The sequence below is a fragment of the Glaciimonas sp. Gout2 genome (genome assembly GCF_035018905.1).
Taxonomy (GTDB): Bacteria; Pseudomonadota; Gammaproteobacteria; order Burkholderiales; family Burkholderiaceae_D; genus Glaciimonas.
Genome location: NZ_JASJXA010000001.1, coordinates 115,343 through 173,013, shown reverse-complemented (window position 1 = coordinate 173,013; position 57,671 = coordinate 115,343). Strand labels below are relative to the sequence as shown.

General features: G+C 48.7%; 53 protein-coding genes, 1 tRNA gene and 1 pseudogene (1 of these 55 cut by a window edge). 24 read left to right on the top strand and 31 right to left on the bottom strand.

What is annotated here, in order from left to right; genetic code table 11:
- Positions 1-1,325, bottom strand: partial view of a magnesium-translocating P-type ATPase gene (gene mgtA, locus QN379_RS00765; RefSeq protein ID WP_322235890.1) — the 5' end (the start) only. It extends 1,438 nt beyond the left edge of the window; only the first 1,325 of its 2,763 coding nucleotides appear in the window; it begins with the start codon at positions 1,323-1,325; its stop codon lies off the left edge, out of view.
- A 1,185-nt stretch (positions 1,326-2,510) separates the two neighbouring features.
- On the opposite strand from mgtA, the gene QN379_RS00760 reads away from it, so the two are divergent.
- Together QN379_RS00760 and dacB are read left to right on the top strand one after the other, a co-directional pair.
- Positions 2,511-2,693 carry a hypothetical protein gene (locus QN379_RS00760; protein WP_322235892.1) on the top strand — a complete coding sequence of 61 codons (183 nt, stop codon included), beginning with the start codon at positions 2,511-2,513 and terminating at the stop codon, positions 2,691-2,693.
- Positions 2,694-3,062: 369 nt separating this feature from the next.
- Positions 3,063-4,511, top strand: a complete 1,449-nt coding sequence (dacB, locus tag QN379_RS00755; protein ID WP_322235894.1) for a D-alanyl-D-alanine carboxypeptidase/D-alanyl-D-alanine-endopeptidase — start codon at positions 3,063-3,065, stop codon at positions 4,509-4,511.
- A 180-nt stretch (positions 4,512-4,691) separates the two neighbouring features.
- Here dacB and QN379_RS00750 read toward each other — a convergent pair whose 3' ends face one another.
- The 3 genes from QN379_RS00750 to QN379_RS00740 are packed head-to-tail and all read right to left on the bottom strand — an operon-like array spanning position 4,692 to position 6,691.
- Positions 4,692-5,195 (bottom strand): TPM domain-containing protein, encoded by a 504-nt coding sequence (locus QN379_RS00750; protein WP_323505760.1) that lies wholly within the window; start codon positions 5,193-5,195, stop codon positions 4,692-4,694.
- Complete coding sequence (locus QN379_RS00745; protein ID WP_323505759.1) at positions 5,196-6,092, bottom strand: TPM domain-containing protein; 897 nt, start codon at positions 6,090-6,092, stop codon at positions 5,196-5,198.
- The gene (locus QN379_RS00740; RefSeq protein WP_322235900.1) at positions 6,092-6,691 is read right to left on the bottom strand and encodes a LemA family protein; all 600 of its coding nucleotides are present in this window, start codon (positions 6,689-6,691) and stop codon (positions 6,092-6,094) included. Before QN379_RS00740 ends, QN379_RS00745 begins: the two co-directional genes overlap by 1 nt.
- Before the next feature lie 243 nt (positions 6,692-6,934).
- Here QN379_RS00740 and pyrF point away from each other — a divergent pair, with 243 nt between their 5' ends.
- Positions 6,935-7,762, top strand: a complete 828-nt coding sequence (gene pyrF, locus QN379_RS00735; RefSeq protein WP_322235902.1) for an orotidine-5'-phosphate decarboxylase — start codon at positions 6,935-6,937, stop codon at positions 7,760-7,762.
- 158 nt (positions 7,763-7,920) lie between these two features.
- Here the strand turns inward: pyrF and QN379_RS00730 are convergent, their stop codons facing one another.
- From QN379_RS00730 to QN379_RS00710, 5 genes are all read right to left on the bottom strand, one after another.
- Positions 7,921-8,418, bottom strand: a complete 498-nt coding sequence (locus QN379_RS00730; RefSeq protein ID WP_322235904.1) for a CinA family protein — start codon at positions 8,416-8,418, stop codon at positions 7,921-7,923.
- A 120-nt stretch (positions 8,419-8,538) separates the two neighbouring features.
- Complete coding sequence (locus tag QN379_RS00725; protein WP_416186807.1) at positions 8,539-9,096, bottom strand: phosphatidylglycerophosphatase A; 558 nt, start codon at positions 9,094-9,096, stop codon at positions 8,539-8,541.
- On the bottom strand, positions 9,093-10,073 hold the full coding sequence (thiL, locus tag QN379_RS00720; RefSeq protein ID WP_322235909.1) for a thiamine-phosphate kinase: 981 nt from the start codon (positions 10,071-10,073) through the stop codon (positions 9,093-9,095). The genes QN379_RS00725 and thiL overlap by 4 nt, the downstream gene beginning before the upstream one ends.
- Positions 10,074-10,374: 301 nt before the next feature.
- A complete protein-coding gene (gene trmB, locus QN379_RS00715; protein ID WP_322235911.1) occupies positions 10,375-11,082 on the bottom strand; it encodes a tRNA (guanosine(46)-N7)-methyltransferase TrmB in 708 nt (235 codons plus the stop codon).
- Between the two features lie 139 nt (positions 11,083-11,221).
- Positions 11,222-11,295 (bottom strand) — tRNA-Gly (locus tag QN379_RS00710).
- 327 nt (positions 11,296-11,622) lie between these two features.
- Here QN379_RS00710 and QN379_RS00705 point away from each other — a divergent pair.
- Complete coding sequence (locus QN379_RS00705) at positions 11,623-12,294, top strand: hypothetical protein (protein ID WP_323505758.1); 672 nt, start codon at positions 11,623-11,625, stop codon at positions 12,292-12,294.
- On the opposite strand, the gene QN379_RS00700 is transcribed toward QN379_RS00705, so the two are convergent.
- Positions 12,214-12,849: a biosynthetic peptidoglycan transglycosylase gene (locus QN379_RS00700; RefSeq protein ID WP_323505757.1), complete on the bottom strand. Its 636-nt coding sequence runs from the start codon at positions 12,847-12,849 to the stop codon at positions 12,214-12,216. The two genes, QN379_RS00705 and QN379_RS00700, sit on opposite strands and share 81 nt — an antisense overlap.
- A 50-nt stretch (positions 12,850-12,899) precedes the next feature.
- Positions 12,900-13,679, bottom strand: a complete 780-nt coding sequence (locus QN379_RS00695; protein WP_323505756.1) for a nuclease-related domain-containing protein — start codon at positions 13,677-13,679, stop codon at positions 12,900-12,902.
- Positions 13,680-14,557: 878 nt separating this feature from the next.
- Here QN379_RS00695 and QN379_RS00690 point away from each other — a divergent pair.
- Positions 14,558-15,688 (top strand): DUF3800 domain-containing protein, encoded by a 1,131-nt coding sequence (locus QN379_RS00690; protein WP_323505755.1) that lies wholly within the window; start codon positions 14,558-14,560, stop codon positions 15,686-15,688.
- A 301-nt stretch (positions 15,689-15,989) separates the two neighbouring features.
- Here QN379_RS00690 and QN379_RS00685 read toward each other — a convergent pair whose 3' ends face one another.
- On the bottom strand, positions 15,990-16,298 hold the full coding sequence (locus QN379_RS00685; protein ID WP_323505754.1) for a DUF4359 domain-containing protein: 309 nt from the start codon (positions 16,296-16,298) through the stop codon (positions 15,990-15,992).
- A 389-nt stretch (positions 16,299-16,687) separates the two neighbouring features.
- On the opposite strand from QN379_RS00685, the gene QN379_RS00680 reads away from it, so the two are divergent.
- Positions 16,688-17,332, top strand: a complete 645-nt coding sequence (locus QN379_RS00680) for a DJ-1/PfpI family protein (RefSeq protein WP_323505753.1) — start codon at positions 16,688-16,690, stop codon at positions 17,330-17,332.
- A gap of 91 nt (positions 17,333-17,423) precedes the next feature.
- On the opposite strand, the gene QN379_RS00675 is transcribed toward QN379_RS00680, so the two are convergent.
- Complete coding sequence (locus tag QN379_RS00675) at positions 17,424-18,014, bottom strand: molybdopterin-dependent oxidoreductase (RefSeq protein ID WP_323505752.1); 591 nt, start codon at positions 18,012-18,014, stop codon at positions 17,424-17,426.
- 291 nt (positions 18,015-18,305) lie between these two features.
- Positions 18,306-18,887 (bottom strand): TMEM175 family protein, encoded by a 582-nt coding sequence (locus QN379_RS00670; protein WP_323505751.1) that lies wholly within the window; start codon positions 18,885-18,887, stop codon positions 18,306-18,308.
- 286 nt (positions 18,888-19,173) lie between these two features.
- Between QN379_RS00670 and QN379_RS00665 the strand changes: the two genes are divergently transcribed.
- Positions 19,174-20,115 (top strand): bestrophin family protein, encoded by a 942-nt coding sequence (locus QN379_RS00665; RefSeq protein ID WP_323505750.1) that lies wholly within the window; start codon positions 19,174-19,176, stop codon positions 20,113-20,115.
- Between the two features lie 118 nt (positions 20,116-20,233).
- Here QN379_RS00665 and QN379_RS00660 read toward each other — a convergent pair whose 3' ends face one another.
- Together QN379_RS00660 and QN379_RS00655 are read right to left on the bottom strand one after the other, a co-directional pair.
- On the bottom strand, positions 20,234-20,524 hold the full coding sequence (locus QN379_RS00660; protein ID WP_323505749.1) for a hypothetical protein: 291 nt from the start codon (positions 20,522-20,524) through the stop codon (positions 20,234-20,236).
- A gap of 24 nt (positions 20,525-20,548) precedes the next feature.
- Positions 20,549-20,680 carry a hypothetical protein gene (locus QN379_RS00655; RefSeq protein ID WP_323505748.1) on the bottom strand — a complete coding sequence of 44 codons (132 nt, stop codon included), beginning with the start codon at positions 20,678-20,680 and terminating at the stop codon, positions 20,549-20,551.
- A 217-nt stretch (positions 20,681-20,897) separates the two neighbouring features.
- Between QN379_RS00655 and hpaR the strand changes: the two genes are divergently transcribed.
- A complete protein-coding gene (gene hpaR / locus QN379_RS00650) occupies positions 20,898-21,449 on the top strand; it encodes a homoprotocatechuate degradation operon regulator HpaR (RefSeq protein ID WP_323505885.1) in 552 nt (183 codons plus the stop codon).
- Positions 21,450-21,540: 91 nt separating this feature from the next.
- Here the strand turns inward: hpaR and QN379_RS00645 are convergent.
- Positions 21,541-22,867: pseudogene (locus QN379_RS00645) on the bottom strand (efflux transporter outer membrane subunit); the annotation flags it as partial.
- A gap of 168 nt (positions 22,868-23,035) precedes the next feature.
- Here QN379_RS00645 and QN379_RS00640 point away from each other — a divergent pair.
- The 8 genes from QN379_RS00640 (at position 23,036) to dapA (ending at position 33,393) form a co-directional block, all read left to right on the top strand.
- Positions 23,036-24,202, top strand: coding sequence for an HPP family protein (locus QN379_RS00640; RefSeq protein WP_322235934.1), 1,167 nt, complete (start codon positions 23,036-23,038; stop codon positions 24,200-24,202).
- A gap of 345 nt (positions 24,203-24,547) precedes the next feature.
- On the top strand, positions 24,548-25,408 hold the full coding sequence (locus QN379_RS00635; protein WP_416348506.1) for an oxidoreductase: 861 nt from the start codon (positions 24,548-24,550) through the stop codon (positions 25,406-25,408).
- 351 nt (positions 25,409-25,759) lie between these two features.
- A complete protein-coding gene (locus QN379_RS00630) occupies positions 25,760-25,909 on the top strand; it encodes a hypothetical protein (RefSeq protein ID WP_322235938.1) in 150 nt (49 codons plus the stop codon).
- A 1,084-nt stretch (positions 25,910-26,993) separates the two neighbouring features.
- Positions 26,994-29,177, top strand: a complete 2,184-nt coding sequence (locus QN379_RS00625; RefSeq protein WP_323505747.1) for a DUF3300 domain-containing protein — start codon at positions 26,994-26,996, stop codon at positions 29,175-29,177.
- Positions 29,178-29,449: 272 nt separating this feature from the next.
- Complete coding sequence (locus tag QN379_RS00620) at positions 29,450-29,599, top strand: DUF3096 domain-containing protein (RefSeq protein WP_322235941.1); 150 nt, start codon at positions 29,450-29,452, stop codon at positions 29,597-29,599.
- A 495-nt stretch (positions 29,600-30,094) separates the two neighbouring features.
- The gene (locus QN379_RS00615; RefSeq protein WP_322235943.1) at positions 30,095-31,489 is read left to right on the top strand and encodes an MFS transporter; all 1,395 of its coding nucleotides are present in this window, start codon (positions 30,095-30,097) and stop codon (positions 31,487-31,489) included.
- A gap of 260 nt (positions 31,490-31,749) precedes the next feature.
- A complete protein-coding gene (locus tag QN379_RS00610; RefSeq protein ID WP_323505746.1) occupies positions 31,750-32,361 on the top strand; it encodes a hypothetical protein in 612 nt (203 codons plus the stop codon).
- 66 nt (positions 32,362-32,427) lie between these two features.
- A complete protein-coding gene (gene dapA, locus QN379_RS00605; protein WP_323505745.1) occupies positions 32,428-33,393 on the top strand; it encodes a 4-hydroxy-tetrahydrodipicolinate synthase in 966 nt (321 codons plus the stop codon).
- A 126-nt stretch (positions 33,394-33,519) separates the two neighbouring features.
- Here dapA and QN379_RS00600 read toward each other — a convergent pair whose 3' ends face one another.
- A complete protein-coding gene (locus QN379_RS00600) occupies positions 33,520-35,739 on the bottom strand; it encodes a patatin-like phospholipase family protein (protein ID WP_322235949.1) in 2,220 nt (739 codons plus the stop codon).
- Between the two features lie 537 nt (positions 35,740-36,276).
- Here QN379_RS00600 and QN379_RS00595 point away from each other — a divergent pair.
- Both QN379_RS00595 and QN379_RS00590 read left to right on the top strand, forming a co-directional pair.
- On the top strand, positions 36,277-36,894 hold the full coding sequence (locus QN379_RS00595; protein ID WP_322235950.1) for a ParB-like protein: 618 nt from the start codon (positions 36,277-36,279) through the stop codon (positions 36,892-36,894).
- 4 nt (positions 36,895-36,898) lie between these two features.
- Complete coding sequence (locus QN379_RS00590; protein WP_323505744.1) at positions 36,899-38,662, top strand: SulP family inorganic anion transporter; 1,764 nt, start codon at positions 36,899-36,901, stop codon at positions 38,660-38,662.
- A 55-nt stretch (positions 38,663-38,717) separates the two neighbouring features.
- On the opposite strand, the gene QN379_RS00585 is transcribed toward QN379_RS00590, so the two are convergent.
- The 5 genes from QN379_RS00585 to QN379_RS00565 all read right to left on the bottom strand — a co-directional run bounded on the left by QN379_RS00585 (position 38,718) and on the right by QN379_RS00565 (position 43,713).
- Complete coding sequence (locus QN379_RS00585) at positions 38,718-39,575, bottom strand: response regulator (protein WP_322235954.1); 858 nt, start codon at positions 39,573-39,575, stop codon at positions 38,718-38,720.
- Between the two features lie 124 nt (positions 39,576-39,699).
- Positions 39,700-40,116: an Hpt domain-containing protein gene (locus QN379_RS00580; RefSeq protein ID WP_323505743.1), complete on the bottom strand. Its 417-nt coding sequence runs from the start codon at positions 40,114-40,116 to the stop codon at positions 39,700-39,702.
- On the bottom strand, positions 40,109-40,525 hold the full coding sequence (locus tag QN379_RS00575; protein WP_322235957.1) for a response regulator: 417 nt from the start codon (positions 40,523-40,525) through the stop codon (positions 40,109-40,111). Before QN379_RS00575 ends, QN379_RS00580 begins: the two co-directional genes overlap by 8 nt.
- The gene (locus tag QN379_RS00570; RefSeq protein WP_322235959.1) at positions 40,522-42,948 is read right to left on the bottom strand and encodes an ATP-binding protein; all 2,427 of its coding nucleotides are present in this window, start codon (positions 42,946-42,948) and stop codon (positions 40,522-40,524) included. The genes QN379_RS00575 and QN379_RS00570 overlap by 4 nt, the downstream gene beginning before the upstream one ends.
- A gap of 306 nt (positions 42,949-43,254) precedes the next feature.
- Entirely contained in the window at positions 43,255-43,713 is a 459-nt protein-coding gene (locus QN379_RS00565; protein WP_322235961.1) for a CHRD domain-containing protein, read from the bottom strand.
- Between the two features lie 572 nt (positions 43,714-44,285).
- Between QN379_RS00565 and QN379_RS00560 the strand changes: the two genes are divergently transcribed.
- Both QN379_RS00560 and QN379_RS00555 read left to right on the top strand, forming a co-directional pair.
- On the top strand, positions 44,286-46,490 hold the full coding sequence (locus QN379_RS00560; RefSeq protein ID WP_323505742.1) for a TonB-dependent siderophore receptor: 2,205 nt from the start codon (positions 44,286-44,288) through the stop codon (positions 46,488-46,490).
- A gap of 18 nt (positions 46,491-46,508) precedes the next feature.
- Positions 46,509-47,195, top strand: coding sequence for a Fe2+-dependent dioxygenase (locus tag QN379_RS00555; protein WP_323505741.1), 687 nt, complete (start codon positions 46,509-46,511; stop codon positions 47,193-47,195).
- Between the two features lie 73 nt (positions 47,196-47,268).
- Here QN379_RS00555 and QN379_RS00550 read toward each other — a convergent pair whose 3' ends face one another.
- The 5 genes from QN379_RS00550 to QN379_RS00530 all read right to left on the bottom strand — a co-directional run bounded on the left by QN379_RS00550 (position 47,269) and on the right by QN379_RS00530 (position 51,052).
- Positions 47,269-48,156, bottom strand: coding sequence for a copper resistance D family protein (locus tag QN379_RS00550; RefSeq protein WP_323505740.1), 888 nt, complete (start codon positions 48,154-48,156; stop codon positions 47,269-47,271).
- Positions 48,156-48,548 carry a copper resistance CopC family protein gene (locus tag QN379_RS00545; protein WP_322235967.1) on the bottom strand — a complete coding sequence of 131 codons (393 nt, stop codon included), beginning with the start codon at positions 48,546-48,548 and terminating at the stop codon, positions 48,156-48,158. The genes QN379_RS00550 and QN379_RS00545 overlap by 1 nt, the downstream gene beginning before the upstream one ends.
- An 11-nt stretch (positions 48,549-48,559) precedes the next feature.
- A complete protein-coding gene (locus QN379_RS00540; RefSeq protein WP_323505739.1) occupies positions 48,560-49,447 on the bottom strand; it encodes a hypothetical protein in 888 nt (295 codons plus the stop codon).
- 93 nt (positions 49,448-49,540) lie between these two features.
- The gene (locus tag QN379_RS00535) at positions 49,541-50,044 is read right to left on the bottom strand and encodes a DUF2946 family protein (RefSeq protein ID WP_323505883.1); all 504 of its coding nucleotides are present in this window, start codon (positions 50,042-50,044) and stop codon (positions 49,541-49,543) included.
- Positions 50,045-50,251: 207 nt separating this feature from the next.
- Complete coding sequence (locus tag QN379_RS00530) at positions 50,252-51,052, bottom strand: tyrosine-protein phosphatase (protein ID WP_322235972.1); 801 nt, start codon at positions 51,050-51,052, stop codon at positions 50,252-50,254.
- Between the two features lie 335 nt (positions 51,053-51,387).
- On the opposite strand from QN379_RS00530, the gene QN379_RS00525 reads away from it, so the two are divergent.
- The 4 genes from QN379_RS00525 to QN379_RS00510 all read left to right on the top strand — a co-directional run bounded on the left by QN379_RS00525 (position 51,388) and on the right by QN379_RS00510 (position 55,970).
- Positions 51,388-52,647, top strand: coding sequence for an SfnB family sulfur acquisition oxidoreductase (locus tag QN379_RS00525; protein WP_323505738.1), 1,260 nt, complete (start codon positions 51,388-51,390; stop codon positions 52,645-52,647).
- A 77-nt stretch (positions 52,648-52,724) separates the two neighbouring features.
- Positions 52,725-53,987: an SfnB family sulfur acquisition oxidoreductase gene (locus tag QN379_RS00520; RefSeq protein WP_323505737.1), complete on the top strand. Its 1,263-nt coding sequence runs from the start codon at positions 52,725-52,727 to the stop codon at positions 53,985-53,987.
- A gap of 119 nt (positions 53,988-54,106) precedes the next feature.
- Positions 54,107-55,501: an LLM class flavin-dependent oxidoreductase gene (locus QN379_RS00515; protein WP_323505736.1), complete on the top strand. Its 1,395-nt coding sequence runs from the start codon at positions 54,107-54,109 to the stop codon at positions 55,499-55,501.
- Positions 55,502-55,724: 223 nt separating this feature from the next.
- On the top strand, positions 55,725-55,970 hold the full coding sequence (locus QN379_RS00510; protein ID WP_322235980.1) for a hypothetical protein: 246 nt from the start codon (positions 55,725-55,727) through the stop codon (positions 55,968-55,970).
- Positions 55,971-56,018: 48 nt separating this feature from the next.
- On the opposite strand, the gene QN379_RS00505 is transcribed toward QN379_RS00510, so the two are convergent.
- The 3 genes from QN379_RS00505 to QN379_RS00495 form a co-directional block, all read right to left on the bottom strand.
- The gene (locus QN379_RS00505; RefSeq protein WP_323505735.1) at positions 56,019-56,498 is read right to left on the bottom strand and encodes a hypothetical protein; all 480 of its coding nucleotides are present in this window, start codon (positions 56,496-56,498) and stop codon (positions 56,019-56,021) included.
- Positions 56,499-56,522: 24 nt separating this feature from the next.
- Positions 56,523-57,038: a hypothetical protein gene (locus tag QN379_RS00500; RefSeq protein ID WP_323505734.1), complete on the bottom strand. Its 516-nt coding sequence runs from the start codon at positions 57,036-57,038 to the stop codon at positions 56,523-56,525.
- A 161-nt stretch (positions 57,039-57,199) separates the two neighbouring features.
- A complete protein-coding gene (locus QN379_RS00495) occupies positions 57,200-57,328 on the bottom strand; it encodes a hypothetical protein (RefSeq protein ID WP_323505733.1) in 129 nt (42 codons plus the stop codon).
- Between the last annotated feature and the right edge of the window lie 343 nt (positions 57,329-57,671).

Here is a 57,671-nt window from a genome sequence, read left to right as displayed (position 1 = left end):
GCCACGTCAAGCAGGTTTTTAAGGCCGGTTTGATAGTGACTATTCAGGTAAGCGTATTCCAACACCAAGTCATCCTGCTTACCTAGAATATCGGTATGCCGCTCCAGAAAAATTTTATCCTGGGTCAATGTGCCGGTTTTATCCGTACACAAGACATCCATCGCACCAAAATTTTGGATCGCATCCAGTCGTTTGACAATCACCTTCTTGCGCGAGAGTGCGACTGCACCCTTAGCCAGCGTCGAGGTGACAATCATCGGCAGCATTTCCGGCGTGAGACCAACCGCGACGGATAAGCCAAACAGAAACGCCTCAACCCAGTCTCCTTTGGTGAAGCCATTCAGAAAGAAGACAATCGGCGTCATCACCATCATGAAGCGAATCAATAGCCAGCTGACTTTATTGACACCAAGCTGAAACGCAGTCGGCGTGCGGTCGGTGGCGGTGACGCGTTCGGCCAGTGCGCCAAAATACGTTTGATTGCCGGTCGTGACGACAATCGCAGTCGCTGACCCGCTAATGACGTTGGTGCCCATGAAGCAAAGATTGTCCAGCTCCAGAGGATTGTTAGTTGCTTCACCGCGATGCTGTAGAAATTTTTCTACCGGTAGCGATTCGCCGGTCATGGCGGCTTGGCTGATAAACAAATCCTTGGCTGTCAGCAAACGCAAATCGGCTGGAATCATATCGCCAGCGGATAGTTGGACGATGTCGCCCGGAACCAGTTTTTTGATCGCCAGTTCAATTCGGCGCGCACCCTTTGGATGCAAAGTGACATCAAAATAGCGCAACGCTTCATCGGCAATATCGGAAACCAGATCATGGCGCAATACGGTTGCGGTATTACTGACCATTTCCTTCAACTTATCGGCTGCACTGTTTGAACGTGATTCCTGCACAAAGCGCATCAGCGTCGATAACACCACCATCGTCCCGATGACGACGGTGGCTTTCATGTCTTCGGTCGCAAACGATACCGCCGCCAGAACGGTCAGCAGAAGATTGAATGGATTCTTATAGCACTGCCATAAATGCGCCCACCACGGCAACGGCTTTTCATGCTCGACTTCGTTAGGGCCAACTACAAGCCGAATTGCATCAGCCTCGGAATCGGTCAGGCCATCAGTACGGCTTTTCAATTGTTCCAGCAAACTCGGTAGATCGGCCCGCGCAGCTTTGAGCAAATGCTGGGCTAGCGTTGGTGGCACTTCATTTGGGGTCGGCGTACTACTAAACATGTCGCTACTGAAGCGGCGGAAATGTCGGTCCATACCATGGGCATGAACAAACCTGACAAAGGAGTCTTTCAAGAGATTCAAATTCATAGCGTTATTTTTTCTATATAGAATTCTCGGCCGCGTTGATCTGTCCCGCCCAATCAGTTGGACTGCTATTGGGCACACGCGTGACTGCTCGCGCAATCGTGGCGTTTCAAGGTCATCACTAAAGTCTCCGATACTGCTAACCGATGGTGCGTTCTTTATGCCGCCGCAGATTTCTACGACTATGCATCTGACACCATTACTAAGGGCCAACACTTAACTGAAATTTTAGGGATTGCCTTATCAGGACTACTGGAATTACTTCCAACTCTTCACGGCCTGTCATTAATGTTAACGATATGCATATCGATATTGACGACATACAATCGACGACAGACGGGGCAAAAAAATCAAATCCTCCTACTGCAAAGGGTAAAACTGTAAAATTAACCGGTGATCTTTTAACGATAAAGATGATTGCCTGCGCGAGCATGTAAACTACTTCGCGATAGTAACGCCAACTGGGTATAAACCTTGCACCAAATTGATACTAACTTGGTACGCAATTGTCACCAGCGGGACTGTTGACGCAACATCGCTACCAACTGTTGTCGCTCACTATCGGCGTTTCGTCGGATGACGCGTCGTCGCAACGTCTCGCCAACACTCCACAGCGAGCGTCAACTCAGCGCTAATTGACGAAAACGCGGTCATGGCAATGCGTGAACGCAGAAACACACAAGCAATGCTGACGTAATTTAAGTAACTATCTTTATCGGGTAATGGAAATCTACGATCAAAGCAAACACATTCAAACACATTGTCTGCAAAGATCTTTGGGATACCATCATTCGCCAGCGGCGAGATGACGGCAGGGGAAGCCTGCGTTATCTTGCCGAGACGATGCCAGAACGGGTCTGGCAACAACTGTCACTCGAACAAGTGCCCATGAATGGGGCTCCATAAAATGAAAACAAGCGGATGGTAATCCTGCCACAAACGCCGGTCAAGAAAAAATTGTGCACCCCAGCATAAGAGCGCACTAAAAAGGTTTAATGCCGCGCATTATGTTGTTTTTAGTTAAGGTTGAGCGCCTGAAGGTGGGGATCACTGAAGGCTTATAAGTTAATTAAAACGCCACTTTAAGTCGCCTATTAAGGCATTGATGACGTCGACTGTCATATCAACGTCTTGCTTATTGCTTTTTGCAAACTATACTTAAAATATAATCAAAAGACGGAGACAGCCATGCAAAACTTCCTGATCGCTAATTTTCTTTTCTTTATCCCCATGGCGCTGTTCGGACTAATCTTATTTGCAGAAGTGCCGGTACACTCAAAAATCGCGCACGGCGGATTATGTACGGTTGGATTGGTTGTCGGCTCTGTCTTCGCATTCATCGTGCTTCAATTAATTAGTTCAATGATTTAGAAGGGGCAATTTTCACCGCGAAGGTGGACATGATCGGATAATCTGTCTAAATCCGATCGACTACTTAATATGGCGCGCTGACTGTTATGCGCGCTATGTTGCTATCCTTTTCTGAATTAAACTACATTGCGTAAGACGATTTCTCGCGTGCGCAAAATACACCGAAAAATACACTCATCACATCAAAAATGTTGATGCTCTGTTGTAAGCCCTCTCCAATAGGTCCTTTGTGTTGAGGATTTTTTAATTCTACCTCCGGGTCCAAAAATAGCATTTGCGCAGTTCTCTTACAACGCATCAATTGATCGCGTTGCATAGCATGGGATAATCACGCATGCGACCCCTCATTTCCCTCATTTCCTGAACTCCATGCCGAACAAATTCCGTACGATCCTCAGTGGTGCACTGCTTTTTTCGTCGCTCTTATTTTTTCCCTATTCAGTCAGTAACGCCCAGGATTTGGCATCTTCAGGTTTGCCTCGGTCGGTCACCGCCGCGCTTCAGGCAGCGGGTATTCCATCAGAAAATGCGGGAATTTACGTGCAAGAGGCCGCGGTCGGTGGCAAAGTGTTGGCTGCAAATAATATCAATACACCATTTAATCCTGCCTCCACGATGAAGCTGGTCACCACCGATGCCGCGCTCGAATTGTTAGGCCCGACGTTTAACTGGAAGACAGCGGCTTATACCGACGGGCAACAAATTGGCAATACTTTGCAGGGCGACCTGATTTTTAAGGGCAGCGGCGATCCTAAATTAGTGCTGGAAAATTTCTGGTTATTCCTGCGCCAAATCCGCGCCAAAGGTATTCGGGATATTCGCGGGAATGTCGTGCTGGACCGCAGCATTTTTGACGAGAACGTTTATGATCCATCTCAATTTGATGGCGACCCTTTAAAGCCGTATAACGTAGGTCCTGATGCTTTGTTGTTGAATTACAAGACATTGACGTTCCAATTTATGCAGGATGAATCAACCGGTCTGAACCGCGTCGTGGTCGATCCACCCATGGCCGGCTATCAAGTCATACCACCGCGCTTGGGCAAAGGCGCATGCGGCGACTGGCAAGGAAAGCTATTGGCCACTTTTGATGAAAAGGGCGCCAATTTTAGTGGCGCGTTGCCAGCATCGTGCGGTGATAAAACCTGGTATATCAATCCCTACACAATGAGTTCCAACGCCTATTTCGGCGCAGTATTTCGTCAAATGTGGAGTGACCTTGGTGGCACACTCAGCGGCACAGTCAAAACGGGCATTGTACCGGTTGGGACGCGGTTTATTGCCGAGTGGAATTCAGTGACCTTGCCGGAGGTGATTCGTGACATCAACAAATATAGCAACAACGTCATGGCGCGTCAGGTGTTGCTGACGATTGCCGCCGATATCCTGAAATTGCCTGCCACGCCAGAACGCGGTGCACGTGCGGTACAAAGCTGGCTTGCCAACAAGGGGATTGATGCGACTGATCTGGTGATCGAAAACGGTGCCGGTTTGTCCCGCAATGAACGCATCTCGGCACGCACGATGGGCCGCATTCTGGCCTCCGCCTATCAATCGCCGACCATGCCTGAGTTTATGTCTTCGATGCCATTGGTCGGTTTTGACGGCACCATGCGCAATCGACTGAAAGGGCAGGGCGTCGCCGGTCAGGCGCATGTAAAAACGGGCACGCTCAATGACGTTCGGGCGATTGCCGGTTACGTATTGGCAGCTTCCGGTAAATATTACGTAGTGGTCTGCCTAATCAATCACGGAAACGCATCGCGCGGGCAAGCGGCGCAGGATGCATTGCTGCAATGGGTTTATGAGAATGGTTGATTTGTGCATTACGGCTGATGCGGTGAGGTTTGATTGGTCGTTTTATGCGATAACGGCGAAGCGCGGAGAATTTTGTAACAAGACAAAATTTCTCCTCTGCGCAGTCTGAATCACTCACTTTTTTTCGATGAACCGGATCAGTGCAGCATCAAGTGCTGAATCAAAGCCAAGTGTAAAATATCAAAGCATCAAAGGTCGATCCGATAATTCATTGCGTTTTCCATCGGCATCCGGAAAGTGGTACGTCAACAAACCATTTAGCTTTTCCAGGGCAGCAAGCGTGCTGTCATGAAAAGTGCCGTTGGCGAATTCGCGGGTCATGGTTTGACATACTGCTTGCCATTCTGCCGAAGGGATTGCCCGACCGACTGCACGGTCGGTGATGATCTCGACTTTATGGTCAGCGATGTTCACGTAGAGCAGAACGCCGATATTTTCTTCGGTATCCCACATCCGGTAATGTGAAAAAAGCTCGTGTGCGCGCTGACGGGAGGTAACACCATTTAGCACCGCTCGCAAATTCAACGAGGACTCCACGATCATCCTCGCCTCGGCGCGATGCGTGCGTTCACCTTCGGCTATTTTGGCTTGTATTTCCATCAGCGTAATTGCCGGAAATGCTTTTCGCGCAGTCCGACTAGTTGTGATGAAGTGCCGGTACAGTCGTGTCATTATTTTTTTCATTTACCAGTTCCCCGAAGCACCGCCGCCATCAAAACCACCGCCACCTCCGCCGAAGCTTCCACCGCCGCCACTACCACCAAATCCGCCGCCTCCACCGCCGCGTCCAGACTGACTTAAGAGACTGCCGATGACAACTCCAGCAGCATTTCCCCAAACATTGCTGTTGAGCGAATTACCTGAACCTGGACCGCTACCGTCGCCACCGCGTCGGCGTGAATTTAACATCATAAAAACGATGAATCCGACAAAAATCAACGGTGCCAATGCCCCAAAAATGCCGGAATCCGACTCCTGATGTTGTGGTTGCTTGCGCTCTGCTGGCGGCAACGTCTGTTGATCGAGGATAGCCGTGATCGCAGTCACACCCGCGGTCAAGCCACCGTAAAAGTCACCTTTCTGAAAGTAAGGTGCGATCACATCTTGCAGCACTCTTTTCGACTGGGCATCGGTTAGCACGCCCTGAACGCCGCGCCCCGATTCGATTCGCAAGCGACGTAAACCACTCGGGTTGTCCTTGGCGACGATCAAAATGACGCCGTCATCCACGCCTTTACGTCCCAATTTCCAGGCGTCGGCCACGCGGATGCTGTAGTCTTCGATGGCTTCTGGCGCGGTGGTGCTCATCAGTAATACCGCGATTTGGCTGCCGGTACGGGTCTCGTATGCGCTTAATACCGACTCCAGCGTATCGCGCTGTTGCGGCTGCAACAACCCAATCTGATCAGTGACATGCGCCTGTAAGGGCGGAACTGCCACCAATTTTTCTGCTTGCGCGAGGGCTGGCGTTCCCACGATGGTAAGAAGTGCCAGCCAAAGTGCGACGACGACAGCATGACAAACATGCGCCCTCGGCGCTTTAACGCGGTGAGAGTTAGCCGATGTCGCCGTTGATACCATTATTTTTTCCCACCGAAATCAACATCGGGTGAAGTCGAAATCGCTTTTTCGTTATCCACGGTGAATGACGGTTTAACCGCATAACCCATCGCTTTTGCAGTTAGATTGGTCGGGAAGCTACGCGCCAGCACGTTGTAATCCTGCACGGCTACGATGTAGCGATTACGTGCGACTTTGATCCGGTTTTCTACGCCCTCCAGCTGCGATTGTGCATCCCGATACAGACCATCTGCTTTGAGTTGCGGATAGTTTTCCGACACCGCCATCAAGCGTGATAAGGCCGAGGACAATTGTCCTTGAACCTGTTGAAATTTCGCCAAAGCGGCCGGATCGTTGAGTACTTCTGGCGTTATCTGAAAGCTGGTGGCCGCCGAGCGCGCCTTAGTGACGGCTTCGAAGGTTGCTTCTTCATGCGTCGCATACGCCTTCACAATTTGTGCAATTTTAGGCACCAGATCAGCCCGGCCCTGATATTGATTCACCACTTCGCCCCAAGCAGCTTTGACAGCCTCATCTTTGGTCTGGAAATCGTTATAGCCACACGCGCTTAATAAAGAGACGGCTACCACGATGGCCAGCCATTTAACGGATTTTTGCATGTTTCTTCCTTAACATTTGGACAGGCCAGATGGCCTTAGTTGAACGGTAGCAAACTATTGGTGTCGGCTCAAGAGCTAAATAGTGGACTAATTCTTAACAAGGGTACCGTTCAAGAGTGATATTGGCATCAATATCGCAGATCGCAAAATGGTCAGCGTAATTATCCAGTTAAGGCTCTAAGAAACCGCTATGACGATGGCAACAAGTTACAATGGCGACATTCGCATTATTAGGGCTTCATCGTGTCTTTCATTGATAAATTATCCGCCGCCTGGGCTGTCAACAATTCGCTCCTTTGTGTAGGGCTTGATCCGGATATTACTAAATTTCCGCCCCATTTGCACAATCAGCCGGACGCGATTTTCACCTTCTGCAAGGCAATCATCGACGCTACCGCTGATACGGCATGCGCGTTTAAACCGCAAATCGCCTATTTCTCAGCATTGCGAGCCGAAGATCAACTCGAAGCGATTTGCGACTATATACGCAGCGTCTATCCCACTATTCCTATCGTGCTCGACGCCAAGCGCGGTGACATCGGCGCGACCGCCGAGCAATACGCCCGTGAAGCCTACGAGCGATATGGTGCGCATGCCGTGACAATGAGTCCGTATATGGGCTGGGATTCAGTTGCGCCCTATCTGGAATGGAAAGATCGCGGCGCTATCATTTTGTGCCGCACATCCAATCCAGGTGGTTCCGACCTGCAATTTATGAATGTCGAGGGCAAGCCGTTGTATCAGCACGTCGCCCGACTTGTTGCTGATAAATGGAATACTAATGGGCAATGCGGTCTGGTCGTTGGCGCAACATTCCCTGAAGAACTGGCGCAAGTGCGTAATATCATCGGCGACATGCCTTTGCTCGTACCGGGAGTCGGTGCCCAGGGCGGCGATATTCAGGCGACTGTGAACGCGGGCAAGACAGCAAATGGCAACGGCATGATGATCAATTCATCACGCGCTATTTTGTACGCAAAAGTGGACGAAGCCGCGGGAGAAGATTTTGCGAGAGCCGCACGACGCGTCGCATTGGAAACGCGTGATGCGATTAATCGCTTTCGTGCCTGAGCAGAGATTAAGTCAATAGAAAGCGATAAGGAGCAGGTTTCTCACTGAGTTTCACCTAACTTTCACCACCCAATATTGATTTCGGATGAATCAATGCAGTTTAGTAAAGGTTAGGAAAACTTAGTGTAAGTCTCGCTCCGCTTTGCCAAAAACCCTTGTTATTTCAAAAATCGCAACAATCCTTGTAGCGAATGGGCGATCGTTTGCTCGCGTATGGCATGTCGATCACCATGGAAAATCAATCGTTCAGTATGTGTTTGGTGTCCGGTCGTCCAGCCAAAGCAGATCGTGCCGACTGGTTTGCCAGGCACAGCGCCGCCGGGACCGGCGATACCGGTCGTTGACAGCGCAACATCCGCGCCGCTATTGGCAAGGGCGCTCTCGGCCATTGCGCCGGCGATTTCTTCGCTGACAGCGCCATGTTGTGCAAGCAGCGCTTCTGAAATATCCAGCAATTCCGTCTTGGATGCGTTCGAATAAGTGACGAAACCGCAATCAAACCATTCCGACGAACCCGCAATATCAGTGATGGCTTGCGAGACGCCACCACCGGTGCAGGATTCGGCTGTTGCCAATAACCATCTTTTGGCTTTCAACGCCCGACCCACTTCTGTAGCGAGGTCAACTAGTTGATCAGTTTCGACGTTGGTTTCCATTCTTTTGCTCCTGTTTGTGGTTCAGATCAATCAATACATACTGCCACTTGTCGCGCTCAGATGCAATCGGCGCAACGTAGAAATGCCATCGATTAAGCTTAAACAACTTTTACAAGGCGCTCAATAAACGCGCCATAAAGCAAATACCAGCAACGTGTAAAACGCAGCCAGAATATCATCCCACATGACACCTAATCCGCCTTTCATGTGGCGGTCAAAATACCCAATCGGCGGCGGTTTGACCATATCAAAAAAGCGAAACACAATAAACGCCCAAAACTGTGTCCACAATGGCGCGGGAGTAATCACAACCAACACCAGCCAAAAGGCAATAATCTCATCCCAGACCATGCTGCCATGATCGGCAACACCCAGATCGCGCCCGGTGCGTTGGCAGGTCCAGATACCAACGATGAACCCCGCAGCAATAATGACCAGCCAGTTCAACTGCGTAAAGTAATGGGGCCACCGTACCGACAACACCAAAAATGACAGCCATGCAAACAAGGTACCAAAAGTACCCGGCATGATCGGCGACAACCCACTTCCAAAACCTTGAGCGATCACATGAGCAGGATGTGACAGCATAAAACGGCCTGTGGCTTTTACCTTACCCCTGGAATTAATAGGCTTTTGAGATGGCGTCTGCGTTGGCGTTAATGATGGTATTGGATTCATGTTGTGCGAAAGTGATCAAAAGAAGTCAGTTGTAAATCAAGCGGCAAGCCATGTGAATCGATAAAACGTAGTCCCGGCAGGTCATCGATACAACCAATCCGTATCACCTCGGTACCGGTTGCCGTTCCTGCGTTCAGAACTGCGTCGCGTTTTGCCGCCGGTGCAGTAAAACATAACTCATAATCGTCGCCGCCAGCGAGCGTAAATTGACGCTGCAAAGCCTGGGTTTGTCGCCGCAGAACAGGTCCCGATGGCAGACAATCCACCGCCAACGTCGCGCCCACGCCAGAGCGCTCCAATATGTGGCCGAGATCACCCGCCAAACCATCGGAAATATCAATCGCGGCATGCGCAATTCCCCGCAAAGCGATACCCAGTGCCACACGTGGTGTCGGTTGATGCATGCGCGTCGCAGCGCGGGCATGTTCATCGTCACTCATAACGATTTGATCGGTGAACTCACAGCGATAACCCGCCAGCGCCAATCGCGCATCGCCCAGCGTGCCAGACACCCAAACATCATCACCAACCCGCGCCGCATCACGCCGCAGCGCCTGTCCGGGCAAGGTCTCACCGAAGATCGTGATGCAGATATTGAGCGGACCTTTAGTCGTATCACCACCAATCAACTCACAATCATGTGCATCCGCAAGCGCCAACAATCCGGCCGCAAATGGCGCTAACCATTCTGCACGCGCCTCCGGCAAAGCCAATGCTAACGTAAAGCCAAGTGGCCGGGCACCCATCGCCGCAAGGTCGGACAAATTCACTGCCAATGATTTATGACCCAACGAATACGGATCGACATCAGCAAAAAAATGCCGACCAGCAACTAACATATCCGATGACACAGCCAACTGCATGCCAGCCGTCGGCATCAGCAATGCGCAGTCATCGCCCACGCCAAGCGCAATCTGCCCGTCGGCACGTGGTGCACGGGTGAAATATTGAGAGATAAGGTCGAATTCTGAAAGCATGTCAGGATTGTACCGAATGGCACCGTGGAAAGACTAGGCATACTGATCAGTAGCTTGGAAAAGGCGTTCGACTGAGACATTTTTGCAGACATCGCAACAGCGATGGCAAAGGGAAATGGGAAAAATTGTTTTTTAGAAAACTACCAGGGCAAACAAAAAGCGATGGTCGACGTCAAAAGTGAGAGTCAAATCCGAGTGACTAAATGAAAGAAATCAGCAGAGCAACCAGCGTTGCTCAATGCTTAAAAGGCTTAAATGGCTTAAATGGCTTAAAACCGACAAAAGCACCCCGTAAATTGCGTTAAATTTTGACGAACACCACATCCCACACGCCATGTCCAAGCTTGATGCCGCGGTTTTCAAACTTGGTGATCGGACGATAATCCGGACGCGGCGCATAACCTTCAGCCGTATTCTTCAGCGTCGGTTCAGCACTCAACACCTCCAGAATTTGCTCTGCGTACTCCTCCCAATCAGTAGCGCAATGCAAATAACCACCCGGCGCAATCCGCGATGCCAGCAAACTCACTAACGGGCCTTGCAGCAAACGCCGTTTGTTATGCCGCGCCTTGTGCCACGGATCTGGGAAAAACACATGCGCGCCAGCCAATGAATCAGGCGCAATCATATGCGTCAACACCTCCACCGCGTCATGCTGAATAATCCGTTGATTCGACAGCGATTGTTCGCCAATCAGCTTCAATAAACTACCTACGCCCGGCGTATGTACCTCAACGCCGATAAAGTTTTTCTCAGGCATACCCGCCGAAATCTTGGCGCTGGTTTCACCCATCCCAAAGCCAATCTCAAAAATCGTCGGCGCAGAGCGCTCAAACGTCTTATCCAGATCAAGCACGTTTTTTTCATAAGGCACACAAAACCGCGGCCCCAACTCCTCAATAGCCCGCCCTTGCGCAATCGACAACCGCCCCGCACGCGTCACAAAACTACGAATCCGACGCTCCGTAGGATCATAAAAAAGAGGTTTTCTGGGTTGATTTTCTGACATGCGAGATGGAAAGCTAATTAAAGTGAAAAGGAGCGCGGATGACGCAGCGTCAGATTCAGGATGAAAAGGCCCTGATGCAAGCCAAAACAACCGTATCCGCAATAAAAAACGGCACCTAAAACAGGTGCCAGTCATAACCTGGAGCGGATGGAGGGGATCGAACCCTCGTCTAGAGCTTGGGAAGCTCTCGTTCTACCATTGAACTACACCCGCGATGGACGCATTTTACGCGGGTTTTGATGGGGATTGGGGAATTGACGTGTGTGAGGTGTGATCGGGAATGTGATGGCTGGATTATCCTGAGTGTGATCGCATGATCTTGGTCAGATGGATCTTTCTTTTAGATGTCACTTATACTGTAATTTTATTATTGAACGTCATGCTCAAATGGAAGTGCAGGCGTTCATTGATCGATGTGCTACATTTGTGCTACAAGTGGCGATTTTTAACTGTTATGACAGTAGCTGATTCAGCCTAACGCGACGTCGTCCTGTTGAACAATATAGATAAGCATTTCATGCTTGCGAAGGAGGGAGAGTCTTGTATTCACTAATATCTATAGTTATTGGTTTCATTTTGACAGGTGTCATTGGAAATTGGCTAATACAGCATTGGCAAAGCAGAAATTGGCTGGCACAACAGCGCTTTAATGGTAACGAAAAAGAATACACGGCACTTAAAGAGCTTACTGATGAAATTGCGATTTTACTTGGTGAACGTATTTATCATATGCAACGGCTAACACTATCCTTTAATAATGTTGAACCTGAAAAATTTTCAGTAAGATTGGCAGAATATGATGATGTCGTGAAGCGCTGGAACGTACGCCTCACTTCCTTTTATTTTCGCCTACCTCTGCTAACGACTACCCAGTTTTCATTCCGCTTAGAAAGGGACGTACAACAGAAATTGGTGAGCATTGGTAATTCGATTAATCGATTGATAGACGAAAAACAAAAAGGGATGACAATAAATCATCATGTGATTAATAAAGTTACTCAGGATCTTAACGGCGTTCAAGGTACAGCGATAAATTTCAACAATGATATTTTTACCATAGTCTTGGAACGTAAAAAAGAGCTATATGAAGGAAAATCAATACGTTTTTCCATTGAAAATATCAATAATTTTTCAAGTTGGTTTCTTTTTAAGGCGATCTTTGCTCGCGATGTAGATTCGCTTACCATAGTCCGCTCTACGCTGGACTCTTGACTGCCATAATTCCGTTGGTAAAACAGGACGAGGATAGACAAGCATTGCAGCAATAAATGATGCTTCATCCACCGATAGTTCGGTATCATTTTTTTGATAAATTTTTGTTGCTGCGGAATTTGTTCCCGTAATATGTGATCCAAAAAAAGCGCACAATAAATAAGATCTCAAGATTACCACCTTGCTATAGCGGAACTGTATTATCGTCGCCAAGAGCATTTCGTAAAGTTTCCTTCTGATGGTTTTTGTCTTATATCCAGTGACAGTTCGAACAAATTGCATATCGATTGTGCTAGCCCCACCATGTCGACGGAAAGTTACAGCTCTGATTACTTCTCGAAGAGTCGATTTCAAATCGATACCTCGATGATCAAAAAATCTTCTATCCTCTAAAATTAATACTAATTTTTCAAGATTTGTTATTTCTGACGGATAGTAAGCCATGTATGCATCCACATATTGTTCTATTTTAAACAGGTCAGTATGTAATTTGATCAGTGATTTACGAATTGAAATGATCTTTAATTTTGGTTCTTGATCTTCTAATTGAATCATTATCTAAGTCTTCCTAGGAGTAAGATGAATTCGCTAGCCGCAGCCAATAATCAATGCACAAATTTTGTTGTGTAACGGCAGGCAGGAAATTTCGTGCATCCCTTGAACTGCGATCCGGCATTTACACCGGACTTGACCGTCCGCAAGATCAACAAACTTCCGCATTTCGGGCATGCGTTGCTGTTGGCCTTTTCAGTGACAATCGATTTCACATGTTTGACATGCTCACGGCTGGTCTTAAACGATGCAGATTTTCTGCCGCTTCGAATACGTTCGATAGCGTCTGCCACCTGACGGGTATCTAGTACCTGCTGATTCATCGATTTGATGTGCTTGATATAGCCACCGGCTTGGGTGACATTCTCCGGCATCGGCGTTTTAAAGGTACTGTCCCCAACAAAAACGATGACCGAGTGAATCAAAGAACTATCGAGTTCCAGAAGCGTTTCGAGCGCTTTGACGTGCTTGTAATTTTGATGCAAAGGATTTTGGAATTTTGTGGTGTGCTTATATATCTTTTGCGTCCACGTCTTTTGCTTGGCATCGCCGAAAATCCAGCCCTTCATGTTTTTCGTTTCAATCACAAAGATACCAAACCTTGACACGATAATGTGATCAATCTGGGTAGTGCCGTCCTCAACGGGCAAGGTCACGTTCTTGATGAGATGGTAGTCCTCACGGTTCAAAAAATATTTCGCCGAGATATTGACGATGGCCTCCCCCATCACGCCCTTGAACCAAGGAGATTTGACTACCGCAGCGATAAGCAGCAGTGGGATCAAATACCAAAAACTATGAAAAACTTGGCCGAGTATAGGAGTGAAGTCCATTTTTTTATTTGTATAGTGTCGAACAGATGCGCCTTGAGTTGTGCATACGACGCAATCAGCCGAGAATTCGGGTGATCGTTGATTTTACTGCAAGAACGGTTGGATAGTGTTGCTCCTTTAATCACTTAGGATCAGCTGATGCCGTTCAACCCCGGGCAAGTTCTTGCAACCCCTTCCCCATTCACGCATTCCACCAAGCACGATGCATCCCCGCACGAGCTGATTAGCAGACATCTCAATGGTGATTGGCGCTTTAAATTTTACGGATAACAGAATTGTCGTATTTGTATACTGATAAACGGCGGCTGTTATCCGTGACGACGGTAACTCATACCAAGTTGTACGAGATGCATCTGAGATTCCAGACAACTATCTATTCTTTTTTTTAATCAATAGACGGCAACAGTTGTCCCGAAAAAGCTTTACCTAACATCCTGTTGCAATTGTTCGACCAGTTCTTCGACCAAATAGCGGCGGTGGGGTGGCAATTCTTGGATTTTAACTGCGAGATTAATCACGTCTTGTGGTGGCTTGCTCACACTTTTCGTGACTCCTTCTTTCACCACCTGAATTAATTTCGCTGGCGATGCACCGTAATGCAACCAATGTTCATCCACCTTCAGCCATTTCCTAAGAGTGGGCGATCAAGTCGAGTGAGTTTGGTACGACGATGCGATTCAGTGGCGTGCAATATACGATTTTGCGATTTTGAAATATACTGCATTACCGTTAATGACAGCGCTGCTGCGAACATTGGAGAACCTGCTTTTGGCAAGCCTCATAGTGCTTCAAGGGGCTGCGCTGGGCATCGCCGCTGCTCAAAGGCCTCGACTTGAGGTGCGGGTAGCACTGACATCCACAGACCAGAAAATTTTTCCATGCCGATCACCATTGATGTCAACAACTTCCGCAAAAACGTACTGAAGCAACTTCGCGGAGCCAATGATAAGTTCGTCATCTACTACGATGAGATCAACAATATTCGTAAGCTGCACCTAAAAAAGGATGGACCCAACGACAAAAGTATGAAAAATTTCGTCCTTGGGGGTATTGCTCATCGGGCGCTGACATCGCTCACGGGAGAGGCTGAGCTTCGTTCAGCTCTTCGAATTCAGGAATCGGCAGTCGAATTCAAATTTGAACATATTGCCAAAGGCGACTATATGGACGTCCTGAATTCGGGCAAGCTCACTACCGTCTTTAAGTATCTTCTGAAGAGTCATATCTATATCCACTACACCAATCTAAACATTGTGTACTGGTCGCTGGTCGATATTATCGAATCGCTGCTCACTGAGAAAAGATTGATGAGCTTCGCGGCTTATCATAGGGAAATCAAGAACGAATTTTATGCTATCGTGACCAAGGATATCTTGGGGTTTCTCGACATATTGGACAGCTATGGCTATCCGAACATTGATCGGCAAAAGACCGGCGATTTCGCAAGCGCGGTTCTCGAGTTTTTGAACACCTATGCTCCCGCTCCTCGGACTGTTTTCGACGGCATGCTTAAATCATTGTTGACGGAGGCCGCTAAACTCGACGAACTGGCCTTCTTGGTCAACCACCGCGACAATATACTTATCGACAGCTTGCACGATTACTTTGTGAGGCCGATGTATATCTTCAAGAAATCCACCCACATTTTTGATGAAGAGCTGACTGTTCAGCAGAGCCTCAGAAAATTTAAGTTCATGAACGGATCTAAAGAAATTTCCTTTTCTTTTAGAGACTCGAAAACGACTTTCGGTATCCAGCTATCCGATGTGGTGTGCGGCTTGCTCAGCAAGCACTTCAATTTCATTGAGGAGCACTCGATGAGTGATCTGCTACAAAAGAAGGCAAGCTTCAACGATACCCAACAAACTAATCTGACTCTTTTAGCCAAGTTGATCAACGTGTCGGATACGATCAGCAATGGCTTCGTTTATCGCACGGCACCGCTGGACAGCGATTTCAAACATGAGAGTTTCACCTTTAATCACTCGTGCCCACCTTATCTTAACTGAGAATCTTCTCTCCTCTTTTTGTTCAAACAGGTTTGGTGGTTAACCGTATATGATTTTATGCGCCATCAACAAACATACCTCCATCATGCGAACCGAGAAGATATGCCGCTTTACCGGCAAGCATGACCTTGTTCCATTAAATTCGTTAGTCATTGATCTAGAAAGGAAGTCAGTTTTTTTTGTCGATGGGCTGAATGCCCTCAGATCATCGTCGTAAATTCTGCGATTACCGAAGCAGGTTGATACGAGCTGTTGATCTGAAGCGGTGTATTGTCAGAATGTGCAGCCGTCAAAGTGAGCATCATCTTTTTAGTGGTTTTGATATCTGAAAGAAGTTACCAAGGATGCCTAAAAATTTTAGATGTTGATTTCCCAGATTTGAGTCGTAAGTGCTAAACAGAATGTAATTATTTCTCACGGTGCTGCTAGCTATGAGACTGCTAGCCAACCCTCCAAATAACGTTCCCAGTGTTCGAGCTACGTCATCCTTTGTATTGGCTTCCTGAGTGATTGTTTGATGAATGTGTTGCTCGTAGCTGTCTAGTTTTGGATTTGTAAATGCCAACAACCCTACAATCGCTAGCACTACGATGGTTGATGATAGTTTCATTATTTGCACCTGGAATTATAAATTATGGAATAGTGGCATATCTGGTCGAAAAGTTAGTAGCTTTCTGAGTTCACGATTACATCCGCATATAAATTACACTAGGGTTCACCGCTTCAGACTTCAACTTGCTGGTGATGTCTCTTCTTCGCTTAAGCCGAGGTAACGGAGTCTACACGTCGGTTTAGAAATAGGAAATATGATCTCGCTATTGACTTTGTTGTCGCCTATATAAATTTACAGGCCGCGCCGTCCCTAAACCTCCGACCCATCCCGATCAGAATTTGGCATCCAGTGCATGACGCTAAAGCTCTTGAACCTGTTATTCTAGACAAGGAAGTCACGATCAAAATGGCCACCAACAAACCCATTTTTAAACCTAAAGCCCAACCATGCACATAGCTATTTTGACCTTCGATGGCTTCAACGAACTAGATTCATTAATCGCCTATGGAATGCTCAGCCGGATTTCGCTTTTGGGTGATGCCAATTGGAAGGTGAGCATTGCTAGTCCTACCGTGCGCGTAACATCAATGAACGGCCTAACGATTGACGCTCACATTGATTTGAACGAAGCTAATTCTGCCGATGCGGTGTTGATAGGCAGTGGCATGAAGACGCGGGAAGTCGCTGGTGATAACTCCATACTCAGCCAAATACAGCTCGATCCTGAACGCCAGTTAATAGCGGCACAATGCTCCGGAACATTTTTGCTTGCGAAGCTCGGCTTGTTAGGCAAAACACCTGCGTGCACGGATACAACTAGTAAGCCATGGGTGCAAGCTGCTGGAATAAATATCTTGAACCAGGCATTTTTTGCGCAAGGTAATGTGGCAACTGCTGGCGGATGTTTGTCGGCGCAATACATTTCTGCGTGGATGATTGCGCGGCTGAAGGGAATGGCAGAGGCGAAAGAGGTGCTGCATTATTTTGCGCCTGTGGGAGAAAAAGAAGAATACGTTACCCGCGCACGGTCTCATATCGAGGAAGACTTCCAGGAGCATTCATCTACATTAAAAACGTTGAATGCGTCATGAATTTAAAAAGTGTATATGGAAGAATGTGATTTTGTATCGGCCTAGCGCCAAGTTAAAATTTTTGCATAGCCGCCGATAGTAGATCAACCTTCTAGGCAATACTTAATTCAAGGTGATACAGCGCCCAAGGGCACAAGGAAAACCGCGCTGACAGCGGTCTTGCCATCATGTCGGGGAAACTATTTGGCGCGTACACGGCCCACAACGGTCCCAATCCTCCTAAGGGAATTGGCTGTCCATCCAGATGCGTAGCAACGATAAAGCGATATTTTCGTATATCGGACAATGGGACCTGCACCACATAACCATCGACCGCACGTAGTTTGACCGCTGTATTTCCGGGCAATGCTTTGTCGGCCGCAGCGGTGATAACATCGGTTAGCAGTGGCCCACGCAATCTATGCGGTTTGGCGTCGTATTCCAGGGTGGGATTTATGTCGACGGCAGGTAAGGAAGTCAGGGCTGCGAAATTGAAAACATATGCCTTGTCGAATTGTATGTTTTGCTTGTGCATCATTTGATCCAGTGCTGGATCTAACGCGCCACGATTACCTTTGCCGATTGCGCCGCTGATCGTCAATAGTGTTGGGCCGGTTTCTTTAATGGATTCTGTTCGTTTTTTTGCGAAAGCCGGGACAGAGGCCACACCCAGTGCGGCGAAGAGAAAGTTTCTTTTTTTCACGCTGATCTTTCGATAAATTAATTTGTAGTGGTCGTTCGCCAACCAGTGTTGAACTGCACTTTGAATAGACTAACTTTACGACGAATTTGGTGAAGTTTGTGGTCTTGAAATAGCGACGTTCACGGATACCTAAAAATAAACCAAATCTATAATCTATAGATATTATCTTATGCTTTAAAAGCAGATATTCGTCAAAATCACTTCAAATGCTTAGTCAAATTTTCAATCGTTTCAGGCCCATTGTTCCAAATACATTAAGCTTCGATAAAAAAAATACCTTTACTCATTATTTTAAATTCCTTTCTCAATCACTTTTTCAATTCGCCTGTCAGGGATTAGCCACATGATTGCGACCAGAACATACAGCGCCAGCGCGACCCATCGATTGGCGAAGGAGAGGGGTATGGCGATAGCATAACCCACTACTGATAATTTGCCTTTCGTATCGCTCCCGATAGCTTTGGATAGTGGCGAATCTTTTCCATGAAGATTGATCAGGCTGCGACTGAGTATGTAGTAGGCAATGCCAGCCATCAACAAAACCACGCCATATAGCGCAGTTGGCACCTCGGAAAAGTGGTTTTCGCCCATCCATCCGGTGGCAAATGGGATAAGTGAGAGCCAGAAGAGAAGATGCAAATTCGCCCAAAGAACAGGGCCGCTGATCTTCTGCACAGCATGCAGCATGTGGTGATGATTGTTCCAATAAATACCGGTATAGACAAAACTGAGGATGTAACTGAAGAAGACTGGGTAGATCAGCCGCAGTGAAGCGAGATCGTCGCCGTGCGGGACTTTCATCTCAAGCACCATGATTGTGATGATGATGGCGATCACACCGTCACTAAATGCTTCCAGGCGATTTTTACCCATTCAGAGTTTCCTTTGCAAGTTTGTTTGTAGGCAACTGAAGAAAGATATTACCTCATTGGAATGATCGGAATAAATTGATGTAATGCGTTGAAAACTGCTCGTTGTATATATCAGCCGGGCTACTAATGATGCGATTAACACCGCCATCATCTGAGCCAATAACAAAGCCATCAATAGAGCTACTAAGCCCAGGACATTTTTTCCGTAATGAGATAGATTGACGCGTTGTCGGCATTGTCACTATAATTACTCACATGTTAGTGAAATTAAAAAATAGAGATTCCAAATGATTATCAGAGATCGGCCGTCCGGATTCAGGCTGTTTTTATTGCTCCGCGGATCGGTGATGCCGCGAATTCTGCCGTCGTTGATTGTCAACACGTTAGTTGCCACTGCGGTGACGCTGACGCATGGCGATTTGTTTGACCTCAAAATTACACTGACCACGATTCCGTTTACGTTGATCGGACTACCAATAGCGATCTTTTTGGGATTTCGTAACAATGCGGCCTATGACCGGTTTTGGGAGGGGCGCAAATTATGGGGTGAACTGGTCCATAGAAGCCGGAGTTTCTCGCGGCAGTGTCAAAGCTTGATTTCCTATCCGGAGCCTGCCGTCGCAAGTCTAGGCCTGGCGGATACGCGCGTACGCATGATCTATCGTGCGATCGCTTTTGCGCATGCTTTGCGCCACCATCTGCGTGATTGCAACATCGATACGGAGCTGAAAAGCTTGCTCCTTGAATCTGAATGGCACCAAATCGACAAGTCTTCAAACAAACCAGATTTCCTCATGCTGAAAATGGGTCTGGATTTGCAGCGCTGCATTAAAGAGGGACGGATAGAGCCATGCCTGGCTGTCCAGATTGATGCCAGCTTGTCTTCGATGGCGGCTGCTGCCGCGGCTTGCGAGCGCATAAAAAGCACGCCGATTCCGTTTTCTTACACGCTGTTATTGCATCGTACGGCCTACATATACTGCTTTCTTTTGCCGTTTGGTTTGGTCGATTCGATTGGGTTTATGACGCCGTTTGTGGTCGCTATCGTAGCCTACACATTTTTCGGCTTGGATGCGTTGGGCGATGAGATAGAGGAGCCATTTGGCATGGAATCGAATGATCTGCCGCTAGATACGATATGCCGAACAATCGAAATTAATTTGCGTGAATCGCTTGCTGATGAAAACATTCCACCACCGATGAAAGTGGTCAATTATTGCCTGACTTGATTCAGAAAAAATCTTAATTTTCGCTGCGACAATCGTGTACTACCAGTAATATGGCTTGCTGACATATAAAGCTTTGCAGATGAGGTTAATGCAAACTGAATAACATTCGATATGAAGGCTATTGCTGTTGCATGCGAAGCCACAGTTGACGTTGCATTTGATTTTGCAGGCGCAGCCACAGTTGACGTTGAAGTTGACCTTGCAGGCGCAGCCACAGTTGACGTTGCAGTTGACCTTGCAGGCGCAGCCACAGTTGACGTTGTAGTTGACCTTGCAGGCGCAGCCACAGTTGACGTTGCATTTGATTTTGCAGGCGCAGCCACAGTTGACGTTGTAGTTGACCTTGCAGGCGCAGCCACAGTTGACGTTGAAGTTGACCTTGCAGGCGCAGCCACAGTTGACGTTGCATTTGATTTTGCAGGCGCAGCCACAGTTAACGTTGTAGTTGACCTTGCAGGCGCAGCCACAGTTGACGTTGCAGTTGTTTTTGAAGCGGCACTTGACCTACCCCGTCATTGGCGCTGCCAAGTGTTTTAGCCCTCAGGCGGGAATTGTGGGGAAACATGTTTGAGCGAAGCGAGTTCGTTTCTCCACCCGACTGATGGCTAAAACGTTTGGGGACCCGCAGGGCAGCGTCTCTGCGGTCGCCTTTTCTTTGGTGCCTTTCTTTTGGCGAAGCAAAAGAAAGACACTAGCTGCCGGTCTACCACCGGCAAGCACCCACGGAGCAGTAACCATATTAAGTAACGAAGACCGTACTTAATACGAAACCGGAGAACACCCTGAAACATCGCATCGTCTATCGAAATCTCCCGCAACTTTTTCTAAAAGCGCGGGAGCGACTAATGTCTCACTTTCGCCCCATTCTGAATCACTTCGGCCTAACCGAACAACAGTGGAGAATCCTGCGTTTGCTGGATGAACATGGGCAGCTTGAGCCGCGAGAACTGTGTGAGATGTGTCAAATCCTCAGTTCCAGCATGACCGGTGTCTTAACGCGTATGGAAGAGGTTGGGCTGATCAGCCGCAACGCGGTGGCCGATGACCGGCGACGCGTGCTGGTGCGGCTGGCACCCAGTGGCGATCAGCTAATCAGCGAAATCGCGCCGTTAATTGACTTGCAGTATCAGCATATTGAACAGGCTTTTGGTAAGCCGGTGATTGTGGATCTGTTGAATGCGTTTGAAGGGTTTATTGCTGCTGAACCAGAGTCGGTTCTACACGTTACGTTATCTCAAAGATCGACTGATTTGAGGGCAGTTAAGGGCCAAGTCAAACGACCGGAAAAAAGCGAGATTCACTTTGCTAATGGTCGTAAAGGAAGAAAAGAATAATAGTCGGTCATCGAGAGCCGCGTCAAAGATTGACGGCCAATAAAAAAGGCTGCCAGACCATAAATACGATCGGGCAGCCAAGGGATACTATTTATTTTGCAGAAGCAGTCGCGTTTGCAGCCGTCGTGGCATTAGCACCGATATCACCCACCGCATCGGCAGGACGTGGCTGATCGCCGGTGTGCTCAATCCAGCCGCCTCCCAAATACTGATACAAATCCACCAGATTGGTTAGCCGTTGCAGACGTGCGGTGATCAATACCAACTGCGCGTTGTAGAGATCGGTTTGCGCGGTCAGCACGCTGAGATAATTATCCACACCATTGCGATAGCGCAGATCGGATAGTTCTAGTCGGCGGCTTTGGGTTTGGGTATAGCGTTCCAGCGACATGATCTGGTTGTCGTAAGTGCCACGAGCGGCCAGGCCGTCGGCTACTTCGCGGAACGCGCTTTGGATTACCTTTTGATAATTGGCGATTTCAATACGTTTTTCTACTTGCGCCCATTCGAGGTTAGCTATGTTGGCACCGCCGCTGAATATCGGTAGCGAGATTTGTGGTGCGAACGACCACGCACGCGATCCTGAGCTGAACAGTCCACCAAAGGAAGGCGATAGCGTACCGAGCGTACCGGTCAGTGAAATCGCAGGGAAGAACGCCGCCCGTGCCGCGCCGATATTGGCATTCGCGCCGACTAGTGTCTGTTCGGCTGCTGCGATATCGGGACGGCGAATCAGCAGATCAGAAGGCAGACCGGCGGGAATATCGGTGAGCAAATTTTGGCTATCGAGCGGCAAACCGGCTGGCAGATCGTCGGGCAGCGGTTGGCCGATCAGCAAGACCAGCGCGTTTTCAGCTTGCGCACGAAGTCGCATTTGCGATTGCAGATTGGCAGATGTTTGTTCCAGAATGCCTTGCGACTGACGTAAGTCGAGTTCTGATTCAGTACCGGTGTCGAATTGCAGTTTGCTGATACGGTATGACTCTTGGGTGCTTGTCAGCGTGTTGCTTGTGACTACTAACTGATCGTCATACGCGAGCATGCTCAGGTATTGGGCGGCGACTGCTGACAATAACGAAATTTCGGCGGCTTTACGTGCTTCGGCGGTGAACAGATATTGCGCCAGCGCCTGATCTTTCAGACTACGTATGCGACCCAAGAAGTCGATTTCCCATGATGCGTTGAGACCGACCGAATAGGTGGTCAAGACCGTCTTTCCAGAAGAGGAAAGATCCAACGGCGTGCGTGATCGATCTTTCGAAGCATTGGCATCGATCGATGGGAATAGTCCGGCGCGTGACTTGATAGCGCGCCTGTGAAGCTTCGACGTTGGGCATTGATACGCGCAAGTCGCGATTGTTTTTAAGCGCGAACTCTTCGATCCTTTGCAGGCGTGGATCGGAGAAGAAATTACGCCAGTGCCAACTTTTAAAGCAGTGAGTTGCATTAAAAATAATATATCGTAATGTGTTATATTCGTCAAAATAAAAAGATTCGCCAAATACACGCTAATAAGTCGTTCACTCGTCGATGCGTTCGTCAATGCGTATTCCTTTCACAATTTTTCAGAACAGCGTTATTTAGCGATGATCAAAAAAAACTTTATATGGCTTTGGGACATTCTCACGCGTTTCGACGGGGTTGATCGTTTTGAGCGGATGCGTGCTTGTTCCGGAGCCTTGATCGGGATCACGCTGACGGGTGCGTGCAGCTATTTAATGTTGGGTAATTCATCGGCGGCGTTATGGTTAATTGCCCCGATGGGCGCGTCTGCGGTGCTGCTATTTGCGGTACCCGCCAGCCCGCTGGCTCAGCCCTGGTCGATTGTCGGTGGTAACCTTTGTGCCGGATTGATCGGTGTCACCTGCGCCAAGCTGATTGGCGAGCCAGTGCTGGCGGCGGGGTTAGCCGCGGGTCTTGCCATTGGGGCCATGTTTTGGTTGCGCTGCTTGCACCCGCCCAGTGGCGCGGTGGCGCTGACGGCAGTTCTCGGCGGCCCTGCAATTCATCAATTGGGTTATACCTTTTTGTTGGTTCCAGTTGGCCTGAATACTTTTTTGCTCTTGCTGACAGCGATACTGTTCAACAACGCTACCGGACGCCGCTATCCGCATATCGCGTTCAAAGATCATAGCAACCAGCATGCACTGAAAGACCCGGAGCCGACCTCGCGCGTGGGTTTTACGCCGGATGATCTGGACGTTGTGTTAAGCCGGTATAACCAGGTACTCGACATTAGTAGGGGCGATCTGGAGAAGATATTTCTGGAGACCGAGATGGAAGTGGCGCGACGCAAGTTTGGCGTCGTGACATGCAAAGAATTAATGTCCCGGGATATCGTTAGTGTTGATTTTGCCACTGAGTTATTAACGGCATGGAATCTGTTGCGGACGCACAAATTGACAGCGATCCCCGTTTTGGGAAGAGGCCGCCATGTGATCGGCATCGTGACGAAAGCTGACTTCGTCAAGCATATCGAGCTCAAGCATTACGGTCAGCTGGCTAAAAAAATAAGACAGCTTTTACGCGCCATTCCACGGGCGCATTCCAGCAAGCCAGAAGTGGTCGGTCAGATTATGTTTAAGGACGTTACGGTTGTCAGCGAGCATCAAGCGATTGTGGAACTGGTTCCTCTAATGTCGGATCGCGGATACCATTCAATACCGGTGGTTGACGATGATGGTCGCTTAGTGGGAATGCTGACGCAATCAGATTTGATCGCGGGCTTGTATAAAAGCCATTTGCAGATGTGATGTGCAAACCTTTTGGCTGGGCTGGCGGCAATTAATCCAGGTAAGAAAATCAATACACGAGCACCGACAGCCATCTGTTAAGGTGGTGAATTTCTGCACTCCATCATTGCCATAAAGTGCTTCAAGCAATGTATTGGTATCGTTGCCGTTATAGGAGACGAACTGCGGAGCCAAACTGCGAAATGTTGAAAATGTTTTCACGTTTTTTACTTACTGGCGTCGAAGAATCTTAATTATTAGCTCTTTCTCATAGACGTTTGACTGTTTGCCAACCGTCGCCGCGACGATGCAGTATACTCTGCAGTAGATTTGGTCACATTCCACACCATTGTTGAAAGGTTGCAAATGACGTCCGAAATTTCTTTATCAGATTCACCCGTTTGGTTCATCACAGGTTGTTCAACCGGCTTTGGTCGTGAGTTGGCTTTACAGGTCCTCGCACGCGGATGGCGCGTTGTTGTGACCGCACGTGATCAGGCCCGCGTCGCTGATTTGGCCGTAGGTGCGAACGGTCATGCTCTAGCGCTGGCGCTGGATGTGACGGATTCTGCTCAGATCACTGCCGCAGTGAAAGCAGCAGAAGATCATTTTGGCGCAATTGATGTGCTGGTCAATAATGCTGGCTATGGCTATCAATCCTCGGTCGAGGAAGGAGACGAAGCGGAAATACGGGCACAATTCGACGCCAATGTATTCGGTCTGTTCGCCATGACGCGGGCGGTGCTACCCGGGATGCGTGCGCGCCATAAAGGGCATATATTGAATATCACGTCCGTGGCTGGCAAAGTCGGCTTTCCTGGCTCCGGTTATTACGCCGCCAGTAAGCATGCTGTAGAAGGTTTTTCAGATTCTCTGGCATCAGAAGTGGCTCCACTCGGTATTCACGTCACCTGTATTGAACCAGGCCCATTCCGCACTGATTGGGCCGGTCGTTCTTTGAAGCAGACGCCGAACCTGATCGCGGACTATGCCGATACTGCGGGTGTGCGTTTAAAGGGCACAGCCGCTTCCAGTGGCGACCAGCCTGGTGATCCGCAGCGTGCAGCGGCAGCGATGATTCTCGTCACAGAAACAAAAAATCCACCACATCATTTGGTGCTTGGTACATTTGGTGTTGACGCCGTCAGCAAGAAACTCAAAGCTGGCCTGGAACAAATCGAAGCATGGCGTGCTACCAGCATTGGTACTGATTTTCCGAAGGAATGATACGAAGGAATAACGCCCAATGCCCTTCGTACCAGACAGCCGTTAATTTCTCACGGGCTAGTATGTGCAGAGTAGCAACATGTATTTAAAAAAGAAGCCCCATCACCATCTGGTTGTGGGGCTTTTTGTTGATTAAAGCGGACGCTGGCATGCTTGTAGGCCTGTATTTGACTATCCAGACCGCTTCTGCACGCAACTGGCTGGACGGGTAAAATTTAGTATTGGTTTTTTTGTCATTCATATGGGTAATTTTTCCTCAACCCGATGGGAAGTTTTCATGCGTCGTACCATTTGAATTTGTAGGTGGTTCATAATAGGACGACGTTCATGACATTGGATCAGGAGTGAATAATGCATACACCTCAAGAACCGCCACCAGACGAAATTTCGCCAAATAAACCCGTTCCGGATACTCCGCCGCCGGTGCAAGATCCACTTCCGGGTGGCTTTCCTATGCCTATTCCTATTCAGGAGCCACTCCCTGACACTGACCCACTTTAACCGGAATGTCTAAGTCAGACTACGATTGTGCAATTGTCTTATCACGGTATTGAGTGTTATCACACACAAAGTATGTGCGTGCAAAATACTGGTGATTGGCGGTGATGTCGCGTGGTGTGTTAAATTAATTCCTTTATTAAATGAAATAAAAATTTGAAAGGTTCGCGATGGCAATTGTTCGACTTTCTCCGACTGAAGTTCAAGTCGATGACATAACCTATGTGTTCGCTTCCGCTGATGATGGGGATGCTTTTGAATCTTGTATGGCGACTGCCGATGCGCCATTTTGCGCGGCCGAGCATCCGCCATTGAGTACCAGACCAAGCGATGCAAAATAGTATATTGCGAGCGACGGTGTCGGCTTTTTAGCGGCACCAATTTTTGAATCATATGCGCCATCAACATGTGGGTAAAAGCACGTATGGACGTCATTGAAAAACGATCCAGCATTGACGCAATCGGTTACAAAAAAATATAATATGCTTAGTTATGCACCGATGTTCCGGTGATCATCCATGGCAAGATGATGCTAATTTAAGTCGATAAAAAATAGCATTAACTAAAAAATGACAGACATCGTATTTCTACATGGCGTCTGTATCAATACACTAAATACCTGCGTTGTTACCTGGCAATAATACCTTTAGGAAGTATATTTTTTGTGGCCTTTAATTCAATCATTGAATTTATTGCATCGCAGATAAGTGACTCCTCGCCTTCAAACTTTATCACTGTTAGCGTGCCCTGATTGTGAGCACGTTTGTCGATTCTCATCTTCGCGTGTTGATTGGAAGGATAGTGTTGGTATGGTTTTCCAGAATGCGAATTACATGCTGGATTATCGTCCTGTCAACCAGCTGCGCTGAGCGGCGTTAGTTATTAGAAATAGAATCTAAATATTCCTGAATTGCCCAATTTATGGCACCGCTTAGCGGCTAGATCAACGTGGCTTTGCCTACTCCATCTTTAAAACTATCAATAAATGCGGGACATGCAATAGTTTGTAACCTCTTAATATCATCACAATGTTACGTGCTAATTTGCTGCTATCAACACCGTTAAATGCCAATATTGTGAGATCACCATGTTAAAAAACAAGAAGACACTGTCATTGATGCTCAGCACTACGCTTTGTGTGGCAATGTTACCGCTGGCAGGATGCGATAAAACCAAAGCGCCAGATCAACCGGCGGTAGACGCGTCTCCGGCTAAGCCTGCTTACGTGCCGCCGACAGCGGAACAGCTGTATCAAATGGTAGGGCCGATCGCGCTGTTTCCAGATAAGTTGGTGGCGCAGGTTTTGGCTGGCTCGACCTATCCTGATCAGATTACCGCTGCGGATGCCTGGTTGGGACAGAACAAAAATCTCAAAGGCGCTGCATTGGTGGCCGCAGCAAATCAGCAACCGTGGGATGTCAGCGTAAAAGGCTTGACCACGTTCCCGGATGTGCTGGATCAAATGGCGTCAAATATTCAGTGGACCTCGGCTTTGGGTGCAGCTTATGTGAATGATCCGACGGACGTAATGAATGCGATCCAGGTCATGCGTCAACGCGCTTCCACCAGCGGAAATTTGAAAACTACGAAGCAGCAAAAGATCGCCGTCGTGACGCGTGCCAACCGGACACCGCCACAAGGTTATGTATTGCGGCCGGGTGAGCCAGCTGTGTATTCGGGGCCTGAAATCATTCCCGCCCCGCCTGACATGATCATGATCGAACCGACAGAGCCGGACTACGTTTATGTCCCGACTTACAATCCGCGAGTGGTCTATGGCGATCCTGTCGCCTATTACCCTGGCTATAGTTATGCGCCACCGCCGCCACCACGCTATAGCACTGGCGAGGTGGTTAGCACCGGCGCGATTTCATTCGGCCTCGGCGTTGCAGTAGGTGTTGTGATTAGCAATTCGAACTGGGGTTGGAATTCGTGGGGAATGCGTTGGGGCGGTGATCGCGATGGCGGCGGAGATAGAGGACGTGGGCGAGATGATGACCGTGGTTGGGGTGATAGTAATGGTGGATCAGATGGCGGTGGATGGCATCGGCCTGCAGTGGTGTATAACAACGCGACCTATGTGTCGCGATCTTCTACGGTTGTTAATCAGGTCACTAATAACAATTACAACAATAATTACAATAACCATAACAATAACTCGGTCAATAACGCGAACAATAACAACAGCATCAATACCCGTAATAATACAACGAATAATGGTGCTCCCGGTCAGGGCGGTAGTAACAGTGCGCCAGCCAATGTTGCACCTAATGCGGCAGCCAACAACGTGGCAAATTCGAACAATGCTACTCGACCAAATTTCGCACCCCAAAATCAGCAGCGAGATTTTGTAGCCGGAGCCGGACTTGGAACCGCGGGACAAGGGGCGACCAGAGCAGGGCCACCGAATGTTAATAATATGAATCACGGTCAGCCTGTTCAAAACAATGGTGGACGCGCACCAGGACCTGGCCCCGCTGGACCTGCTGCGGGCGTCGCAACGCCGGGCGTCGCTACGCCGGGCGTCGCAACGCCGGCCAACACAGCGCCAAATTTCAATAAAATGAGTCGGCCTGATTTCAGTCATGTCGCGCCGCGTGGTGGTAACGTGCAACAGAACCAACAACGCCCAGATGGCAATCAGGCGAACCCTGCGGATAGTGGCAGACCGCGGCAGAATCAAGAGCATGCGGAGAGCAACCCGCAAAACAGACCGGCTGCTGCTGCCGGAGTGCAGGTACGACCAGATGCGGCGCATCCACCAGCCACACCGGTTGCACAGCATCCAGAACAACGTCCTCAAGGATCGCCACAGGAACGGCCTCAACCTCAGGCGCGTCCACAGATGCAATCGCAGCAGCAAGAGCACGCGCAGCAGCAGGCGCAACAGCAGCAGGCGCAACAGCAAGCTCATGCCCAAGCACAGCAGCAGGAGCGTGCTCAAGCACAGCAGCAGGAACGTGCTCAAGCACAGCAGCAGGAGCGTGCTCAAGCACAGCAGCAGGAACGTGCTCAAGCACAGCAGCAGGAACGTGCTCAAGCGCAGCAGCAGGAGCGTGCTCAAGCACAGCAGGCACAGCGCGCTCAGGTGCAACAGCAGGAGCGTTCCCAAGCGCAAATACGGCCACCGGCCCAACAGCAAGAACGTTCTCAACCGCAAGCGCAGCCGCAGGCACAGCCTCACCCACAAGCGCCTAACAATCATCCTGAGGCGCATGAAGGTGGTGGTCGCCCTCATCCAGATAAGAAGGATGAAAACAAGCATGAATGAGGAGGCGATTGACTCGATCAAAAAACCAACAATTGAAGCAGTTTATGGACTTCACAAAACGGATTAAAAATCGTCTCAACTTACTACATCAGGAATAAAAAAAGGGTTACCAGAAAAGCTCTTCTGGTAACCGACTTTTTATCACGTCGCTTAAAAATGACACCGCACAGGTTAGCCCAAAAATAGTAAGCCAGTAGTAAGCGATATCGCAATCGGGGATACTCTTTAGAGCAATCTATTTCATTCTTTTACTACATTGACGAGACTTTATTATGAACATTCACATCACCATCGTGCCGTTAGTTTCTCTACTTGCAGGTATTCTTATTTTAGTCATGCCGCGTCTGCTAAACTTTATTATCGCCATTTATTTGATTGCGATAGGCGTCATTGGGTTGTTTGGAAATCATTTACATTTGTAATAAAAAAGCTTGCCGGGCCTCATCTCACAAGGGGCCTGGCATTTTTTTATGGTGTCCGGAAATGAACCTATAGCTTCCGTCACTCGATCTGCAGTTCAGCGCGCCAAGCCAAACATGTTGCATCTTAAATCTGTGACGATTTAATTTTTCTGCCACTAGCGACGACGTTATCTGGTGGGGCGTCCTGATGGTGTGAACGACCTCTTAGCAATTGCCATCATTGTTGCGCACATAACATTTAAAACTTTGTCGGCGTTTGTCAACAAGCGTGTCTTTGTCCCTTCAAAGTTAACTCCCTCAGTCTGCCCTATACACCGCCCCCAATGCACTGATCCTATGCGGATGTGCGGTTAGTTGAACGCAGGCTATACCTTCGACGATTTCACGCTTTATACGACGTAAATACGCAGGTAAACGTCGTTATTTGTAGGTCTGCGGTGAAGTGAATATTACAAAATAACAGGAGGGAACCACTATTTTAAAGGGGAAAATGCTATGGATGGAACAGTATCAATGCAGGTTGGACATGGTCCGCAGGCAGCGGCACGGTTAGAGCGCTTGCCGGTCAGTGGCTATCACAAGATGATTTTTTTTATCATCGCACTGGCATTTTTCTTCGATTCGATTGATCTTGGGATGATGACCTTTGTATTGGGCTCAATAAAAACCGAGTTTGGATTATCCACCCAAGCGGCTGGTGCGTTAGCGAGCATGAGTTTTGTTGGCATGGTGTTGGGTGCGGCGATGTCAGGGATGTTGGCCGACCGCTTTGGCCGCAAACCGGTATTTCAGATCAGCATGATTATTTGGGGTGTGGCCAGCTACCTATGCTCGACGGCACCCGATGCGACCACGCTGGGACTGTATCGTTTTCTGCTAGGGCTGGGAATGGGGATGGAATTTCCGGTGGCGCAAACATTGATGTCGGAATTTATCCCCGCGAAGGCACGTGGCAGGTACGTGGCGCTGATGGATGGATTTTGGCCTCTGGGTTTTATCACCGCTGGGCTGATTTCGTATTTTGTATTGTCTTCCTATAACTGGCGCAGCGTGTTTGTGGTGCTAGCAATACCGGCATTATTTTTGCTAGTGGTACGCCGCTTCATTCCAGAATCGCCGCGTTGGCTCGAACATGTCGGACGCCACGAAGAGGCTGAGGCAACGCTGGAAAAATTCGAGAGTAAAGTAAAACGCAGTCTCAAACTTCAGGTATTACCTGAGCCACTATGGTCAATCGGCGCGTTACCGTCCGGATCAACGTCACGTAAAACCAATTCCTTCATGGCGCTGTGGTCGCCACAACACCGCACGCGGACTATCATGATCTGGGGTCTGTGGTTCTTTGCGTTGCTCGGTTTTTATGGCTTAACTACGTGGTTGGGTGCGCTGTTGCAACAAGGCGGTTTTGCGGTGACCAAGTCGGTGTTGTATACCGTGGTGATTTCACTTGGCGGGATTCCCGGATTTTTGACGGCAGCATGGCTAGTCGAAAAATGGGGGCGTAAGCCGACTTGCATCGCCTCTCTGCTGGGCGGTGCATTGATGGCCTACTTGTATGGAAAAAGCGCGATGAGCGGTCATGAAAATGCATTGATTGCGAGCGGCTTGTGTATGCAGTTTTTCTTGTTCGGAATGTGGGCTGTGCTGTATACCTACACCCCTGAACTGTATTCAACCGGTGTCCGCGCAACGGGGTCCGGCTTTGCTTCCGCGATTGGTCGCGTGGGTTCTTTGCTAGGCCCTTATGCTGTTGGCGTGGTGCTGCCGACATGGGGGCAGGGTGGCGTGTTTACGGTCGGGGCGCTATGTTTTGTTGTTGCTGCTGCATTGGTATTTTTTCTGGGGATTGAAACCCGTGGATTGGCTTTGGAGGAATTGTCGGCTGATTAGATCGGTTCGGTCTTTGGCAAAATATTCGTAGAATTAAGCGCGCGGCTGCATCCAAATAATACTTGCTAGAAACCGTTTGGATGCGGCTACCAAAAATGATGCACTACCTTAACTAATGGGTTGTTCGTGATAAAAAAAGAGGGTATTGAATTGCAATAATTTTTTACAAAAATTTTACATTGCAGCGCGTCATTTTTAGAGAATCTTTACGTCCGATCTATTAACCTATATTCCATGATGATCACGGAAGCGGGTTATATATGAACAAGATGTCACCGATCGATATAGAAAAGATACATACATCATTTCCTTTGTCGTCGTACCTATTCCCTTGTTTTTTTCCGTACACGTCGCGTACCGCAAACTTTGGTAAAAGCCACGCTGGGAATTTGCCAAAAATAGGCAATCAAAAAAGCGATATCACGGTATTTACGTCAGATACAAAACGTCCTGCACCAGCCGCCAAAACGCTTCCAGCTAGTCACGATACCGGTCTTACTTTTGATGGTCAGATTGCGCCTCAAACACACAATCAAAACGCCTCAAACGGCGCTCTGCCTTCACAGTTTAAAGAACGGTCTTCCACACCTAAGCACCGTAGTGGCATGCACAATGTAGCCACACTCAATCGCACTCGTCAGGATTGCATCATGTACCTGATCGTTAGTGCCGATTGTGTCACTCAATTACGTCATGTAGTGATGGAAACGTGCGGCGACTGTGTGGCGTTTATTCGGATACAACCTATTGCCCATGCAACCCGTATGAAGGTGTGGTTGGGTTTGAGCAAGCCAGCGGTATGTCAAATTATGGCGAGCGTGATGAATAGTTTGCCGGGTGCTGAGTTTGGTCAGGTCATGCCTTTTGAATGATGATCAACTGCATGAGATTGTCCTGTTAACTGTCATTATTATGTCTATTCGTTGAGTGAGAAAATTATGTCTATTTTTAAAGGAATCTGGGTTCCTCTAGTGACACCTTTCATGCAATCGCATGATCAAAAAATCGATTTGGATGCAGCGCAAAAACTAGCCGTGCATGTAATCGAAAGTGGCGTGCATGGTTTGGTCGTTGGCGGCACGACTGGTGAGGCAGCGACTTTGTCGGAGGACGAGCAAGCTTTGCTGTTGGCTGCTGTGATTGAAGCGGTAGACGGACGCTGCCCAGTTGTAATGGGCATCGGCGGCAGCGATACCCGCGCTTTAACCGATAGAGTGCGACGTTTTAATGCTTATGCGCTAGCGGGATATCTGATATCGGCACCCGCGTATGTGCGGCCGTCCCAATTGGGTATAGTGCGTCACTTTCAAACATTAGCTGATCACACCGATCGACCAATTATTATCTATAACATTCCTGCTCGTACCGGCGTGAATATCACATTGACGACGGTCGAGCTGCTTGCGCAAGACCCGCAATTTTGTGGGATCAAAGAGAGTAGCGGCGATGTTTTACAACTGACTGAGTTGATTGAGAATACGCGTTTGCAGGTTTTTTGTGGTGACGATACTCTGATTTTTCCAACATTTTTATTGGGAGGACACGGTGCCATTTCTGCTGCTGCGCATATTCGTCCAGATTTATATGTCCAGCTATATGCGCTGATGCAAACGGGCGATAATGTGCAGGCACGTGCCATTTTCGATAGCCTTTTGCCGCTTATTCGGATCTTGTTTTCGGAGCCTAATCCCGGCCCCTTGAAGGCTGCATTGTCTATGCAGAATCGGATTCAGGAGGAGTTGCGATTGCCAATGACGGCGATGACGGCGTCTGGGCGGCGGCGCTTGGAGAAAGCTCTGGAAGGCGTTATGGGGTTACCGGTATATTCTCCTTTGATTAACCGTGTTTTTACGGATGACGCTGACCGAACACAATTCTTCAGATCGGCATTGACGTCGGTATGAGTGTTGGCTTGCTTATAGTGGATTTTATAGCAAATTGTTTTGCGTGGATTTGACTGCCAGACAACAGCAACCAACAATGGCGTCGCTTCAGCCAAAAAAAGCGATGCGCCATCCCTCACGATAACGTCAAAAAACGCGTCCCAATTGCAGGTAGAGATTCCACACGCCTTGCGGGGCAAGGGCGAAACCGAAGTAGAGTGGTCCAATTAAGCTGTTGCCGCCCACAAACATGCTGACACTTTTCTTGTAGGGGCCTTTGTTCACACTATCGCGGGTTTGCCATACGTCGCCTATTTCGAGTGAACTGCCGAATACAGGATTGCTTAAACCCGGGATGTTAAATTCACGCAAATTGTTGAGATAAGTGATGCGGCCATATGCTAAATAGTTGCCGGTAAACTGGTCTGGCGCATAGGCAGATAGGTGTTGGAATCCACCCAGTGTAAAGCCCAGTCCACCATTCCCGATACTACCGTTGGCGTTATCTGCACCGTAAACCCCAGCGCCTTCCAGCGCCAGATTAATGGTGTGGCGACCACTGCTGATCGCCCATAGCGCTTTGATCTGTGCATCGTTATAGTGATTTTCTGCCCCGCCGAATGCGATATTGGTAATCGCAGACAGGTAATAGCCTTTGCGTGGAAATAAGGCGTCGTCAAGCTGGTCGATGGTGACCTGCGCACGTGCAGTCGTTTGCTTGATTTGCTGGCTGAGAAACAGGTTGCCGGATTCACCTGGAATGTTATAAAACGGGTGACCATTGAGTTGCCGATAATTGACGCCCGCGCGGAACTCTCCTAAGCGTGCGATCGGTATGCCAAGGTCGACACCGACCGTGGCACTATCGATGACGTAAGAGGTTAGTGGCACAGTGTTGGCGTTGGCCCCTTCGTCAGGATAAATGTCCACATGCCTGCGATTATATTGCGCATAAGGTGCTACATACAAACCGAGCGTATCCCAGATTGGTTGCCGCAATTCGGAGCGCCAATCGACTTGTTTGTCACCTAGAACGATGTCGTTGCGCCACTCCAGACCGCTTGGGGTCAGCCACGGAAACCGATGGCCGATTTGGAGGTTGAAGCCGCCGCGTCCATCAAAACTATTCGATACGCCAAAGCCGAATAAAAGGAATTGTGGCCCCCATGTTTTTGCCTCTGCATTCACGTTCAGAATATTGCGTCCGTTTTCTACGACCATTTCTTGCGTGACGCTTTTAAAGTCTCCATTAGTGGTCAGGCGCGTCAGGTCCTGATTCAGGGCGCTTGAATTGTACAGATCACCATCATGGACGCCAAGCTGGCGCTGGACGATCTCCGCCGGGACAGGTCCTTTTGTCGTGATGTTGATCGCATCAATGCGTGTTTCTGCCGTGATGACGTGCCCTGGTTGTCGCGCCGCCAGGTATGTTTTCCATTGGGTATCCGATAATGCCAAAGGCACCAATTTGGCACGGGCTTGTTCGGTTGCCTGCGCACCCGCATTGATACCGTCCTTGCCGCGTGAAAAATCGGTGAAAGACAAATCACCTAATTCAGGCTCGATCAGGATATCTTTCTCTTTAAGTAAGGCTTTTTGGGCCTTAACGTTTTGACGAATCAGAATGGTCACCATCTGCTGGGCGACTGCTGTTGGCGACTCGATGTTGGAGGGATCTTGCAAGGGAGTGGCAATATTCACGGCAATAATGATATCGGCGCCCATGTCGCGCGCAAGTTGAACGGGCAAATTGCTGACCAGACCACCATCCACCAGAGTGTGACCATCAATGTTAAAAGGTGTGAATAAGCCCGGCACAGCCATGCTTGCACGAATTGCACGCGGCAACGATCCTGCTCTTATGATCACTTCTTCGCCGGTACCAAGATCAGTCGCGACAGTCCGGAATGGGGTTGGTAAACGGTCGAAATCGATATTGGCTGGCAGTTGCGTGGTCCAGTTCTGTAGCAAAGCCAGCAGATGATTCCCCTGAACCAGTCCGGTCGCTATCTTGAGTTTGCCATCGCCGTAACCGGCAGATAATCCAATCGGATACTGAAAATTATCTTCACGACGCGACTGCGGTAGTTTTGCGCGATCGTTGCGGTCGAACGCGATATCGCTCAAATTGATCTCAGATAGTTTTTTTTCCAACGCATCTGCCGACAAACCACTGGCATACAGACCGCCGACTACCGCACCCATGCTGGTGGCGGCAATGTAATCGATAGGGATATGCCATTGCTCCAGCATTTTCAGTACGCCAAGATGGGCATAGCCGCGCGCGCCACCGCCGGAGAGGACCAGGCCAATGCGCGGCCGTTTTTGTACAACTGTAGGGGATGTGTCAGGTGCTGCGTCGGGCAATCTAGTTGCGCCATATGCTGACTGCGTCCAAGCCGTTGTCAGTATGGTTATTAGTACACTTTTAAGCGCCGTTGTAAGGATGCGTGGTGAGATACCAGTACGCAAAAGGGGGCGAAGCTGCGGTTTCAGACAACGGATAACATTTAGGCGCATGAGTGAGGTCGTAGGTTTCGTCAGAGTGCAAAATACGTGGAGCGGTCATGGGGTGGCGCGGCGGTTTGAAGGCGGCAGCCTACATACTTTGGAAACTTTGGCCCGATTTTTTACGCTTGCTAAATAACGGAATAAAAAAAAGAGGTAAAAAATATTCTCATCCTCACTAACGCAGGTATTAATATTAGATTATCAAGTTACCTCGCTTTTTAATGCGTTATACATGGATGATGCTAGTGGTCTGCATTTTGTCGTCAGGTTGTAAGACAAACTGTTCGATTATCTTTTATACATGCCGATTTGGCGGGATATTCAACTTGGTTGCAGGCAATTTTACCGCTATTGCACAATTAGCCGACGAAATTTTAGCTTTAGGAAAATACTATGACAAGCGCCCATCCACAGCTCGTTAGTGTCAAACTGGAAAAGCTTCACCCGACGCAAATCACGGTAGGTAAGGAGGAGGTGGCGCTGAAGCGCAAGGCGTGGGAGAAGCTCAATAAACGTGCGCGCGCAGCGGCGTTAGATCAACACTGGTTTCCGGCTATTTCTGGCCCGAACGGCATCCATTATATCGTCGATCACCATCATTTTGGACTGGCACTGATTGAAGAGGAGGTCAAAATGGTATCTTTACTGGTGTTAAAGGATCTCTCCTTTATCGAACCCGCCAGATTTTGGACCGTCATGGATCACCATCAATGGGTGCATCCCTATGATGCCGATGGCGTGCGTTGTCAGTTTGATGCAATTCCAAAGCGTCTGGAAAAATTGCAGGATGATCCATATCGCAGTCTGGCAGGCGAACTACGCCGCGCCGGTGGTTATGCCAAAGATGTGACGCCATTTAGCGAGTTTCTCTGGGCCGATTTTTTTCGTAGCAGAATATCGCGCGATATGTTGAGGGAGCAATTTGACAAGGCGATGATAAAAGCAATGAAGCTTGCGGGTAGTCAGGATGCGCGCTATCTGCCCGGTTGGACCGGTCTGGTAGTGGGTTGACGCGATGGGCGCTGCCAATAGCACATCCGTCAACGCTGCAACGGTGAATCGGACCAAGCGGACCAATAAGCAGCCGACAAAAAATAACGACAGAAATCGTTGGTCGGATGTGATCGCAGGACTCTCCATTGCGGGCCTGTTATTACCCGAGGCTGTGGCTTACGCAAGCATTGGTAATTTGCCGCCACAGGCCGGTGTGATTGCCTTGTTTGCCGGATTATTGTGCTATGGCTTGCTCGGTACTAGCCGATTTGCGATTGTCTCTGCCACGTCGTCGTCCGCCGCAGTTCTGGCAGCGGCGACTGCCGCCATCGCTAATGGCAATGCTGGATTACGGCTGACGCTGGCGATCGGTTTGGTATTGGTATCAGGCGTTTTCTTTTTGCTGGCATCTCTGGCGCGGATGGGTAACGTCACCGATTTTATTGCCAAGCCTGTGCTGCGCGGTTTTGCTTTCGGGCTGGCGATTGTGATTATTCTTAAGCAATGTGCCAGCGTGGTGGGCGTTCAGCCTGTGCACAGCGATCTCATCCGCTTTATTCCCGAATTAGTCGCTCGTGTCGCTATATGGAATTGGGTCGGCGTTGCGGTGACAGTCGTCGCATTGATTTTATTGTTTATTTTGGCCCGATTCAAACATATTCCGGGTGGTCTGATTGTCATCGCTCTCGGTATCGCAGCCAGTAAATGGTTCAACCTATCGGACTATGGCATCGGGATGGTGGGGACAATTCAACTGCAATTGTCGACACCTTCATTGCCGCTGCTAACGCACGCAGAGTGGTTGCGTATTGGCGAATTAGGTTTTGCTATGGTCATGATTTTGTATGCCGAGTCGTATGGCTCTATTCGGACTTTTGCGATGAAGGTCGGCGACAATGTATCACCGAATCGTGACTTGATGGCGTTGGGTGTATCCAACTTGGTATCTGGGTTATTTCACGGAATGCCGGTCGGTGCCGGTTATTCGGCCACGTCGGCTAACGAAGCCGCGGGCGCTAAGTCGCGCTTGGCAGGTTGGGTTGCGGCAGCGGTGGTGCTGGCTATTGTATTGACTCTATTACCCAGTATCGCTTTGACGCCAGTGCCGATATTGGCGGCAATTGTGATCCATGCGGTGAGTCATACCTTGAATCCAGCCTTATTTCGGTCCTATTTTGCCTGGCATCGGGATCGGCTGGTCGTGATATCGGCTGTAATCTGTGTATTACTGTTGGGGGTACTGGACGGTTTGCTGGCGGCCATTGCGATCAGTATCTTAATGATGCTTCGACAACTTTCAGCGTCCTCGATTGTGGTCTTGGGACGGTTGGAGCAAAGCCATGATTTTGTGAATATAGCGACATATCCGCGAGCAAAAGCAATCTCCGGCATATTAATTCTAAGACCAAATGAGCCGATTTTCTTTGCCAATGCAGAACGCATTTTAAGTCAGGCGCGGCTGGCCTTGAAGGCCGCTGATGCGTCGATTCATACCGTTATTATTAGCCTGGAAGAGTCTCCCAATCTGGACAGCTCGAGTATTGAGGCATTGCTGGATTTCTATCGGTCTGTCGCGCTTGATGGAAGGCAACTTTTATTAGCGCGTCTTAAGGCGCCGGTTTATGACCTGCTGAAGGGCTTGGGTTCGGCGCTTGTTCCGCTCAAATCGCTGAATAGTTTGAGTGTTGACGACACGGTGAGAATTGCACAGGCGGATACCAGCCCCACCTCCAATTCGATCGCCGCCAGTGCTACTGATCCTGTTACTAAGCTGCAAGCTCTTTAAGCCTTTTCCGCCAGACAGAACCGAATGGCTGCCTCGCCGATGGTTTGACAGTTGTCTACCTACCGGTAACGCTCTGAATACATTCATAAAGCGTCTGCCATTTAAACGGTTTAAAAATATAACCGTCGGCCTCGGCCTTCAGGCCGCGCATCACATACTCGTCCGTAATCTGTGAGGTAACCATAATCACGGGTAATTGCTGTAGCGCTGGATGGCGACGAATGTATTCCAGTACGTGAAATCCATCTTTGCCGGGTAATCCCGGCAGCATGACATCGAGCAACACTAAATCCGGCAGCGGACCACTCTCAGGTGCTGCAAGCGCACTCAAGGTTGTAATCGCACCCACAATATTGTCTACGATCTGGACGTCGAAATTTTTATGTTTCAGCAGCGTTTCAAGTAAATGGCTTAACGATTCGTCGTCTTCCACCACCATCACTCTTAGCGCTGCTGTGTTCTCGTTCGGAGTGAGACCCGAAGTCTTTTGTCCATAGGTGTAAAAACCCTTTTTTTCCAGAATAGCCGCACCGCGGCGGGCTTCGGCCCACGCCTGCACACTTTCCCTTAGTGTGAGTTCCGTCACTTGGATGGTCGGCAGCGCCTGCGTAAATTTAATCAGGCCATCTGTCGTAAATTGCGTCCGTTGCTGGGTCTCGATTGATGATTCGCGGTAAGCGTCCGAACTTCCGTTGGAAAACACGCGAATCAATCCCTGGCTAAGTAATGACCCGAGTGAAGTCACCAGCTTTAGGTTGGTCGTTGAATCAAGCATGTTACTAATGTCGTCAACATTGGATATACCGTCGATCAACGTCAAGATACGTGCATCATCTCGTGGTATATTTTTTGCGCCGCCTTTAAGCTCATTCATGCCTTTGGAGGTCTTGCTGTAAATAGCCGAGTTATCCATTGGGTGTTAAGTTTCTCCGTATTTACCTATTCCGCTAGTATATTTCGTCTCTGCTTTTTGTAAAGTACGAATACACATGGTGTAACAATTTGATTGCATAATGTCAATATATATCTGATTCCTGTCAGACTCCGTCGGGGTTTATTTTTGTCATAATGATGGCTGGCAGAAATGCTTCAAGTGTCGATATTCCTGTACTTAGATCGATCAACGTTTTTTCGGACCAGGCGTTGTCGGCGATGTAGATCTGCATTTGTTGTTCCAGCAAACCTGCTTGCTTTCCCAGTGCAATAAAGCCAAAACTGCCAGCGCTTCCGCTCAGCGAATGGAGTAGAAAGTATAGAGTAGTGATGGTTTCGTTTTTTTTTAATCCTCCACCGGTCAATTCTCCTTTGTCCAACGCTTCTTTTAGCTGTTCTAAGGCTGCGTGCATCTGGGCAAATTTGGCCGGCAATATCTCAGCGTATTCTTTCCCTAGAGAAATAATTAGACGCGCTAATTCGTTATCTTTATTAGCGTCTGGTGTACGTTGCTCATTCATTTTTTTCGCCCCACAGCTTCCGAATCAATTGCGCCAACTGCATCGGATCGAAAGGCTTCGCGATCACGTCTAACGCACCTAATGATTTTAAATACGCGATTTCATGCGGCTGTGCTTTGGCAGTCATAAAAATGGTGGGCGTCTCAGCAGCGCCAGGCAAAGTGCGTAATGCTGCCAACGTTGAAGGTCCATCCATCTCCGGCATCATGACGTCCAATAAGATCAGGTCGGGTCGATTGCCGCTGTTGATGGTCGTCAACGCTTCCGCTCCGGAACTACAGAGGGTGACGTCAAAGCCACCAATAGATTCAAGCGCCAATCGGGCAATACTCTGAATATCAAGGTCATCCTCAATGTACATAATGGACATGAGAACTGTGTTGTGCGCCTTGGTCGATGGCAATGTCATATATGTCCGTCAACTGTACTTTGCTTCAGTGGCGCATCGAATGTTGCTGGCGCTACGATAGCAGGCAAGTCAATAAAAAATTCAGTCGGATCACCGACAGCGCTTAGAAATCCAATATGCCCACCATGCCGCTCAACCAGATCTTTACTAATACTGAGGCCTAAACCGGTGCCACCTTTTTTTCGCGAGTCAGCCGAGTCAGCCATGGCAAATTTTTGAAAAATCCGGTGGCGAAATTCTTTCCCAATGCCACTCCCATGATCAATCACGGAAAGCCGTATCCAGTTTTCATGCGCAATCTTGTGTTGCAGAATATGTAACGTCACTGTGTCTTCGGTCGGCGAAAATTTGATCGCATTTGACAGCAAATTTATCAACACTTGCAGTAAACGATCTCGATCCGCGCAAACATAAATGTTTTTATCTTCAGCAGCGACTTTTAAAATCAGTTTCACATTAAATTGCGCCGCGTAACCCTGCGTGGCATCAATTGCTTGCTGAGCCATAGGTAACAGCGCTTGATCAACCATCTCAAAGCGCATATTGCCGGATTCAATTTTTTCGATATCGAGTACATCATCAATCAGTCGTACCAGTCGTGCACAGTTTTTACTCGCGATTTCCAAAAGTGTTTTGGCTTGCTCCGGCAATTCCCCTGCGACGCCACCAACCAGCAATCCGATTGAACCTCGGATTGAGGTTAGTGGTGTCCGAAGTTCATGAGAGACAGTCGAGATGAATTCATCTTTAATGCGTTCAACTTCTTTTCGATCAGAAATATCCTGTAAAAAAGCACTAAAAAAATACTCGTCTTTATTGTGAACCAGGCTGATTGTGATTTCGACTGGGAATTCATGATTTTGGCGGTCCAATACAACGCGTTCCATCCGATTATTCAGAAAACTAAGTGCGTTCAATTTACCTAAGTCGCCCGATTCTCCTGGGCCGCCCGACTCGCTTATTTGAACCACTTTTTGGATGGCAGCATCTACAACTGTCTGAAATCTTGCGGGGATGATCTTGCGCGACATTTGTTGCCCGATGACTTCTTTTCGACTCCATCCGAACATTTTTTCGGCTTGTGTGTTCCAGTCGATAAAGTTACCGTGCAAATCGACCCCAATAAAAGCTGCCTGAGCCGTTTCAATGATGCTCTGAATACGATTTTCTCGCTCGGTAACCTTCGTTAGCGCTTTCCCAAGTTCGGCGGTACGCAGTTCAACGCGCTTCTCCAGAGTAAGATTTAGCTCTTTTAGCGCAGATTCTTTTTTTAGTAAATCTCCGACCAGCCCATTGAGCGAGGCCGTTAAAGCTTGCACTTCGAAATAATTATTATTGCCTGGCGTTGTTGGTATATCCGCGATTTCGCCTTTTTGTATTCTTTGGGCGGATTTGGCGAGCGCGCGCAAGGGCAGAATGATATTGCGCGCCACGATCAATCCCAGAAAAGAAAATAATACGGCGGCAGCCAAGCCTGTCCAGATGACCTTTTGCTGAATTTTTTTAAGCGGCATAAACGCGTCGACTTCGCTTTGACGCACTAATACAATCCAGCCCATGCCGGGATAAGATTCATAACCTTTGCTAGCGCTGTAACCGACCAGATAGCGTTTTTTATCCGGCCATGTTTCGGCTGTATAACCGGAGGGCGACGTTTGCGCCAACTTCAAGCTGGGAAGATCAATTGTTTTGTTCTTAAGGTCGCCTGGGCCAAGAAGAACTTTGCCGTCCTTATTGAGAATGATCGATTCGACGTTTCTCCGCTGATCCGATGGTGTGACAATGGACTGTTCAATATCGTAGGCCCATTGCCATGACAAATGGGTCGCCAGGATGCCAGCGACGCGGCCGTCCTTATCGCGATAGGGAAATGCAATGTCAAGAAGACGCATTGCTTCTTTGGTGGAAGATTTGCCATCGGTAACGGGCGGTAGCAATTTAGCCAAAAACACAGCGTCATGGACGTCGCCTAGATAGATACCGTGCAATGCATTTTTAAACCATGGACGCCCCGACGCATCTGCACCTTCGAGGACTTTCTTGGCCGACACGATCACCTTGCCGTCGAGATCGGTCATCCCAATCCAGGCATAGTAGGGATAACTCTCTTGCAGTGTTTCCAGCTGTTTGCGATGTTGTAAAGCATCGTCTGGCATCGTGTTCAGATCGTAGCGGGCCGCCATCAGTTGGACCTCCCGATAGCGTTCGAACATGTCACGATCAAATGTGTCGGAGGTTTGGGCCGCCAGCTCCCTCAAACTATTACCGATACGTGATTTGATTGAATCGGTGGCGGAGATTTCAATCACGCCAACCAGAATAAAAGTAAGCAAAAGGGAAAGGGCAGAAAATGCCAGAGCCAGATAGACGGCCACGCCTCGTGATGAAAAGTATTTTTTTAATTTCAGTGAAATGAGGGGCATAGCGTCTTGAAGCGCAATAAATTGAGGATAAATCGAATCAGCAGCTTTTGCTGTTTTTAGTATTTTTGTTGAACATGCTCAGCTAGACTGGTTTTTTACTACCTCGAATCGACGTTTAAACGGTTTTAACATGCTCCCAGCACCAATGCCCGTAAGTCATCTATTACAAATAATCGGGGAAATACCTGACGAAAGCGACGACGACCAGCCTAAAAGTGATCGTCATCGGTTTTTACGCGTTTTACAAACTATTAATAAAGATCCGTATTCTTACCGATTGACACTAATCATTAGTAATCCGAATAGTTATTTCGTCAGCTGTGTACGAATTTCGCCGCCAGGATGCGCAGCGCTATGCACATTGACGTACAAATTTCCCGCCATATAACTTGCATATTGGCTATCGGTCAGCATTGCACCGGGTGGTACAGACCAAGTGTTATCAGCCGTTTTGCTTAGCGGCACGATCACCGGACCATTAGCACCGGCTGCTCCCTCGTGAATGTGGGCGGCTTTGCCATCGACGCCGGTCGTCACGACTTTGCCAGTGACCGTCTTATCCGCTGCCACCGCAATAGTCACAACGCCTGTCGCTTGTGAATCGTTAGGCGGAACTTCGTGCGCGCTGTCCAATTTGGGTTGCATGCTGTGTCCCATCATTCCCATTGGATCCATGCCAGACGTTGTACATCCGGTGATAAGGGCAGACATTGTTAAGGCGGAAGCTAGCAAATAAGGTCGTGCAGCGTTTCGGAGGATAAACATCGTGAGTTTCCTTTTCGGTTATTGATCGATGTGAAAAAACAGTTTAGCCGGTTTTGAATCATTCTACCGTTGCATAAAAACAACTAATTATAGGCCGAGTGGAGATGCGCGTGAGCGCTCGTGGTGAGAGACCTATCTTGCCAGATAACGTGACAACTTACCATGGGGGATCTGCACCTGCTTCATTCTTCAGAAGCGTGAAACTTGCCATTTTGTATTCGTCGCGCGTGGGCAAACTATCTTTCACTACAAGCATTCCTGAGAAAGAAAAATTGGCCGTTTTGCCTCACATTCATTTGACAATAAGAATCATTCGTATTAAATTTTGCCCTACCGTAGAATCATGCAAAATGTGAATATTGCCCTTTGGAATATTACGGGCACAGTCGAAGAACGCGTAGCTTACTTATAACTCTTATTTATAGCTTTATTTATATCTGTTTATTGCTTTTGTAATCTTAGTCAGCCAACTGGGTTTTTATCCGGCCAGCCAGCCAATTGCTTCACCGTAAAAACACTTTATTGCCCGATTAATACGTCGGGCACACTCTGACTGATCAAGGAATTAAGTAATGAACCGACGTCTCACGCCATTGGCCGCCGCTTTGCTGGCAGCCTTTGCAGCGCCTGTTGCCATGCAGCAAACCGCCTTCGCACAAACCGTACAAACCACACCGGCTGCACAAACTACCCAAGCTGAAGCAACTTTACCTGAAGTCGCGGTCAAAAGTCAGATTGATAAATCAGACTACAATCCCGTCACAAGTACTGTTGGTGGCAAGGTTGCTACGCAGATTCGTGACATTCCGCAATCGGTGAATGTCATTAATCGTGCAGTTCTTGAAGCCCAGGGCGCTGCCTCGCTGCAAGAAGCGCTGCGCAATGTGCCGGGTATTACAATCGGCGGCGCTGAAGGCGGGCAAATCGGTAACAACTTCAATTTGCGTGGTTTTAGTGCGCGTACCGACATGTATCTCGATGGTTCGCGTGATCGCGGTCAGTATTATCGTGACACGTACTATTTGGAATCAGTCGAAGTGTTGAAGGGTCCTTCGTCGATGTTATTCGGCCGTGGATCAACTGGTGGCGTGATTAACCAAGTCAGCAAGACGCCATTTTTGACAGATGCGAATCAAGTATCTCTGAGCGCTGACACCAACGGCGGCGTGCGTTCGACGGGCGATTTTAATCGCAAGTTGTCCGATACTTCGGCGTTCCGCATCGAAATGATGGGGCAACAAGCAAAAACAAATCGTGACCAGATGACCAATCAGGATTTCGGTGTTGCTCCTTCGCTGCGTTTCGGCATCGGTACACCAACTGAAGTGACCTTGTCCGCGTTGATTTCACACAATCGCGATATGCCGGATTATGGTCTGCCACCGGTAAATAATCATCCAGCGCAAGTCTCGCGCGATACTTTTTATGGTCTCAATGACGATCGTACTATTCAGGACGTCGCAATCGTCAGTGCGCGCGTTGAGCACAAGATTAACGAAAATGTGACCTTGCGTAATCAGACGCAGTACAGCGATTACGTCACGAATGCACGGGAAACAGCGGCTAATAACGTTGGTACAGTCACTAACGGTACCTTTACTGCATTGCCAACGGTTGCACAGGGCAACACGACTGCATTGCCTTTGAGTCAGCTTTATGTGAAGTTAGCTAGCCATGACCGTAACATTCATGACCAATCGTTAGACAATCAAACCGACTTGATCGCCAAGTTCGATACCGGCACGCTCAAGCATACCTTGATCGTTGGGTCTGAAATTAGCCACGACGAATATGACAATGCTGGCACTACGCGTAACAATTTGCCGATCGTCACAATGGTTGATCCCGTCTATCAATCACAACCGTCGAACGTCACCACAACGGTCGGCAATCGCGCCAAGTCTAGCGCGAATGCGCTGGCGGCCTATGTAAACGACACTGTCGCTTTAAATAAGGAATGGAAACTGGTTGGCGGCGTGCGTTGGGACCGCTATCAGGCTGAACTGAACAACAGCATCGCTACTGGTACGCCAGCGTTGACCCGCGCGGACCAAACGGTGAATTTCACCAGTGTTCGTGCTGGTGTGATTTATCAACCAACCGATGCGCAATCTTACTACGCGTCATACGGCACTTCGTTCAATCCTTCATTGGAACAATTGACCGTCACTTCAGGTCTCCAGAACGTGGCTCCAGAGACGAATAAATCATATGAAATCGGTGCTAAATGGGATCTGTTCAATGGCGATCTTTCCCTCACATCGGCGATATTCGATATTGAAAAAACCAATGCGCGATCATTAGTCACGACAGGTGTTTATCAGCTCGACGGCGATGTGCGTGTTACCGGTTTTGAATTGGGTGCAAGCGGTCACATCACGCCGCAATGGCAAGTTATCGGCGGCTATACGCATTTGAATCCGACCGTCATACATGCCTCCGCAGCAGATGGCACGCAAGGTAAAACGCTAGCCAATACACCACGCGACAACTTGACTTTGTGGACTACCTATAACCTGACCAAAATTTGGGAAGTCGGCGGCGGTATGCTGTATATGTCGAGTCGTTTCGCCAGCAATACCAACGTGGTTTCTGCAGGTGGTTACACGCGTTTTGATGCTACTGTCGCGTATCATCAACCAAAATATGATCTGCGTTTGAATCTACTCAACTTGACCAATAAGCATTACATTGACGCGTTGATCCCTTCTGACGGTGGTCGTTCGGTTCCGGGTGTTGGCATCACGCTGCTAGCAAGCGTAAACTATCGTTTTTAATGTGAAGGTGATCGACCCATGTTGTTAGAAATCCCCAAGGTATTGAACGCCGAGCAACTTCTTCTGGTGCGAGATAAACTAAACGCTGCGGGGGACGCATGGGTTGATGGTCGTGCGACGGCTGGTCATCAAGGCGCTCAGGTCAAGCGCAATTTGCAAATCAATGAACACGCGCCGATAGCAATTGAACTGGGTGATTTGATTTTGGCCGAGCTGGAGCGTCATCCTCTTTTTATCAGCGCCACACTGCCGCATCATGTCTATCCGCCGATGTTCAATCTGTATCAAGGCGGAATGGCGTTTGGCAGCCATGTTGACGGTGCAATAAGGCAGGTTCCGGGAAGTCGGCTCAAGATACGCACCGACATCTCGGTGACGCTGTTTTTGAGCGAGCCGGATACCTACGACGGCGGAGAATTGCTGATCGAGGACACCTACGGTGTGCAGTCGGTCAAACTTCCGGCTGGCCACATGATCGTCTATCCGGCAACCAGTTTGCATCAGGTCAAGCCCGTAACAAGCGGTGCGCGACTAGCCGCATTCTTCTGGGTCCAGAGCATGATTCGGGATGATGGACAACGGACTTTGTTATACGATCTGGATAGCGCGATTCAACGTCTTAATCAAAGCGCCGCCGATCCGCACGCGTTGGTCCAATTGACCGGTAGTTATCATAATTTGCTCCGCATGTGGACCGACATATAGTTATAGGACTTCCAAAAACCGCCCGGGCGGTGTTGTGCTTTCTTAACCGCCCTAGCGTACTGTCTTAAATTCCTTATTGCACTGGCATCGTCGTTCCCAACTTTGCAGCCAATACCAGCACGACCAACAGCACGATGAGTTCGGCTATCAATACTCGCCTGAAACCGGCTGCACCGGCGTTTTTATTGCGGTCTAGTTGTGTTAGCCAATACCAGCGGTTGCGTAATCCTAAGCCGGAGGCAATCAGCACGGCGCACAGTTTGGCCAGCAATATCCAGGCATAATCAGAAGCCCAAATATCGCTCGCATGTCCCATCGTTCTTGCTACGTTAAACAAGCCGCTCCCAATGACGAGGAGGAGAGCCCACGTGGCGACTTCAGAGAGACGATGCGCCAGCGCGCTACGTTGGGATAAACCCCAATGCTTCCAGTCGGTGCTAAGTAACGCGCAAACAATTACCGATCCAACCCAAGTTGTCGCCGCTAATATGTGCGCCGTGTGAATCAATACCCAAAAGCTGAAAAACCCCTGATCTGCCGCGTGCCCGGTTGCGGCCCGTGCAAATGAGAATCCGATCAGGCCAAGTATAAACAGCTCACGACGTGCAGGAATGTTGACTGCCATGACCGCAATTGCCAACAAGATCCATGCGGCGAACGCTAACCAAAGCATCTCCCCAAAATGCGATTGCGTTAATACCAGCCATAAAGATGTTGGAAGGTCGCTAAGATTGCTGTCGGTCATTGCGATGGTACTGAAGCAGTAATACGCCAGCAGGCCAACACCGAGCAACCAGCAAGCCCAGCGGGTGATGTTATCGAGTCGGTGAGATGGCGCCCCCGATAACGCCGCCGATCTCAGTGCTGGTCGCAGCACAACCACGCCAATCGCTATTGCCAGCGCAGCGTTCATTATTGCCGCAAACAATGGTTGCAGCCAGTTGGCGGCGACCGATCCCATCACTTGACCGTGAAGGTATAAGTGCCTTGCGTACGGTGTCCATCGTCTGCTACCGCAACCCATTTCACGTGATAAACGCCTGTTGGCAGCGTTGGCAAGGGCACATGCATAGTCTTGTGCGTCGTACTATCAACTTCGGCCTTGGCGCTGTTGATTTGCTTGCCTTGCGCATTACTGACGATCAGGCTGCTGAATGCTGGTTCCAGCGCTTCGTCATACGTGATGCGAACTTCTTGCGGTGTACTGACGACCGCGCCTGCCGATGGCGATTGCGTCTCAGGATGCGCGTGGGCAAAGGCTTGACCAATGCCACCTAAGCAAATTGCGCCGAATGTGATCAGCGCAATCTGGCGCAGGAAGGTTCGAACGGATGAAAAATAAAGTTTTTGCATGGTATTACCTTTTAGAAAATGGGTTTTCCGACTGAATGCGGGAACATGTCATCGAAGAAAATATGGGTTTGGATGAGTACGCCAATACCATGCCCGCTGGCACTATTGGCCGGAATTTGCGCTTCCAATCCGATCTGACCCAAGCGCGACTCCCAGATAACACCAGGGTTTATCGTTCCGGTCGTATGGCCAGAACAGCTGCCGCTGGTGCAAGTGCTCATCGCCAGTTCAACGATTGGAATCATATTGGCAAAAGGCTTGGATAACCCGACGTTTTTGACGAACGATTGCAGGTAAGGCAAGCTGTATTGCAGCGTCATGCCCCAGTTCAGCGCATTGGGAACATTGCTATTGCTTGCAGTTTGCTGCCCGACCGTACCGGTAATAGCCAACGGCTTAAGCCAGCGCAGCGCTTCGGGTAAATCGCCGAATCCTTTGCCCGCGTAAATTGTTGGCGTATACGTTGAATAACTGCTGCCGATTGCTTTACTGCCAGTGCCGCCGATATCAGTATCAATCCCGACCGACAACAGGAACTCGTGCACAGGGTTCACGTAGGCCATGTATTTGATACCAAGTCTCAGGTTGTCGAATCCCTTCACGGTTGGATCACCGGCAGCGCGTTGTGTCGTGTAGTTGGTGCCAACACTGATCGCCAGGTTTGAGGTGATGGTTTTGGCATAGTTGACGGACAAGCTATTGACGCTGGCGGTATTGCCATCGTCGTTTGGCGTTCTGATGTGACCGAACTGAAAATCAAGTTCGTCGCCGACACCGGGATCATCAACCGCCATCGTTGCTGGAAAGATACGGTCGCCTGCTACGGCATGTGCATGACCAAGTGGCGCGAGACTTGCGATAGCAAGGCCAAACGCCGCACGAGTAAGTGCGTTTCGCATGATGTCAACATCCATTGAGAAAGAGTGATGAAGCAAGTTGCCGCGCAGCATAAAAGGCAAAGCGCGGCAGGATGTCAAAAATCCAGAATGGTCTTAAAACAGCGGCGGAGGTTGTGGACGATTTGCGGCGGCGACAGGGCGTGGGCGGAATGCGGCGCCGAGTATGGCGATGAAGGCTTGGTGGATGTGGGCGACGGCAGCGAGTTGCGGCAGCGTATTGACTAAAAAAGGACTATGTGAAAAGAGATTGCAGTAACCGCAGGCTTCCTGACCGTCCTGACCGTCTTGACCTCGATGATCTTGATGACCAGAATGCGCTCGTTGCGTCTGTTGCGACTGTTGCTCAGGCAGACGGTGCGTCATACCCTTCATTCCCGACATTCCCATCATATCGTGCATCTTTGATGCGCCATGGTCGATATTATCCGCTTCGGCGGATGCCGCCGTATGAACTATGCAGAGCGGTGACGCTTGAATAATCTGTGCCAGCATGGGTGTTCTACTGTGAAACCGCTTGGCCGCCAACGTTTGCGAAATCATAGGCGCGAACCCACTTATCAAGATAACTAGTATCCCAATCCACGCGCCATAGTGCATTCGTCGTAAAGCCAGCATATTCAATAGCCCAGCCACTATTGTGGAGACGATACTATTATCACATAGGTATCTGGGATCATCCCAATGATATGTAGAGCAATCATTGCACCGATAAATGGTGTGATCGCATTACTGGGCCGACTCTTATTGGGGGAAGCGCAAAGAAACATCGGGCCGGTCTGATCAGAAAACATCTGACTTCACTTCTCAAATCGTTTCTAAATAATTATCACGAATGCGCGCTACATCTATCCCCAAAACCCTTTCCAGATAATGCTGCATGCCGCCGTGGTCATCATCGATCACTTGCTGGGCAGCATCCAGATAAGCCGCCTCGACCGATAGCAACGGTGCCATTACATCCTTCGGTAATCGCAGCTTTTTGACTTGTTCCTGTAGTTGCGCATTCCCCGTGGTGTTGCTGCGATTGGATTCCAGGTAATCGGCAATAATATCCGCGTGATCGATGCCGAGCGCGGATAGCAGCAGAAGACTAGCGAAGCCAGTCCTGTCTTTTCCGGCCGTGCAGTGATAAAGAATAGTGTGATTTTTCTCTGCCAGCTGTAAAAAACGCCGGTATTGGGCTTGGTATCGCACCGGAAAATCGCGATAGAACGCGATCATGAATGCACGACTGTCATCCGCGGTGCCATTCTGCAATGCAGATAGAACAGACAATTGCGACAGATTGCCCACCATGATCGGATCAGCGATCCAGTTAAACACATGTGCAAATGGCGTCTCCGCAGATTTCTTTTCACCATCAGTTCTAAAGTCAATCACCACATCCAGATTAAAGCGCTGTAATTGCGCGATATCAGTCGCCGTAGCCAGCCCGGGATTGGCGCTGCGAAGTAGTCGTCCGGTTTGAATCCGTCTGCCATCCGACGCGATTTTCCCGCCAAGGTCGCGAATATTCTGCACCTGTTGGAATAAAGATTGCAGCTCGGCTGGTGAGTCGTCAATTGACGTTTCTGTAGCGGCTGGCGATGTTGGGTTTTGTGACAAAAAGATCTCCTTAATGATTGAAGCGTGTAGCGCAAGAGCTAATTGAACATCCGCATCACACTTATCCCGCCGATAGAAAACGATGGGATTCAACTGGATGCGGCGCTACACATCAGACGCTACAGAAGCCGCTAGTTTACTGCAAACCGGCCGCATGACACATTTAGCGATAAGCGTGACGATTTCTTCGCCAGCATTCTCATGCTGAATTCCTACTTATAAATGCAAAATCCTTCGTTCAGAATTTATTCGAATTTTGGTTTAATGAATCACTATTTTTTATTGCCACTCGTTGTTCAGTTTTTGATGAAAGATACACATTATTAAGATTGGTCATGTCAGTCGTTACGCCGCAATTCATCCGCACGCAAATAAAAGGAATGCCAGCCTTGCCAGATTTTTCAACAGCAGCACATCGTATACAGAGCGATACCGAGGCGATCGCAATAGCCCAACATCTGGCGCACGATTTTAAGCAGGAAGCTGTGGTTCGAGATCGCGAACGACGTTTACCGGTCGCTGAAATGGTACGCTTCTCTACTAGTGGTTTAGGGGCAATCACCGTTCCGTCATCGCATGGTGGTGCCGGAGTATCGTGGGCGACCCTGGCAGAGGTAATTAGAATTATTTCGGTCGTCGACCCGGCGATTGGGCAAATCCCGCAAAACCATTTTGGGATATTGAACGTTCTTGAACAAACGGGCAGTGAAAGCCAAAAAATATTTTTTTATAATGCGGTACTAGGTGGCGCACGACTAGGAAATGCAGGCCCCGAACGGACCACTAAAAACGTCCTGGATGTTGGGACGCGCATTACCAAAATAAGCGGTAATGATAATAACTATCTATTAAATGGCAGGCGCTTTTATTCAACCGGCGCTTTATTTGCAGATTGGATTCCAACTAAAGCGTTAGATGAATCTGGCCGCAGTGTATTTGTGTTTGTTGCACGGCAAAGTCCAGGATTAAGCATCGTGGATGATTGGTCCGGGTTTGGTCAGCGCACTACCGCCAGCGGTACAGTGATATTCGATCAGGTGCGCGTATCTGCGCAATGTGTCGTCCCTCTCGAAAAAATCGTTGATCAGGCCAATAATACTGGTCCGGTATCGCAATTAATACAAGCGGCGATTGATGTCGGAATAGCCCGGGCAGCGTTGGAAGATACGGTCACATTTTTGCACCAAAAAAGGTGTACACCTGACGATAGCAGTCTTGCACTTGATACCAGCGATCCTTTCATTGTTAGTGATATTGGTTCGCTATTTATACGCCTTCACGCCGCTGAGGCATTGTTGGAACGTGCCGCCATTACCCTTGATCAAATGGTATCGCCGATCAATTTTGAACAGATGGCCGAGGCCTCCGTTAATGTCGCCGAAGCCAAGGTGCTGACGACTGAAATTGCATTAGACGCCAGTGAAAAATTGTTTGAACTGGTTGGTTTAGAAACAACGTCAGCTAAATATAATCTTGATCGTCATTGGCGCAATGCACGGGTTCATACCCTACATGATCCGGTTCGATGGAAATATTTTTCGGTTGGAAATTATTACCTTAATGAGATTGCGCCACCTCGTCACGCGTGGAGTTGATAGAACTTTTCATCTGTTGTGATCTATTTTGACGCTCTCTCACAACATTACTTTACTATTTTTTGAATAGACCTCCGATGCCAAATAGCACTACTTTTTTAGCACCAATACCCAACGCGACCGTTGAAAAAAAGCCATTTTCTCAAGTCGATAAGGGGCGGGTCGTTTCGGTCATTACTAGTGATGATGAAGCGCTCGTCATTGCGCGCCAGCTTGCGGCTGAATTTTTAGTTGAAGCGGGACTGCGTGATCAGACCAGACAATTGCCGTGGAATGAGTTGGAGCGCTATGTATGCTCCGGGTTATGGGCTATTTCCATTCCCAAAGAATATGGTGGCGCCGGCGTGTCAAATGTGACGTTGGCGGAAGTTATTGCCATCATTTCCAGTGCCGATGGGTCAATTGGTCAGATTCCGCAGAATCACTTTTATGCGGTTGAAATTTTACGTGTCAACGGAACCGAATCGCAGAAACAATTTTTCTTTGAACGGGTGTTGCTAGGTGACCGGTTTGGGAATGCGCTGGCGGAACTTGGTACGCGAACCTCGCAAGATCGCACTACAAGATTAACCCGGGATGGCAAAGGCTTCCGCATCAATGGCCGCAAGTTCTATGCAACTGGCGCGTTATACGCCGATTGGATACCGACTTCAGTCATTGATGACGATGGTATCCAGCAATTAGCTTTTGTTCCGCGCAGTGCAGAGGGTTTGACGATTACCGATGACTGGTCCGGGTTTGGTCAACGCACTACCGGAAGTGGTTCAGTGCTATTAGAAAATGTTACGGTTGATGCAAATCACATCGTGTCGTTTCAAGCAGCTTTTGAACGACCTACCCATATCGGGCCATTTGCGCAATTGCTTCACGCAGCAATCGATTTAGGCCTGGCGCGGGCAGCGATCACCGACACGATCGGCTTTGTGCGGAGCCGATCCAGACCTTGGGTCGATAGCGGGGCGCAACGTGCGTCCGAAGATCCACTAACGATTCATGAGGTCGGTAATCTGACCATTCATCTTCACGCTGCAGAGGCATTACTAGAGAGAGCAGGGCGCTGGGTAGATCAAGCGGCGGCACATCCCGACGAGGAAAGCGTTGCTGCGGCCTCTATAGCAGTGGCTGAAGCGCGGGTATTGACCACTGAAATTTCCTTATTGGCAGGTAGCAAGCTGTTTGAATTAGCAGGTTCGCAATCGACTTTAGCAGAACATAACCTCGACCGCCATTGGCGTAATGCCCGTACGCACACGTTGCACGATCCGGTTCGCTGGAAGTATTTCGCTGTTGGAAATTACTATCTCAACGGTAAAAAGCCACCGCGTCACGGTGCAATTTAGTGTTGGATAGTATTTAGTCTTTGATCTCAATTAAGTTCGATGAAGCCTTATTCTAGATCATGGTATTTCTATTTTTATTTCCATTTGTATTTATGGAGATTCCGTTGAATTGAATCAACATGCAAAAAAAGAAAATTGTTCTCAACGCATTCAGTATGAACTGCGTGAACCATATTAACCATGGACTATGGACGCATCCGCGCGACGAGTCCGAGAATTATAACGATATCGCGTACTGGACAGATCTGGCAAAGTTGCTGGAGCGCGGTAAGTTTGATGGTTTATTCCTCGCCGATATTGTCGGCGTCTATGACGTCTATCAGGACTCCGTCGATTTGACCTTACGCGAGTCGATTCAACTGCCGGTCAATGATCCGTTGATGTTGATCTCGGCTATGGCGTATGTCACCGAGCATCTCGGCTTTGGCGTCACGGTCAATCTCAGCTATGAGCAGCCTTTCCTTTTTGCACGCAAGCTATCGACATTAGATCATCTGACAAAAGGACGCATTGGCTGGAATATTGTGACGGGTTATTTGGAGAGTGCCGCGAAAGCAGTCGGCTTGTCGACCCAACTGGATCACGATCAACGCTATGACCGCGCTGATGAATTTATGGAAGTGGTGTACAAGTTATGGGAGGGTTGCTGGGAGGATGAAGCCGTCCTGCGTGACCGCACACGTCGTATTTATGCACAGCCAGACCGTGTCCATAAAATTAATCATCATGGTGATTACTATCACGTTGACGCGATCCATTTGAGTGAACCCTCATTGCAGCGGACGCCAGTACTTTATCAGGCTGGCTCATCGGGTCGTGGCCAAGTCTTTGCCGGACGCCATGCCGAAAGTATTTTTATTTCCGGTCAAACTAAAGAAGCAGCCCGTGAGCTAGTCGCCAGCGCGCGTCAGGCCGCTATAGCGCAAGGCCGCGAAGCCAACGACGTGAAAGTTTTCATGGGGTTGACGGTAGTGGTGGCACCTACTGAAAAAGAAGCATGGGATTTATATCGCGAATACAGTGAGTACGCCAGTCCGGAAGCAGGACTGGCTCATTTTTCCAGCGGAACTGGTATTGATTTTTCAAAATACGAAATGGACGAGCCGATACGCGCCGTCAAGAATAATGCCATCGAATCGCTCACCAAGGCGATTACAAATCCAGGCCTTGAATGGACCAAACGAAAGTTGCTGGATCAATTGGCTTTGGGTGGACGTTACGCCACGATTATAGGATCGCCTTCGCAAGTTGCCGATGCGCTGGAGGATTGGATGCGTGATACGGATATTGATGGGTTTAATCTGACGCGAACAGTCAGTCCGGAGAGTTTTGTCGCCTTCGTCGATCTGGTTATTCCGGAACTACAGCGGCGCGGCATATATAAAACAGACTACGAGGAAGGGTCGCTGCGCCAAAAAATGTTTGGCAACGGTAATCGTTTGCCCGAGCAGCATATCTCGGCTCGATATCGTCATTATGATCGTGCGAATTCTGTGCTTGATGTGGCCGTATAGATATTGGGCTACGACAGTTGTTCATGCGGCGGCGGACGATAGAGGAAAATTAATTCGTTCGACTACCGCAATGGATTGCCTCCGGTATTGCTCTACCAAACCTATTAGGGACCCCAAAGATTGGGGTCTTATTTCGGGTTAAACCAGCTATCAGTGCGCCAAAAAATGTCTTGCTCACTGAAATAAAGAATCTAATTTATTAATATATTTAAAGGGGAAAAGTATGTTTCGTCGGTTTTGGTCTACCATTGCAGCGGTGTTATTATTCGCCGCAAGTATTAACGCCTTTGCAGAAGATAAAGTCATCAGAATCGGCGCTACCAGCGGGCCGCAAGCACAGGTTTTGGAAGTTGCTAAACGGGTCTTGGAGCGGCAGTCGGGCGTCGTTCTACGCTTATACGTAGTTCAACGTTTGGTTCAGTACCTTGGCCTTTTGTTTCCGCAAGTCCAAGATCACACCAGAATATAATTAAGCAAGCCAGGAATTTCATTGTTCGAACGTTTTTCATCACTGTAATCAGCGTGGAAATGGCTCTGGCTGCGCAATTTTAAAAAATATTTTATTGTAGCCAGACTTTTCTGAGGTGTTATAAATGACAAATACTTCGCCCAGACTTAGAATATTTTTTTCTGAAATGGCAGTGACCAATCCGGATTTATTCGCTTTAAGGTTAACTTTTCCAAGAGCGTTGTAAATAATATTCGGGCTATTCGTAACATCAGTGACCAGTCCATCCGCCTCGATCATTTCGACGGTAACTTGAACATTTTTCCCGCTGATAATCGGAATGGTATTCGCGTTTATTGTAACTCCTGCTTCTTCCTCGCTTGAAAATGGTATTTTTTCCATTTCTCGCTCTCCGAGAAAAACACGTCCGTCTACACTGATGCGCAGCTCAACATTGGGGCCAGTGCCTTGGTATTTACGAATGGACTCGGCAAATACCTGACTAGAACATAATATTATTACAAAAAAAACCAAGGCTATTTTCTTCATAAAATAATCTCCAAATAATTAAACTTATAAGTTTTCCCGATTGGACTGACATACTCGTCGTACGTCATTTCGATTGTTCGTAACGATCCATTGCGCAAAAAATGCAGGGACGATGCTATTCGTTTCAGCGACGCATTCGTTAATAATTTTTCCTACTTTTCGCCAGTCGTCATCGGTACCACAGCCATTGATATTGAGTGCGCTTTGAATATCTTGTGCTACGTGATATTTGGCCATGTCGCTTTCGCAATTTTTATTTGCGACATAAGTAGGAAGCAACCACGATTGATTCTCACAAGCCTCCATCACTTTTTTCCACTCTCCTGATTTATCTAAAAGCGGCTGCACAAACGCGGGTACAACCTTGGTAAGCCAATCTGTGTTTTCCATTTGCAAGCGACTACCACAGCTGTATTTCGCAATACAAATTTGGCCGGTGTAAAACCCCTTTATGGCACTGTCGTCTGGTACGTTTACTTTTTGCAAATCTTCGACGGGCGAGTAGCAAACATCGTCGGGTTTTATGTAGAACAATCGCATTTGGTCCGATGCAGAACATGCGCCAACGCTGCCTTTCACTGTTAGTTGATTGCTGCCTTCCTGCAAATTGATCGAAGCGGTACCTAAACCGAAAAACTGCATGAGTGCGGTGAAGCTTCCGCTCCGAGAAAAAAAGTTGCTCCGTTCAGGCTTGCGGTAGCCTAGCCCTGATCGCCGACGATAGTGGATGCGCTTCCGGTGCCGGTAATGCGGGTTCCCGCCGATCTCAACACGGCGTTCGGGGCGGGAGTGGTGAAATTAATATCGCATAGAAGTGCCTGCGGTTTCACTGCTGGTGTCTAGGCAGCGTCAAGTGGCGTGATTTTCTTATGCGCATGTGCGGTAGAGAAAAACATTAGTGCACCAATAAATATCAGCCGTTTTAAAAACCGAATTGTCATGTTTTTCTTTCTTATCGTGTTTCTGAGCCGTCAGAAGCGCTTGCGTTTTCATTGCTGATGTCTGGGCGGATTCAGCTGGCGTGGCTTTCGCGTGTGCATGTGCGGAAGAGAAAAAAATTAGCAGACTAATAAATATCAGCCGTTCAAAAAAACGCATCGTCATATCTTTCTTATCGTGTTGCCGGTCCGTCTTCAATCCAATTGTCAGTAGTTGCAGCAATGAATATCAACC

What these genes read in the sequence shown, in the direction of transcription:
- QN379_RS00690 (WP_323505755.1), top strand. Translation starts at nt 14,558, where the DNA reads ATGCCGATCACCATTGATGTCAACAACTTCCGCAAAAACGTACTGAAG.
- QN379_RS00655 (WP_323505748.1), bottom strand. Translation starts at nt 20,680, where the DNA reads ATGTTTCCCCACAATTCCCGCCTGAGGGCTAAAACACTTGGCAGCGCC.
- QN379_RS00625 (WP_323505747.1), top strand. Translation starts at nt 26,994, where the DNA reads ATGTTAAAAAACAAGAAGACACTGTCATTGATGCTCAGCACTACGCTT.
- QN379_RS00665 (WP_323505750.1), top strand. Translation starts at nt 19,174, where the DNA reads ATGATTATCAGAGATCGGCCGTCCGGATTCAGGCTGTTTTTATTGCTC.
- QN379_RS00760 (WP_322235892.1), top strand. Translation starts at nt 2,511, where the DNA reads ATGCAAAACTTCCTGATCGCTAATTTTCTTTTCTTTATCCCCATGGCG.
- QN379_RS00515 (WP_323505736.1), top strand. Translation starts at nt 54,107, where the DNA reads ATGCAAAAAAAGAAAATTGTTCTCAACGCATTCAGTATGAACTGCGTG.
- QN379_RS00590 (WP_323505744.1), top strand. Translation starts at nt 36,899, where the DNA reads ATGGGCGCTGCCAATAGCACATCCGTCAACGCTGCAACGGTGAATCGG.
- QN379_RS00620 (WP_322235941.1), top strand. Translation starts at nt 29,450, where the DNA reads ATGAACATTCACATCACCATCGTGCCGTTAGTTTCTCTACTTGCAGGT.
- QN379_RS00565 (WP_322235961.1), bottom strand. Translation starts at nt 43,713, where the DNA reads ATGTTTATCCTCCGAAACGCTGCACGACCTTATTTGCTAGCTTCCGCC.
- QN379_RS00725 (WP_416186807.1), bottom strand. Translation starts at nt 9,096, where the DNA reads ATGAATCCAATACCATCATTAACGCCAACGCAGACGCCATCTCAAAAG.
- QN379_RS00750 (WP_323505760.1), bottom strand. Translation starts at nt 5,195, where the DNA reads ATGAAAAAAATAATGACACGACTGTACCGGCACTTCATCACAACTAGT.
- dapA (WP_323505745.1), top strand. Translation starts at nt 32,428, where the DNA reads ATGTCTATTTTTAAAGGAATCTGGGTTCCTCTAGTGACACCTTTCATG.
- QN379_RS00500 (WP_323505734.1), bottom strand. Translation starts at nt 57,038, where the DNA reads ATGCGATTGTTCTACATAAAACCCGACGATGTTTGCTACTCGCCCGTC.
- QN379_RS00730 (WP_322235904.1), bottom strand. Translation starts at nt 8,418, where the DNA reads ATGGAAACCAACGTCGAAACTGATCAACTAGTTGACCTCGCTACAGAA.
- QN379_RS00745 (WP_323505759.1), bottom strand. Translation starts at nt 6,092, where the DNA reads ATGGTATCAACGGCGACATCGGCTAACTCTCACCGCGTTAAAGCGCCG.
- QN379_RS00505 (WP_323505735.1), bottom strand. Translation starts at nt 56,498, where the DNA reads ATGAAGAAAATAGCCTTGGTTTTTTTTGTAATAATATTATGTTCTAGT.
- QN379_RS00670 (WP_323505751.1), bottom strand. Translation starts at nt 18,887, where the DNA reads ATGGGTAAAAATCGCCTGGAAGCATTTAGTGACGGTGTGATCGCCATC.
- QN379_RS00640 (WP_322235934.1), top strand. Translation starts at nt 23,036, where the DNA reads ATGATCAAAAAAAACTTTATATGGCTTTGGGACATTCTCACGCGTTTC.
- QN379_RS00630 (WP_322235938.1), top strand. Translation starts at nt 25,760, where the DNA reads ATGCATACACCTCAAGAACCGCCACCAGACGAAATTTCGCCAAATAAA.
- QN379_RS00695 (WP_323505756.1), bottom strand. Translation starts at nt 13,679, where the DNA reads ATGGACTTCACTCCTATACTCGGCCAAGTTTTTCATAGTTTTTGGTAT.
- dacB (WP_322235894.1), top strand. Translation starts at nt 3,063, where the DNA reads ATGCCGAACAAATTCCGTACGATCCTCAGTGGTGCACTGCTTTTTTCG.
- QN379_RS00595 (WP_322235950.1), top strand. Translation starts at nt 36,277, where the DNA reads ATGACAAGCGCCCATCCACAGCTCGTTAGTGTCAAACTGGAAAAGCTT.
- QN379_RS00525 (WP_323505738.1), top strand. Translation starts at nt 51,388, where the DNA reads ATGTCAGTCGTTACGCCGCAATTCATCCGCACGCAAATAAAAGGAATG.
- QN379_RS00550 (WP_323505740.1), bottom strand. Translation starts at nt 48,156, where the DNA reads ATGGGATCGGTCGCCGCCAACTGGCTGCAACCATTGTTTGCGGCAATA.
- QN379_RS00685 (WP_323505754.1), bottom strand. Translation starts at nt 16,298, where the DNA reads ATGAAACTATCATCAACCATCGTAGTGCTAGCGATTGTAGGGTTGTTG.
- QN379_RS00740 (WP_322235900.1), bottom strand. Translation starts at nt 6,691, where the DNA reads ATGCAAAAATCCGTTAAATGGCTGGCCATCGTGGTAGCCGTCTCTTTA.
- QN379_RS00615 (WP_322235943.1), top strand. Translation starts at nt 30,095, where the DNA reads ATGGATGGAACAGTATCAATGCAGGTTGGACATGGTCCGCAGGCAGCG.
- QN379_RS00580 (WP_323505743.1), bottom strand. Translation starts at nt 40,116, where the DNA reads ATGAATGAGCAACGTACACCAGACGCTAATAAAGATAACGAATTAGCG.
- QN379_RS00610 (WP_323505746.1), top strand. Translation starts at nt 31,750, where the DNA reads ATGAACAAGATGTCACCGATCGATATAGAAAAGATACATACATCATTT.
- QN379_RS00570 (WP_322235959.1), bottom strand. Translation starts at nt 42,948, where the DNA reads ATGCCCCTCATTTCACTGAAATTAAAAAAATACTTTTCATCACGAGGC.
- QN379_RS00520 (WP_323505737.1), top strand. Translation starts at nt 52,725, where the DNA reads ATGCCAAATAGCACTACTTTTTTAGCACCAATACCCAACGCGACCGTT.
- QN379_RS00540 (WP_323505739.1), bottom strand. Translation starts at nt 49,447, where the DNA reads ATGCGAAACGCACTTACTCGTGCGGCGTTTGGCCTTGCTATCGCAAGT.
- QN379_RS00680 (WP_323505753.1), top strand. Translation starts at nt 16,688, where the DNA reads ATGCACATAGCTATTTTGACCTTCGATGGCTTCAACGAACTAGATTCA.
- QN379_RS00510 (WP_322235980.1), top strand. Translation starts at nt 55,725, where the DNA reads ATGTTTCGTCGGTTTTGGTCTACCATTGCAGCGGTGTTATTATTCGCC.
- QN379_RS00585 (WP_322235954.1), bottom strand. Translation starts at nt 39,575, where the DNA reads ATGGATAACTCGGCTATTTACAGCAAGACCTCCAAAGGCATGAATGAG.
- QN379_RS00545 (WP_322235967.1), bottom strand. Translation starts at nt 48,548, where the DNA reads ATGCAAAAACTTTATTTTTCATCCGTTCGAACCTTCCTGCGCCAGATT.
- thiL (WP_322235909.1), bottom strand. Translation starts at nt 10,073, where the DNA reads ATGCTTTCAGAATTCGACCTTATCTCTCAATATTTCACCCGTGCACCA.
- QN379_RS00535 (WP_323505883.1), bottom strand. Translation starts at nt 50,044, where the DNA reads ATGCACTATGGCGCGTGGATTGGGATACTAGTTATCTTGATAAGTGGG.
- QN379_RS00555 (WP_323505741.1), top strand. Translation starts at nt 46,509, where the DNA reads ATGTTGTTAGAAATCCCCAAGGTATTGAACGCCGAGCAACTTCTTCTG.
- QN379_RS00560 (WP_323505742.1), top strand. Translation starts at nt 44,286, where the DNA reads ATGAACCGACGTCTCACGCCATTGGCCGCCGCTTTGCTGGCAGCCTTT.
- QN379_RS00700 (WP_323505757.1), bottom strand. Translation starts at nt 12,849, where the DNA reads ATGATTCAATTAGAAGATCAAGAACCAAAATTAAAGATCATTTCAATT.
- QN379_RS00575 (WP_322235957.1), bottom strand. Translation starts at nt 40,525, where the DNA reads ATGACATTGCCATCGACCAAGGCGCACAACACAGTTCTCATGTCCATT.
- trmB (WP_322235911.1), bottom strand. Translation starts at nt 11,082, where the DNA reads ATGTCAGAAAATCAACCCAGAAAACCTCTTTTTTATGATCCTACGGAG.
- QN379_RS00660 (WP_323505749.1), bottom strand. Translation starts at nt 20,524, where the DNA reads ATGCAACGTCAACTGTGGCTGCGCCTGCAAGGTCAACTTCAACGTCAA.
- QN379_RS00635 (WP_416348506.1), top strand. Translation starts at nt 24,548, where the DNA reads ATGACGTCCGAAATTTCTTTATCAGATTCACCCGTTTGGTTCATCACA.